Origin of the sequence: Nonomuraea sp. NPDC052634 (assembly GCF_040678535.1) — a bacterium.
Lineage (GTDB): Bacteria > Actinomycetota > Actinomycetes > Streptosporangiales > Streptosporangiaceae > Nonomuraea > Nonomuraea fastidiosa.
The window spans coordinates 418,867-473,573 of sequence record NZ_JBFATY010000002.1 but is presented as its reverse complement, the minus strand read 5'-3'; the positions used below and the strand labels follow the sequence as shown (position 1 = coordinate 473,573).

Sequence of the window (54,707 nt, the reverse complement as noted above, 5' to 3'; positions counted from 1 at the left end):
AGCACCAGGCGGTAGCCGTCGAGGCCGCGCCGCCAGGCCAGGCCGTACACGATGGCCGCGCCGATCAGGCCGCCGAGCAGGGCCAGCGCGGGGATGCCGAGGGTGGCGAGCAGGCCGCTGACGCCGCCGTACACGCTGCCGCTCGCCACCACGCCGGCCACGACCGTGACCGACGCGCCGGTGGTGACGCCGAGGATCTCGGGGCTGGCGAGCGGGTTGCGGGCGATGGACTGGATGATGGCGCCGGACAGCGCGAGCGCGGCGCCGACCAGGGCGCCGGTGAGCGCGCGCGGCAGGCGCAGCTCCATGATGACGAAGTGGGCGGGGCTGCCCGCGTCGAACGTGCCGGAGATCACCTCGGGCAGCGTCATCTCGATGTCGCCGATGCGCATGTTCAGCGCCATGAGCAGGGCGAGCAGCACGGCGCCCGTGACGGTGACGGCGACGCCGCGCATCCGCAGCCGCCAGGACAGGCCGCCGAGTCGCAGGGGGAGTGTGGTCATCACAGGCGTACGGGCTTTCTGCGGCGTACCAGGGCGACGAAGAAGGGCGCGCCGAGCAGCGCGAGCACCACGCCCACCTCCAGCTCGCCGGGCGGGGCGACGACCCGGCCGACCACGTCGGCGACCAGCAGCAGGGCCGCGCCGATGAGCCCCGAGTACGGCAGCAGCCAGCGGTGGTCGGTGCCGGACAGCGGCCTGGCCAGGTGGGGCACGATGAGGCCGACGAACGCGAGCGAGCCGCAGGCGGCCACGGCGGCGCCGGACAGCAGGGTGACGGCGGCGACGCCGATGGCGCGGGTCCTCGCGACGTTCTGGCCGAGGCTCCTCGCCACGTCCTCGCCGAGTGAGAGCGCGTTGAGCCCGGGGGCGTTGACCATCGCGAGCACCAGGCCGGCCGCGATGAACGGCAGCACCTGCCAGGCCACGTCGGCGCCCCTGGCGGCGATGGAGCCGGCCTGCCAGAAGCGGAAGACGTCCATCGCCTGCTCGTCGAGCAGCACGATGGCGGAGGTCAGCGCGTACAGCAGGGCGCTCACGGCGGTGCCCGCCAGGGCCAGCGTGACGGGGGTCGGGCCGCCCCTGCCGCCCACCATGCCGAGCGCGAAGACCGCGACGCTGGCCACGAGCGCGCCCGCCAGGCCGAACCAGATGTAGGCGAGCAGGCTGGACGTGCCGAGCAGGATGATCGACGACACCATGGCGAACGCGGCGCCCTGCGTGACGCCGAGCAGCCCGGGGTCGGCGAGCGGGTTGCGGGTGTGGCCCTGCATGAGGGCGCCCGCCACGCCGAGCGCGATGCCGGCCATGACGCCGAGCGCGGTCCTGGGCAGCCGCAGCGAGCGGATGACGATGTCGTTCTCGGTGCCGGTCGGCGCGTTGATCGCGTGCCAGGTGTCGGCGAGCGGCACCGACTTGGAGCCGATCGTGATGCTCAGCAGGACGCCGATCGCCACGGCGGCGAGCAGCACGCCCAGCACGCCGAGCCGGCGCCGCTGAATGCCGTGGAGGCGCGGGGCGACGGCGGAAACGCTCACCCGAGTCCTCCTGACGTTTGCCCGATCCCGCTGAAGTATGCCAGGTTAGGCAGGGCTAACCTAATTTAGGCTTACCTTACTTCGGGGAAAGGGATCTGATGAGACCGTTGCGCGTGCTGGTCGGCGCTGTCCTGCTGGCGGCACTGGCCGCCTGCGGCTCGGCGGAGGGCGCAGGCGCCGGATCGGCGCGGGACGCCTCGAAGAGCGCGGCGCCGTTCAGGACCGTGCGGCACGCGATGGGCGAGACGGTCATCCCCTCGCGGCCGAAGCGGGTGGTGGCGCTCGACCAGAGCTTCGTGGACGCGGTGCTGACGCTGGAGACGCCGGTCGTCGGCTACACCACGTACCGGTCGATCGAGACGAAGCTGCCCGGCTACCTCGGCCCGGTCGTCGAGCGGTACGGCCAGGAGGCCACGTCGGTCGGCACTCTGGAGCAGCCCAGCCTTGAGAAGATCATGGCGCTCAAGCCCGACCTGATCGTCTCGGCCAAGGTCCGGCACGAGGCCCTGTACGACCGCCTGTCCAAGATCGCTCCCACCGTGTTCAGCGAGACCACCGGGGCCATCTGGAAGGACAACCTCCGGCTCATGGGCCAGGCGCTGGGCAAGGAGGACCTCGCCGAGGCGCGGATCAAGGCGTACGAGGAGCGCGCCGCCGCCATCGGGCGGGAGATCAAGGAGAAGGAGGGCGAGCTGCCCACCATCTCGATCGTGCGCTTCGCCGGCGAGCCGACCACCCGCCTGTACGTCGAGAACTCCTACTCCGGCGTGGTGCTGAAGGACGTCGGCTTCCCGCGCCCCGAGGGCCAGCCCACCGCGCAGGACGCGATCGCGGTGAACGTGAGCCAGGAGCGCATCGCCGACCTGGACGCCGACCACATCTTCGTCGCCACCTATCCGGACCCGGCCTCCGACGGGCCGAAGCAGAAGTTCGTCGGCAACCCGCTGTGGGCCAAGCTCAAGGGGAAGAAGCACGAGGTCAGCGACCTGACGTGGATGACCGCGGTGGGCATCCAGGGGGCGCACGCGATGCTGGACGACGTGGCCGAGATCTTCGGCGTCGATCCGGCCAAGACGTCCTAGCCGCCGCTGACGAACCGGCCGCCGCCCTCATCGAGAAGGCCCGGCCGGTTCCGAGTGCCCTAGCTGTTCATGAACCTGCGCAGCTCCTCCAGGTGCGGCTCGATGTCGAGGCCGTTGGCCGCCAGCCACGCGGGGTTGCCGTACGTCCCCCTGTACCGGTCGCCGCTGTCGCAGATCAGCGTCACGATGCTGCCCCGCTCCCCGGCCGCGCGCATCTCCTCGATGAGCTGCACGCACGCCGCCATGTTGGTGCCGGTGGAGCCGCCGACGTCGAGCCCGGTCACCTCGCGGGTCCAGTGCATGGCGGCGATCGAGCGGGCGTCCGGCACGGCGATCATGCGGTCGATGACCGAGGGCAGGAACGAGGGCTCGACGCGCGGACGTCCGATGCCCTCGATGCGGGAGCCGGGGGCGGTGACCGTGAGGTCGCCGTCCACCCAGCTCGGATAGAAGGCCGAGCCCTCGGGGTCGACGACGGCGAGGCGGGTGTCGTGGCGGCGGTAGCGGATGTAGCGGCCGATGGTCGACGATGTGCCGCCGGTGCCCGCGCCTACCACGATCCAGGCGGGCTCGGGGTAGGGCTCCATGGACATCTGTGAATAGATCGATTCAGCGATGTTGTTGTTGCCGCGCCAGTCGGTGGCCCGCTCGGCGTAAGTGAACTGATCCATGAAGTGGCCGCCGGTCTCCGCGGCCAGACGGTGAGATTCGTCATAGATCGCACGCGGGTCGTCAACCAAATGACATTTTCCGCCGTAGAACTCTATGAGATGACACTTCTCCGGCGACGTGGAGGCGGGCATGACCGCGATGAAGGGAAGACCGAGCAACCGGGCGAAGTACGCCTCGCTGACGGCGGTGGATCCGCTCGACGCCTCCACGATCGTGGTGGTGGGGCCGATCCAGCCGTTGGCCAGGCCGTACAGGAATAGGGAGCGGGCCAGCCGGTGTTTCAAAGATCCGGTTGGATGCACCGATTCGTCTTTCAGATAAAGGTTTACGCCCCAGTGCGGGGGCAGCGGAAAGACGTGCAGGTGTGTGTCGCAACTACGGTTGGCGTCGGCCTCGACCTTGCGTATGGCCTCCGCCACCCAGCGGCGTGTCCCCGAGTCATGCCGGTCCACGAATCTCATGGCCATACGCTATCCCATGTGACTCTCGTCACTATTCCTATGATTTTGGGTGGGTAGTGTTATGATAATGAGACTTGTCCCGCCGTGGACGTGACGCACGCCGCGAGCAGATGGACGATGACCCCCTTCTGATCGAAGCGGAACCTCTCTAACGCCCCCCTTACCAAGGGCTTGCGAGGATGGAACCGCCGTCAGGCGGCTTGTGCCGAAACGGGGGATAGCGCAAGGGGGAATGAATTGATCACCATGACCGATGAGCAGCGCCAGGACTGGTTCGAGCGGGACGTCGTGCCCGTGACGTCGCAGCTGTTCGCCTCCGCCATGCGCCTGACCCGTAACACCGCTGACGCGGAGGATCTGGTGCAGGAGACGGTGGCGAAGGCGTACACGTCGTACCACCAGTTCCGCGAGGGCACCAACCTCAAGGCGTGGCTGCACCGGATCCTCACCAACAACTTCATCAACGACTACCGCAAGAAGCAGCGTTCGCCCAAGCTGTCCGCCGCCGAGGACATCGAGGACTGGCAGCTGCACGCCGCCGAGTCGCACAGCTCCACCGGCCTGCGCTCGGCCGAGACCGAGGCGCTCGACCGCCTGCCGGACAACGTCGTCATGAACGCACTGCGCTCCCTTCCCGAGGACTTCCGCGTGGCCGTCTACCTCGCCGACGTCGAGGGCTTCGCGTACAAGGAGATCGCCGAGCGCATGGGCACGCCCATCGGCACCGTCATGTCGCGGCTGCACCGCGGCCGCCGCCAGCTCCGGGCCATGCTGGAGGAGTACGCCCGCGAGGAGGGCGCCGTGCGCCTGCCCGCACAGCGGGCCGCCTGACTACCGCTCCACCCTCAGGTGGAGGCGGACCCGTAACACACCGTCCTCCGCGCGCAGGTCCACCAGATCGCACAGTTGTCTGCTGATCCAGAGCCCGTATCCCCGTGGGGATTCGGGCTCTGGTGGTATGTAGCCGGGTAACGGGTCGTCGAGCGCGCCTCCCGGGTCGGAGATCTCGCAGATCAGCTCGCCGTCCCTGATCCACATCGCGACCGTGCCGTGGCCCGCGCCGTGCTCGACGCTGTTGGCGGCGATCTCCGAGACGCTGATCACCAGCGACGTGACGAGGTCGTGGTCCATGCCCGCCGCCCTGGCGTAGTCGCCGACGGTCCGGCGCAGCCGCTTCAGCTCGCGGCCGGTGAAGCCGAACCTCTCGGCGTCGGGCGCGGGCGGGGGCAGGGGTGCGTGGTCGCCGTCGAGCACCAGGTCGTGCGGGGGGACGAAGCGGGTGCTCGTCACCTCGCCGTCGGCCCCGAGCAGGGCCGGGTGGATGACCGGCCCGTACGCCACCACGGGCTCGGGGGCCCGGCGCACGTCGTACGGGCACATCACGATCGCGGCGGCGCGGTGCAGCGCCGCGTTGATCACCGAGTCGCAGCGGATCAGCTCCCTGATGTCGCGCTCGCTCATGCCCGTCCAGGACGGCTCGGCGATCACCAGCGTGCTGCGGCCGCGGGTGTAGTCGTGGCAGGCGGCGAGCATCCGGTACGGATGCGCGTACCAGGCGGCGGGCGAGCGGCTGTCGATGCGGGCGGCGTCGGGCCCGAGCGCCGCGGCCAGCAGGCCGAGCTTGGCCGCGCCGGTGACGACCAGCACCTGCCTGCCTTCGTCCAGCGCGGAACGCACGCGCGGCACGGTGAGGGTCACGAAGGACTCCTCGGAGTCGTACGGCACCGCGACGTGCCTCAACGATCCGTCAACGGAACGTGCCCGGGCAGGGCGCACAGGCGGAACGTAGCAAGGCTAGGAGTGCTGTGCAACGGCTATGAGCGCCACCGCGGCCAGCGCGCACACCACGCCGGCGATCTGGACGGCCCGCAGACGCTCGCCGAGCACCCGGTTGGCGAGCACCAGCGTGCTGGCGGGATAGAGCGAGACGAGCACGGCGACCAGGCTGAGCAGGCCGTCACGCTGGGCGAGCAGGTAGAGCACGTTGGCCGTCATGTCGAGCACGCCCGCCGCCACGATGACGGGCAGCGACCCCGCGCCCGGCCGCAGACCGCGCCCGGTCAGCAGGGCCAGCAGGGCGACGACGGACACCGACGACAGCCGGGCGCCGACCAGCGGCCACAGCCCGGAGTCGTCGGGCGCCATGGACAGCAGGATGAAGAACCCGCCGAACCCGGCCCCCGCCGCCAGCGAGACCAGCACCGAGCGCGGCGTGACCTGCCCGCCGCCCTTGCCCTCCTGGCTGACCAGCAGCACCGCGCCGAGCGCCAGCGCCACGCCCACCAGCGCCTGCACGCCGGGACGGTCGCCGGTGGCCAGGCCGAACACCACCGGCAGCGCGGCCGAGGTGACCGCCGTGGTGGGGGCCACCACCGACATCACGCCCGTGGCCAGCGCCCGGTAGAACAGCACCAGCCCGGCCGCGCCCGCGAGCCCGGCGGCCAGGCCCCAGGAGAGCGCGAGGGTGCCGTACGCGCCGGGCAGCAGCGGCAGCAGCACGAGGATCAGCGCCAGGCCCGCCGTCTGCGAGAGCACGACGACGGAGAGCACCCGCGAGCGCCGGGTGGCCAGGCCGCCGAAGAAGTCGGCGGTGCCGTAAACGATGGCGCAGGCGGTCGCCAGGATGACCGTCACCAGGGGGAGTCCTTCCTCGGATCAATGTATTGCACTATTAGTGCAATGCACAGAGTACATCCTGCTGCACTACCCATTCACTACACTGCACTGCATGGAGGACCCCGAGCTCATCACCCAGGCCATCGCCAACAACGTGCGCGCCCAGCGCGCGCACCGCGGGCTCACCCTCGACGCGCTGGCCGCCAGGTCGGGCGTGAGCCGGGGCATGCTCGTCCAGGTCGAGCAGGGGCGCACCAACCCCAGCGTGTCCACGCTCACCCGGATCGCCTCCGCGCTCGGCGTCACCGTCGCCCGCCTGGTCGAGGTCGGCGACGTGCCCATGGTGCGGGTCGTGCAAAAGGACGACGTCGTCACCTTCGACCAGGGCGAGGGCCGGGCGCGGCTGCTGGTCGGCGCCGACATGCCGATGATCCTGGAGCTGTGGGACTGGCGGCTGAGCCCCGGGCAGCACCACGACGGCGACGCGCACCCGCCGGGCACCCGCGAGATGCTCACCGTGCTGGAGGGCGAGCTGACGCTGATCGTGGCGGGCAAGAGCCACGTGGTCGGCACCGACGCCGCCGTGCTCTTCACCGCCGACCGGCCGCACCGCTACGCCAACCAGGGCGACGCCGAGCTCAGGTTCATCATGGCCGTGGCCGAGCCGCGCACCGCCGGCGACACCTGAACGAGACGCCTGCGCCGGACGCGTGATCTATAAGCGCGAAACCCCTCCGCGTGACCCGGCGGAGTTTCATGATTACTCCATGGCTTGGACGGCTCATGCCCGTGGCTGGGTACACCCCTGGTGTGCGGCGACCGCGTCCCGCGGCCGGCGCGCTCGACGTCGGCAGGGGGTGACGTGTGAGTGAGGCCCGCGCGGCGACCGAGAAGCTCCAGGCGGAGCTTCACGGTCTGGGCGTCACCAGCGCTTACGAGATAGGCGACGGTGCGACCATCTCGGTGTGGATCGGGCTGGTCGTACGTTATAGAGATGGTTTTTACCGGTGGCAGGAAGGACCGGTGAAACGTCGGCATCTGGGTACGGATCCGCTTGGATGTGCCATGCGCGTGGCGCGCCGCTTCCAGGAATTGCAGGCCGATATCCCACTCTGGTGGGACGACCTGGCCAGGGAACTGCGGGGGGTGCCGGTCCAGGACTATCCATAGGCCCCCGCATGCGGCGTTTCGGGGGGAAGCATGCGCGTATGGGCCTTGCCGCTGGCCCTGCTCGCGCTGGCGAGCTGCGTCACTTACTCGGTGGCGCGGCGTCAGCACCAGCACGTGGACGTCACACCCATGAGGCTCGGCGCCTTCGACCCGGTGGCGCTGGCCAAGCGGCTGAGGTCGATGCAGGCGGGCTGGCCGCGCAGCAGGAACTTCGACTGCGCCAAGCTCAAGTGCGTGGCCCTGACCTTCGACGACGGACCGGGCGAGCACACCCCCCGGCTGCTCGACCTGCTGCGCGACCGCGACGTCAGGGCCACGTTCTTCGTCGTCGGGCAGATGGTGGCGGCCGACAAGGGCGGCAGGACCGTCCGCCGCATCGTCGACGAGGGCCACGAGATCGGCAACCACTCCTGGAGCCACCCGCCGCTCACCGCGCTGCCGCTGCACCGGATGAAGCAGGAGCTGCGGCACACTGAGGAGATCGTGCGGCGGCTCACCGGGGTGCGGATGCAGGTGATGCGGCCGCCGTACGGGGCGACCGACGCCAGGGTCGCCGCCGAGACCAGGCGCGAGGGCCTCGCCCAGATCCTGTGGAACCTCGACACCCTCGACTGGCGCGACCGCGTCACCGAGATCGTCGCCAAACGGGCGGGACACGCCAAGCCCGGCTCGATCGTGCTGATGCACGACATCCACCGCACCACCGTGGACGCCGTGCCCAAGGTGCTCGACACCCTCACCAAGCGGGGCTTCACGTTCGTCACGGTCTCGGAGCTGTACGGCAGGGCCCCGTCACCGGGGAAGATGTACACCGAGCGCTGAGCCGCCCCCGGCCCGTGGCAGGCTTGACGTCATGGGTTTCACCGGCTTCCCCGACGAGGCGTTCATCTTCTACGAGGGGCTGGAGGCGGACAACTCCAAGACGTACTTCGCCCGGCACAAAGACCTCTATGAGGAGGCCGTGCGGGCGCCCATGCAGGCGCTGGCCGACGAGCTGGAGCCGGAGTTCGGCGCGGTCCGGCTCTTCCGTCCCTACCGCGACGTGCGCTTCTCCAAGGACAAGTCGCCGTACAAGACGCATCAGGGGGCCTTCGCCGGCCTGATGCCCGGCATCGGCTACTACGTCGAGGTGAGCGCGGACGGGCTCTTCGTCGCGGGCGGCGTCTACAGCAGCGCCTCCGACCAGGTGGCCCGCTACCGCGCGGCGGTGGACGAGGACGTCTCGGGCAAGCCGCTCGCGGCGCTGGCCGAGCGCCTGGAGACCGCCGGTTATGAGCTGATGGGCGACCGGCTGAAGACCCGGCCCAGGGGCTTCGACGACGACCACCCGCGCATCGAGCTGCTGCGCCATCGGTCGCTGTATGCGGGCGTGCGCTGGGAGCCCGAGCCGTGGGTGCACACGGCCGAGGTGCGCGGGCGCGTCGAGCGCGCATGGCGCGCCTTCGGCCCGCTGGTGGAATGGCTGTGCACGCACGTGCGCGGCAGCGAGCTGCCCCGCCGCTGAGCCCGCTCAGCGGGGCGCGGTGACCGTGATCTGGTCGCCCTTCAGGATCCGGTCCACCGTCTGACCCGCGGCCGACGAGGCGGCGGTGGTGCCGGCGGCGAGCACCACGGCCAGCGCAGGGGCGGCCAGGCTGCGCACGCTGCGCAGCGTGCGCACCCGCGCCCACGGCTCGCCTGCCAGGTGCATGATGCGCCACTCCCAGAACAGCCCGAGGCCGACGCAGACCAGCAGCACCTGCCCCACCACGATCGCCACCACCTGCACCTTGTCGAAGGCCCCGATGTCGGGCTCGGCCAGCGTCGACAGGTAGCCGGACAGCTCGGTGAGCAGCGCGGCGGCGGCCAGGTGCAGCGCCTTGGTCATGGGCTGGGTGCCGCGTACGCGCGGGTAGAAGTAGCCGTACAGGAAGCCGAACGCGGGCAGCGTCAGCAGGTAGCGGGCGTCGAAGACGAAGCTGGTCAGGTCCGCGCCCTCCGGCCAGCCGTACACGATGGCGAAGGGCAGGCTGAGCAGCAGGCAGACGGTGAACGCCGGCACCGCGTTCTGCCAGGGCGTGCAGCCCGCCGAGGTGGCGAACGCGGTCTCCGGATGGCTGCCGTGCCGGTTCATCGCCCCTTCGAGCGCGTCGCGCTGCTGCTCGAACTCGGGGATCGACAGCTCGCCCGCGCCGATGCGGTTGCGTCCCGCCCGGTAGAGCTCCTGCTCGGCGACCAGCAGCAGCCGCCGGTGCAGCGCGGCCCTGACGAGCCTGCGGTGCTCGTGCTGGTCGGCGGGTTCGGGCACGGCCAGGCGCGGTCCGTTGAGCAGCCAGCGGGAGGTGCCCCAGGCCACCAGCGAGGTGATCGCCAGCAGCGGCAGCGGGACGTCGATGTCGGCCAGCGAGATGCTGCCTCCCGGCGTGATGTACAGCACCATCAGCACGGCGATCATGGTGGACTCGGCGACCGGGTCGTCCACGGCCGCCGGCCGCCCGCCGAGCCGCCACAGGCGCAGCACCAGCATGACGAAACCGAGCAGCAGCAGGCCGAGCACGCCGCGGACGAGCGGGGTGAGCGTGAGGCTGCCGATGGCGGGCTCCGGCTGCGAGACAGCGAGGCTCCACGACCCGGCGTCCAGCCACTCCGTCGGCCAGCCCTGCACGAGCAGGCCGATCAGCACGGCACCCACGACGACCTGGCGGCTCCACCGCTTGGTCGCCACGGCCATGGCCGCCACCGGGATCATCGCCCAGCCCAGCGCCAGCACCAGCCGGACGCTGTCAGGGGGATACACCCCGTTCAGCAGCGCGCGCAGCCACAGCGCCAGCGCCAGCAGCCCGATCGCGGCCTCGGCCGACAGCACCGCCAGCCGCACGATCACCGGCCGCACCCCGAGGTCCGCGCTGAACGCGACCGCCGCGCCCGCCGCCGCCAGCGCCGCCACCGCACCTCCCGCCAGCAGGTGCTGCCCGGAGAGCTGCCCGTGCAGCCACGACCAGCTCAGCATGCCGAGACCGAGCAGCACGCCCACGCCGGTGACCATGAACAGGTCGCGGGTGGTCCACGGCGGGTTCGCCGGGATCACCCGTCCGGCATGCCGCAGCGCGAGCAGGGGCACGGCGAGGAAGAGGATCACGTACGCGAGCGCCGACCAGTCCTCGTCGAACATCGGGATCAGCAGCGCCGGGGCGGCCACCGCCAGCCCTGCGCCGAGCTCCCTGTTGGGCAGCCGCGACCACCAGCCCTCGCCTAGCGAGCGCAGCAGCACGGCGGTCAGCGCGATCGCGGTCAGCACGCCGAGCGCGGTGGCCCACGAGAAGTCGTCGGCCTCGGCCACGTCGGCGAACCCATGCGACGAGGGCGCCAGCGTCATGCTCACCGGATAGGCCCCGACGGTGAACGCGAGCCGCTCCCGCCGCTCATGCTCAGGCGTGATGCCTTCGAGCCGCAGCACCGCCCATTCGCCGGGCAGCACCGCGATGGAGCGGCCGGTGACGATGAGCGGGACCGCGTTCGGCGCCTCGAAGTGCAGCTTCAGCAGCGCGTCCGTGCGGACTTGGCGCAGCAGCGTGACCGTGAACTCGGCGGTGGTGCGCCCGTCGGCCGTGGTGAGCCTCGGCGTCAGGCGGGTGGTGGGCGCGAGGCCGGCGCCGTCCACCTTGATCGCGCCGAACGCGGCGTCGGTGACCTGCTGCAGCGTGGCGGGGAAGCCGGCACCCTGGCGCAGCGCCTCGATGAGCGGGTCGTCGCGGACCATCGTGAGCCGGTGCACGACCGAAACCTTGATCTGCCGCTGCCGGGGGTCGATGCGGCCCTCGGGCACCTGCTCCAGGTCGCGCTCCGCCGCCCTGGCGATCGTGACCTCCGTCGCCGCCGTACGAGCCCAGCCCACCTCCGGGTCGGCGCGGGCGGCGGCGGCCACCCACGGGTTGGGCGCCGCGGTGTCCTCGGGCGGCGCGGGTCCCGCTACCGGTCTGGCTGCGACGGTGCACCAAACGATCGCCCCCAACGACACCAGAGCCAGCCCGAACGCGATTGCAGTCCGGAGCTTTCCCACAAAGGGATGATTCTCCGGCAAAGGCGTTTGTTCTATGTCATGGGGTCACGGTGTGATTACAGCTGCTCCCATGACAACGGCACTTGACGGCTTCTCGGGAAAAGCATGACGTCATCGCAGGTGGCAAGGGGTATCGCACTGACCGCCGCCACTTACTCGAGAGCCGCACTTTGCCCGCCTAAGTAGGACAAAACGCGGATTTTTCGTGAAGGCGCTTCGAGGGCGCTCGGCGCCGGCCTGAGGCGGCTCCGCCAGAAGCGCTCGGCGCGGACCTGAGGCGGCTCCGCCAAAAGCACTCGGGCACGGGTCCGCGCTGCGTCGGGAGGCGCTTGGAGCGGGCCCGCGTGGCTGCTTCGGAGCGCTCGCACGTTGCGCGGGCGTGGGGCCCGCGTGGCGGTGTCGGGAGTGCTCGGCGTGGCCCGCGCTGCGTCAGAAAGACGCGGCGCGGGCTCGCCTGGCCACTGGTTGCGTCAGGAGCGCTTGGCGCGGGCCGCGGCGCGGGCGCGCGTGGCGGCGTCGAGGATGACCTTGCGGATGCGCACGGCCTCGGGCGTGATCTCCACGCACTCGTCCTCGCGGATGAACTCCAGCGCCTGCTCCAGCGACATCACCCGCGGCGGGATCAGCTTCTCCGTCTCCTCGGCAGTGGAGGAGCGCATGTTGGTGAGCTTCTTCTCCTTGGTGATGTTCACGTCCATGTCGTCGGACCGGGAGTTCTCGCCGACGATCATGCCCTCGTAGACCTCGGTGCCGGGCGAGACGAACAGCGTGCCGCGCTCCTGGAGGTTGAGCATGGCGAACGCGGTGACCGGGCCGGACCTGTCGGCCACCAGCGAGCCGTTGTTGCGGGTGCGCAGCTCGCCGAACCACGGCTCGTACGAGTCGAACACGTGGTGCACCAGGCCCGTGCCCCGGGTCTCGGTGAGGAACTCCGTACGGAAGCCGATCAGGCCGCGCGCCGGCACCACGAACTCCATGCGGATCCAGCCGGTGCCGTGGTTGGTCATGTGCTCCATGCGGCCTTTGCGCACGGCCAGGAGCTGGGTGACCGCACCGAGGTACTCCTCGGGGCAGTCGACCGTCAGCCGCTCGACCGGCTCGTGCACCTTGCCGTCGATGACCTTGGTGACCACCTGCGGCTTGCCGACCGTCAGCTCGTAGCCCTCGCGGCGCATCTGCTCGACCAGGATGGCCAGCGCGAGCTCGCCGCGGCCCTGCACCTCCCAGGCGTCGGGCCTGTCGGTGGGCAGCACGCGCAGCGAGACGTTGCCGACCAGCTCCTTGTCAAGGCGGTCTTTCACCATGCGGGCGGTCACCTTCGAGCCCTTGACCTTGCCGACCAGGGGCGAGGTGTTGGTGCCGATGACCATCGAGATGGCGGGCTCATCGACCGTGATCAGCGGCAGCGGGCGCGGGTCGTCGGGGTCGGCCAGCGTCTCGCCGATCATGATCTCGGGGATGCCGGCGATCGCGATGATGTCGCCGGGCCCGGCCTCCTCGGCGGGCTTGCGCTCCAGCGCCTCCGTCATCAGCAGCTCGGTGATCTTCACCTTTTGGATCGAGCCGTCAGTGCGGCACCAGGCCACCTGCTGGCCCTTGCGCATGACGCCCTGGTGGATGCGGCACAGCGCGATACGGCCGAGGTAGGAGGACGCGTCGAGGTTGGTGACGTGAGCCTGCAGCGGCGCGTTGGGGTCGTAGGTGGGCGCCGGGATCGTCGACTTGATGATGTCGAACAGCGGCTCAAGGTCTTCCGAGTCGGGCATGCCGCCGTCGGCGGGACGCTGCAGCGAGGCCCGGCCGGCCTTGGCCGATGCGTAGACGATCGGAAAGTCGATCTGCTCGTCGGTGGCGTCGAGGTCCATGAACAGCTCGTAGACCTCGTCGACGACCTCTTTGATGCGGGCGTCGGGCCGGTCGACCTTGTTGATGCACAGGATGACCGGCATCTTCGCGGCCAGCGCCTTGCGCAGCACGAACCGCGTCTGCGGCAGAGGCCCCTCGGAGGCGTCGACCAGCAGCACCACACCGTCGACCATCGACAGCCCGCGTTCGACCTCGCCGCCGAAGTCGGCGTGGCCGGGGGTGTCGATGATGTTGATGGTCATGCCGCCGTGCTTGACCGCGGTGTTCTTCGCAAGAATGGTGATGCCCTTCTCGCGCTCCAGGTCGTTGGAGTCCATCACGCGGTCGTCGACGTCCTGGTTGGCGCGGAAGGCCCCGGACTGCCAGAGCATTGCGTCGACCAGGGTGGTCTTACCGTGGTCGACGTGCGCGATGATCGCGATGTTCCGCAGGTCGTCGCGGCTGTTCAAAGGCATGATGACGTCTCGCTCTGTGTCGTGGGGGCGGCCGCGCGAAGTCGCGACCTCCTAAGTCTAGTTGATCCCCTCCGCTGACCGGCGCGAGCCGCTGACGGCCTCCGATCCCCGCGACTACATAGCGGCCTGCACATTCCTGCGCATGGCAAGTGCGGCCCGGATCCCTAGATTGGCGGCATGACCTGGACAGAGCTGGTGATGGCGGCGGCACCGATGCAGGGCGATCAGCCGGCGGTGAGCGACGTCAGGACCGGCGAGGTGCTGTCCTACGCGGCCTTCGCCAGGCGGGTCACCAGAGCGGCGGCCGGTCTGCAGGCGCAGGGGCTGCGTTACGGCGAGCGGGTGCTCGTCGACGTCCCGCTCGGCGCGGCGCTGCCGGTGGCGGTGCACGCGGTGGCCTGGGCGGGCGGCGTCGCCGTGCTCGGCGGCCGCGGCGAGTCGCGCATTCTCATCACCTACGACCGCTACGACCCCACCGCGGTCAAGGCCGACCTGGTCTTCTCCTTCCGCCCCGTCGCGGGCGCCCGGCCGTTCGGCGACCTGGTGGGGCCGGCGGCCGTCGAGTTCGGCCCGCTGGCCGGGCCCGCGATCACGCTCGACGGCGTGCGGCTGCTCGACAACGCCGAGCTGGCCACCGACCTGCGCAGGCTCTCCACCCGTCTCGTCGTCGCCAAGGACGACGTGGTGATCAGCGCCGTGAGCGAGCCGTTCCGCGGCCTGCGCACGATCGACCTGGCGATGACGGCGGGGGCCCACGTCGTCGTCGCGCACGAGCCGAGCCTGGTCGGCTGCCGGGTGCTGGCCCAGGAGCGGCGGGCGACCGTGGTCGTGGCGCCGTACGACCTGGCGCGGCGGCTGCTCGGCGACCCCACCCTGCGCGTCGTGGACGAAAGGGCGGTCGTCAGCTCGCTCGGCCTGTAACAACGTGCGAGACTGTGCGAGAGTGTGATCCTTCGGCGACGCAGGGTGAGCACATGCCAGATTCCCCCCGGCACAACCTTCCGGTCGAGCCCAACCGGTTCATCGGCCGCGAACGCGATCTCGACGATCTGCGCGACCTGATCGGCGAGACCCGCGTGGTGACGCTGTGCGGGGTGGGCGGCATCGGCAAGACCCGGCTGGCCCTGCGGGTGGCGGCCGGGCTGGTGCCGTCGTTCCCCGGGGGCGTGTGGCTGGTCGAGCTGGCCAGGATCGGCCGCCCCGAGCTGGTCGACCACGAGATCGCCCAGGTGCTCGGCGTCAGCGAGGAGCCCGGCACCCCGCTGCTCGACACCGTCACGGCCCGGCTGCGCGGCCAGCGCTGCCTGCTGCTGCTCGACAACTGCGAGCACCTCATCGACAGGTCGGCCCACGTGGTGTCGGCGCTGGTGTCGGCATGCCCGTCGCTGCGCGTGCTCGCCACCAGCAGAGAGCCGCTGCGCATCGCCGGCGAGCTGGTCTGGCGGGTGCCGCCGCTCGACCTGCCCGACGACGCGTCCGCCGACGCCGAGTCCGTGCGGCTCTTCCTCGACCGCGCTGCCGCCGTCGGCACGAGGCTGGGCCCGGAGAGCCTGCCCGACGTGGTGCGCCTGTGCCGGGCGCTCGACGGGCTGCCGCTGGCGCTTGAGCTGGCCGCCGCGCGTACGAGCCTGCTCAGCCCCGGCCGCATCGCCGGGCGGCTCGACGACCGCTTCCTGCTGCTGACCACCGGCGGGCGCACGGCCCCCGCGCGGCAGCGCACGCTGCTCGCCGCCGTCGAGTGGAGCTACGACCTGCTCTCGCCCGGCGAGCAGGTGCTGCTGCGCCGGCTGTCGGTGTTCGCCGGCGACTTCGACCTCGAGCTCGCCGAACGGGTGTGCGCCGCCCCGCCCATCGCGGCGGGCGAGATCCTCGACCTGCTGGGCGGCCTGGTGGACAAGTCGCTGGTGCTCTGCGACGAGACGCGCGCCCGCTACTGGCTGCTGGAGACCATCAAGCGGTACGCGCTCGAACGCCTCGACCGGGCGGGCGAGCGTGGCGCGCTGCGCGAGCGGCACCTACGCGTGCTCTGCGACCTGCTCGGACACCACTTCGCGGTGGAGTTGACGGCGCCAAGAGAGCCGTGGGAGCGGCGGCTGGCGGCGGCGCGGGCGAGCCGTCGCCTGATGGACGACCAGCGCGCGGCGCTCGACTGGGCGGCCGAGTCCGGCAACGTCGCACTCGGGCTGCGGCTCTGCCGCACCAGCACCGGTCTGCTGCCGCTGGGCGGCAACGTCACGGAGATCGTCGGCTGGGTGGAGCGGCTGCTCGCGCTGGACACCGGCGACGTGCCGGCCGAGGAGATCGCACACTCCCTGGCGTACCTCGCGTACGGGCTGGAGGCGCGCGACGAGCTGAGCCGGTCGCTGGAGCTGGCCCGCCGCAGCCTGGCGGGCCTCGCGCCGGACGAGGTGTTCCCGCGCTGCGTCATGCACAGCCTCATCGTCGTCGTGCTGCTGCGCATGGGCCGGGCCGATGAGGCGCTGCACCACGCCGAGGAGGGCCTCGCGCTGGCCACCGCGTCCGGCGACACCTGGAACCAGGCGGCGGGCCTGGCCGGGCTGTCGGCGGTGGCGCTGACCAGGGGGCGGCTGCGCGAGGCGCAGCGGCTCGGCGAGGAGGCGCTGGCGCGGGCGCGTGAGCACGGCCACCGCTGGATCATGGCGAGGACCGCCGTGCAGCTCGGCTGCGTGGCCGAGGCCAGGGGCGATCTGGTGACCGCCAAGGAACAGTACGAGCAGGCCGTGCCCTGGCTGCGCGAGCTGGGCGGCGACCTCGAGCTGGCGCGCTGCCTGGCCAGGATCGGCCGGGTGGCGGCGCTGCTGCACGAGTTCGGCGTGGCCCGCGAGCGGCTGGCCGCCAGCCTCGACCTGAGCCGGGCCACGGGGCAGCGCCAGGGCGTGGCGCGCTGCCTGGTGGGGCTGTCGGTGCTGGCCGAGTGCGAGGGCGACATCGAAGGCGCGGTGCTCGCGGCAGCGGCGGCGGCGGCGCTGCGCGAGGCGATCGGCCAGCACTTCGCCACGCTCAGGATCGAAGAGCTGCTGGGCCGGGCCAGGACGAAGCTGGGCGAGGGCCGCACGGCCGCGTTGTGGTCGCGCGGCAGGACGATGAGCCCCGACGACGCGGCCCGCCACGTGCTCGACGGCGAACGGCCCGCGCCGCGCGCCCCGGCGGCGGCCGAGCCGGTCAGGCGCTCGCTGCTGACCGCACGCGAGCTAGAGATCGCCGGCCTGCTCACCCGCGGGCTGTCCAACCGGGCCATCGCCGAAGAGCTGGTCATCAGCCCGGCGACGGTGGCCCGCCACATCGCCAACATCATGGAGAAGCTGGGCTATACCTCGCGTGCGCAGATCGCGGTGTGGGCGGCCGAGCAGCCCCGGTCCGTCACGTAAGGGTGCCCGGTGGGCGAGCGCGCGCATCTGCATAGAGATCTGCATATTCCGCCCCATGTGTGCACAGGTCGCCCTCCTTACGGTGTTCCCCATGGATGAGCGCATCGTGATGGTGGACTCGGGCACCGGCCTGAAGCTCACCGAGGAGCAGCTGGACGAGCGGTCCGCGGTCGCGGCCATCCACTTGCGGCACGCGGGGGTGCGGCCGGGCGACACCGTGCTCATCTGCCTGCCCGTCGGGCCCGACCTGCTGGTGGCGACCGACGCGGTGATCGCCGCGGGCGGCGTCGTGTGGCCGCTGCCCGCCCATCTCGACGCGCCCGTGCTGCGCGACCGCATCCAGGAGAGCGGCGCCCGGGTGATGATCTCCAACGTGCGCGAGGCGCTGGACGCGGCCGAGGAGTCGCGGGTGCGGATCGTGCTCAGCATGGCCGACCTGAGCGGCGAGCCCGCCGCGCCCCGGCGCCCCTGAGCGGCGACCGCACCGCACCCCGGCACCCCTGAGCGGTGCCCCCAGTCGAGCCCCGGCGTCTCTGGGCGGTGCCCCGGCGCCCCCTGAGCGGCACGCGGCGGCAGGTGTGGGCGAGGACCCTGGGGGCGGCGACCTTAAGCTCGTGAGCATGCCGTTCGCGCCCAACTTCCCCGTCATGCTCAGAACCGAGGACGGCGTCCGCATCGACGCCGCGCACACCCCGCCCACCGGCCAGGGCGCGAGCACCGACGTGGGGATCGTCGTGGCGCACGGCTTCACCGGCTCGTGGCGGGAGCGCAGTGCGCGCCGCATCGTCCACGTGCTCAGCCGGTACGGCGGCGTGATGGCGTTCGACTTCCGCGGCCACGGACGCTCGGGCGGCGAGACCACGGTCGGCGACCTGGAGATCCTCGACGTGGAGGCCGCGGTCAGGCACGCCCGCGTGATCGGCTACCGGCGGATCGGCGTGGTGGGCTTCTCCATGGGCGCGGCGGTGGTCGTGCGCCATGCGGGGCTGCGCGGCGGCGTGGACGCGGTGGTGGCGGTGAGCGGCCCGGCCCGCTGGTACTACCGGGGCACCCGGCCGATGCGGCAGGTGCACTGGGCGATCGAGCGGCCGTTCGGCCGGTTGGCGGCGCGGGTGGCCAAGCGCACCAGGATCGCGCGCGGGCAGTGGGACCCGATCCCGATGCCGCCGCACGAGGCCGCCGGGCTCATCTCGCCGGCGCCGCTGCTGATCGTGCACGGCGACGCCGACGCGTTCTTCCCGCTGGAGCACGCCGAGCAGCTCTACGCGGGCGCCAAGGAGCCGAAGGAGCTGTGGGTGGAGCCCGGTTACGGGCACGCGGAGTCCGCGGCGACCCCCGAACTCATCCGCCGCATCGGCAAATGGCTGACAACCCGCCTTTCGGAGTAATACCCGTCATCCTGCGGCGTACGGATGGAAACCACCGGGAGAAAGTCTCCGAGGCAGCAAAGCGTCGTAGCGCCTGTCGTGGGACATACTGCTGTGGTCAGTCCGTAGCGGCCGCGTCACGCGCTGTCTCGCGCCGCCTGGACCTAGCGTCGCGGGGGCGCGCTAGGTCCGTACGGGCTGGAGGGAAGGGGGCCTTCGAGGGGGGTCTCGTGCAGGGAGGCCCCCTTCCGCTCGCCGGCTCAGCCGAGGCGGGCGATGGTCTTGTACTCCAGGTAGCCGCTCAGCCCTTCGGGGCCCAGCTCGCGGCCGATGCCGCTGGCCTTATAGCCGCCGAACGGGGCGTTGGGCTCCAGCATGAAGCAGTTCACCCCGTACGTCCCGGTGCGCACCTGGCGGGCGACCTCCATGCCGTGCTCGGGGTCGGCCGTCCAGACGGTGCCGGCCAGGCCGTACTCGCTGTCGTTGGCGATGCGTACGGCGTCGGCCTCGTCCTCGTACGGGATGACGGCGAGCACCGGCCCGAAGATCTCCTCCCTGGCGATGCGCATGTCGTTGGAGACGCCCGCGAAGACGGTGGGGGAGACGTACCAGCCCTTGTCGCGCGGCCGGTCCAGGCCGCCGACGACGACCTTGGCGCCCTCCTCCATGCCGATCCTGATGTAGCCCTCGACGCGTTCCTGCTGCCGCTTGGCGACGAGCGGGCCGATGCCGGTGGCGGGGTCGGCGGGGTCGCCGACGACCTGGGAGGAGACCATGCCGGCGACGGCGTCCACGACCTCGTCGTAGCGCCGCCGGGAGGCGAGGATGCGGGTCTGGGCCACGCACGCCTGCCCGTTGTTCATCAGCGAGGCCATCTGCAGGAAGCCCATGCCGGCCTGCAGGTCGGCGTCGTCGAGGATGATCGCGGCGGACTTGCCGCCGAGCTCCAGGCTGACCCGCTTGAGCTGCTCGCCGCAGATGGCGGCGATGCGCCGCCCGGCGGCGGTGGAGCCGGTGAAGGCGACCTTGTCCACGCCGGTGTGCGAGACCAGGTGCTCGCCGACTTCGCGGCCGGCCGCGACGACGTTGAGCACGCCGGCCGGTACGCCCGCCTCGGCCGCCCACTCGGCCAGCAGGTACGCGTCCAGCGGCGTCTCCGGCGCGGGCTTGAGCACGATCGTGCACCCGGCGAGCAGCGCGGGCGCGACCTTGGTCATGGTGACGAACTGCGGCACGTTCCACGGCACCACGGCCGCCACGACGCCGACGGGTTCCCTGCGCACGGTGAGCGGGCCGAACAGGCCGGGCCGCTGCTCCTCCTGCTCGAACGTCCTGCCCAGCTCGGCGTAGAAGCGCAGCATGGACAGCGGCTGCGGGGCCTGCGCCAGGTTGGAGAAGGTGATCGGCGAGCCCATCTCCTCGGTGATGAGCCGCGCCATCTCGCTCTGCCGCGCGTCGTAGATGTCGGCGAGCCTGCCGATCACCTCGGCCCGCTCGGCGAACGTCATGCGAGGCCAGGGCCCGTGGTCGAACGCCTCACGGGCGGCGGCGACGGCGCGGTCCATGTCCTGGGCGGTGCCGTCGGGCACGCGGCCGACGACCTCCTCGGTGTGGGGGGAGATGACGTCTATCGTCCCGGTGCCCGCCGGGGCCACCCATTCGCCCCCGATGAACAGCCTGTCGTGCTGGCGCATGACGTGGACCTCCTGCTTGACCGGATGCTTGCTTGCTGGGGAGTGCCTCAAGGCGACCGAACCATGTTCTGTCCATGCGTGCAAGAGGCGCATCGCACCTCCTGCGGGCGCGGCGCGCGGGCCGGCGGATGTCGCTCCCCGGCACGTCGAGCGCCATTTCGCGGTGGCGGATTCGACCGCCGTCTCGGGCTGCCGGCGGTCCCCGAAAGCGCTCGAATTTTTATGTCGCGCTTATGTCGGTCAAAAGCCCGAGAACCCCATCAAAGGTGCAGCAGTTACGTCGTTCGGATGACAGGAATCAAGATCATCTTCTATAGTTTCGGTCCGTCTACGAGGGGAGGGGACGGGTGTGAGAATCTGGCGGCTCGCCGTTCTCCTCACCGTGCTCGCCGGGCTGCTCGCACTCCCCGCCCCCACCCCGGCCGCAGCCGCTCCCTCCCCTGCTGAGCTGCGGAAACTCACCAAGCAGGCGGCCCAGCTCGAAAAGGACTACCGCGGCCAGATCCAGAGCCTGGAGGACATCAAGCTCCAGGTGAAGCGGGCGAACGCCACATCCGGTGCGCTGCAGGCCCAGCTCAAGGCCGCTCAGGAGGAGGTCAGGCGCATCGCGCAGACCTCCTACATGGTCGGGCCGCTCGAAGGCGTCCACCTCCTCACGCCCTCCGGCGACCCGTACCAGGTGCTCGGGCAGGCCGCGAACCTCGCGTACATGGCCAACGAGCGCGCCCAGCGCGTCGCGAGCATCAAAAGGCTCATCGCGAAATCGAACCAGGCCAAGATCAACGCGAATAAGAAGGTCGAGAACCTCCGCAAGGAGATCAAGCGGCTCCAGTCGCGGCGTTCCGAGGTTCAGAAACTGCTCGCCAAATACGGCTTCCAGCAGCCCGGCTCCTCCAGCGGCCTGACCCCGCGCATGGTCGCGGTCCGCGCCGAGATCATGGCGAACTTCCCCATGAAGTACGGCGTCGGCTGCCTGCGCCCCGGCGACCCCGGCGAGCACGGCAAGGGCCGTGCCTGCGACTTCATGATGTCCAGGGGCGGCACCATGGCCACCGGCGCCGACGAGGCGATCGGCGACGCGCTCGCCAACTGGCTGATCAAGAACGGCGCCCGCATCGGCGTCATGTACATCATCTGGAAACAGCGCTACTACGACATACGCTCAGGCGGCGGCTGGGATCCGATGTCCGACCGCGGCGGCGTGACGGCCAACCACTACGACCACGTCCACGTCTCGGTGTTCTGAGCGCTCTGGGCTCTCAGGAAGTCGCGGAACCAGTGGTAGGAGCGCTTCGGCGTGCGCCGCTGGGTGGCGAAGTCCACGTGGACGAGGCCGAAGCGCTGGTGGTAGCCCTCGGCCCACTCGAAGTTGTCCAGCAGCGACCAGACGAAGTAGCCCCGCACGTCCACGCCGTCGTCCATGGCGCGGCGCAGCGCCGCGATGTGCTCCTTGAGGAAGGCCACGCGGTCGGCGTCGTCGATCGTGCCGTCATCGCCGGGGACATCGGGCTGCGAGCAGCCGTTCTCGGTGATGAGGATCGGCGGGAGCGCGGCGCCGTAGCGCGAGCGCAGGCCGGTGAGCAGCTCGTGCAGGCCCTCGGGCACCACCGGCCAGCCGAAGGCCGTCGTGGGGTGGCCGGTGATGCCGGCGTCGGTGAACGGCAGGGCGTCGTCCGTCGGCGCGGCGATGCGGGTGGGGTTGTAGTAGTTGACGCCCAGGGCGTCGATGGGGGCCGAGATGGCCTCCAGGTCGCCGTCCCTGACGAAGCCGAGATCGGTGGTGTAGGCCGACAAGTCGGGATACGCGCCCGTCAGCACGGGATCGGTGAACAGGCGGTTGTGCAGGATGTCGTACGCCTCGGCGGCCCGCACGTCGGCCTCGTCGCCGGAGGCGGGCCGGACCGGGGTGTGGTTGTTGGTGAGCGCCACCTGGCGCGCCCCGGCCGCCCGCAGCGCCGCCACCGCGCGGCCGTGGGCCAGGAGCTGGTGGTGCGCGGCGGGCAGCGCGCCGGTCAGCAGCGCGTGGCCGGGGGCGTGCAGGCCCATCGCGTAGCCGTAGGCCATGTGCACGAACGGCTCGTTGAGCGTGATCCACAGCGGCACCCGGTCGGCCAGACGGCCCGCGACCACGGCGGCGTAGTCGGCGAACACCTCGGCGGTGTCGCGGTTCAGCCAGCCGCCCCTGTCCTCCAGCGCCTGCGGCAGGTCCCAGTGGAAGAGCGTCGGCACCGGCCGTACGCCCGCCGCGAGCAGCCCGTCCACCAGCCGGTCGTAGAAGCCGAGGCCGCGCTCGTTCACCCGGCCCGCACCCTGCGGCAGCACGCGCGGCCAGGCGATGGAGAAGCGGTAGGCGTTGACGCCGAGATCCGCCATGAGCGCGACGTCCTCGCGCCAGCGGTGGTAGTGGTCGCAGGCCACGTCGCCGGTGTGGCCGTCGCGGGTGCGGCCGGGCTCGTGGGAGAAGACGTCCCAGATGGAGGTGCCCCTGCCGTCCTCGCCGGTCGCGCCTTCGATCTGGTAGGCCGCCGTGGCCGTACCCCACAAGAACATGCCCGGCCCTCCAATGCTCCGCGAGTCCGGCTCATGTTAGCTGAGGGCGTGACTGGGCCTCACCGACATGCGTCAGGATGGGGACATGACCAGTACCTTGCGCCGCCGCCCCGCCCAGCGCCGGAGCGTCGAGCGGGTGGAGCGCATGCTCGACGAGTGTGCGCTGCTGCTCGACGAGGTCGGTTACGACGCGCTGACGACGAAGGAGGTCGCCCGCCGGGCCGAGGTGCCGATCGGCACCTTCTATCAGTTCTTCCACGACAAGCAGGGCCTGGTGCGTGCGCTGGCGCGGCGCAACCTGGAGGCGTTCCTGCAGCGCGTCGTCCAGCGCATCCAGCAGGCCCGCCCGGCTCACTGGGGCGAGCTGGTCGATGCGACCATCGACGAGTTCGTGGAGATGAAGCGCACCACGCCCGGCTTCGGGGTGGTCGACTTCGGCGAGGTGCTCGCCACCCCCGGCGGGCCCGCCGTCGGGGGCAGCAAGCGGGCGCTCGACGAGACCCAGGAGAACGGCGTCGTGGTGGCCGAGCGCATGCGCGCGCTGACGCTCCACCTCGTCGATGCCCCCGCGAGCCCCGAGCTCGACCGCGCCCTGCTCGTCGCCGTCGAGGCCAGCGACTCGGTGCTCAAGCTGGCCTTCAGAGCCGACCCGGCCGGCGATCCCGGCCTGATCGCCGAGTGCAAGAAACTCGTCCGCCGCTACCTCGCCGACCACCTCCCGCCGCTGCCCGAGCAGGGCTAGCAGGCCGCGTCGAGCCGGGCACGCCGGCCCGCGTCCAGCGTGAGCCGCGCCCCGCCGATGGCCTCATCGAGCTGCTCCATCGTGGAGACCCCGACGATGGGCACCACGCCGCCGCCGATCAGCCAGGCCAGCACCACCTGGTTGGGGGTGGCGCCCAGCTCGCCGGCCACCTCTCGCAGCGCCGCCAGCCGCCGCTCCGTGCCCGGGTGGTCGTAGATCTCCGGGATCTTCCGGTCCTGCCGCGTGTACGCACCGAACATCAGCGTGTTGTACGCCCACAGCGTGATCTCGGGCTCGGCGGCCAGGTAGTCGAAGGTGTCGTCGGTGGCCAGCGTGTGCCCGGTCTCGGCCGGCCTGGTGCCCGGTCGCGGCCGCAGGTAGGTGTGGCGGAGCTGGAGATGGGTGTAGCGGGCCCAGCCGTGCGCGGCCGAGACGTTCCGCGCCCGCTCCAGCCGCCATGCGGCCATGTTGCTCGCCCCGATCGAGCGGACCTTGCCGGCGCGTACGAGCTCGTCGAACGCCCCCAGCGTCTCCTCAAGAGGCGTGGAGCGGTCGTCGATGTGCGCCCAGTAGACGTCGATCCTGTCGGTGCCCAGCCGCTGCAGGCTGCCCTCCACGGCCTTGGCGATGACGCCCGCCGACAGGCCCTCGGCCGAGTCGAGCGTCCGGTCGCCGGGGACGGTCGGCCGCGCGCCCACCTTCGTGCTGATCACCATCTCGTCGCGGACGCCGCGCGCGGCCAGCCACGCGCCGATGGTCAGCTCGCTCTCGTCGCCCGTACGGCCCTCTACCCAGAACGGGTAGTTGTTGGCCGTGTCGAGCCTGGTGCCGCCGGCCTCGCGGAACCGGTCGAGGATGGCGAAGGTGTCCTCCTTGCTCACGGACGTACCGAAGTGGATCGTGCCCAATGCGATGTCGATGGCGTTCATGGCGACGACTGTGCAGGCTGGAGTGCACTCCACGTCAACAGCGTTCATTTCGGGTTGACCTGGAGTGCACTCCAGGTGCGATGCTGGGGCCCGTGAGCGTGTACACACCCGCGGAGGTCTCCGAGGAGACCGGTTTCAGCATCGACACCCTCCGTTACTACGAGAAGATCGGCCTGCTGGAGCGCGTCAACCGGAACGCGGCGGGCCAGCGCAGGTTCACGGAGCAGGACGTCGGCTGGCTCGGCATGCTGCGCTGCCTGCGCGACACCGGCATGCCCATCGCCACCATGCTGCGCTTCGCCGAGCTCGTACGCGCCGGCGACCACACCATCCCCGACCGCATCGAGCTGCTGGAAGAGCACGACCGCCAGGTGCAGGCCCAGATCGACAACCTCATCGAGCGGCAGCGCTACATCCACAACAAGATCTCCTACTACCGCAGCGTCCTCTAGCTCCCGCTTTGCGGCGCGGTTGGTACACCTCGAACCATGGCCGGTTCGAGGGCGAGGTGGATCAACGTACCCCTGGCCCGCGTGGCCAGGCTGTGCTCGGCGCTGCTGTTCGTGCTGCTCGCGCACATCACACTGATCCAGGCGTTCGGCGCGGGCGCGCTGAACGCCGACCTCAGGAACGAGCGCACGCTCATCGACCGGTACGCCCGCCCGCGCGGCGACATCCGCACCTACGACGGCACCGTCATCGCCACCAGCCGCCCCGCCGAGGGCCGCTACCGCTACCAGCGCGTCTATCCGCAGGGCGCCAGGTACGCGGCCGTCACCGGCCACGTGTCGCTGCGCCGGGCCACCGGCATCGAGCAGGCGCAGGAGCCCCTGCTGACCGGCGACGACCCCAAGGTCAAGGTGCGCTCGCTGGTCAGCGGCGGCAGCGGCGCGGGCGCGCAGGTACGGCTGACCATTAGAGACCGCGTGCAGCTCGCCGCCTACGACGGGCTCGCCGCCACCGGCCTGGCGGGCGCGGCGGTCGCCATCGACCCGGCGACCGGGGCGGTGCTGGCGCTGGTCACCGCCCCGACGTACGACCCCAACACGCTGGCCACGTTCGACCGGTTCAAGCTGGCCGCGACATCCAAGCGGCTGCGCGGGTCGCCCGACCGGCCGCTGCTCAACCGGGCGCTCAACCGGCTCTATCCGCCCGGGGCCACGTTCAAGCTGGTCACCGCGGCGGCGGCGCTTGCCTCGGGCGAGTACACGCCGACGGTCCTGCTGGACGCGCCCGCCCGGCTGCGGCTGCCCGGTTCGCCCGTGTACGTGCGCGACACCGGCTGCGGCGCCGAGCACCCCACGCTCCTGTACGCCTTCCAGGCCCCCTGCGACACGGCATTCGCCGGCATCGGGCTGCAGCTCGGGCAGGACCTGCTCAGGGACCAGGCGGAGGCGTTCGGGTTCAACGCCGGCGAACTGCGCATCCCGCTGGCCGCCAGCGGCAGCCGCTACCCGGTGTCCACCGACCGCTCGCAGACCGCGCTCGCGGCCATCGGGCAGCACGACAACCGGGCCACGCCGCTCATGGTGGCCATGCTGTCGGCGGCGGTGGCCAACGACGGGGTGCTGATGCGGCCGTACCTGGTGGAGGACGTCCGGCTCGCGGACGGGGCGGTGATCAGCAGGGCGGCGCCCGTGGCGTACCGGACGGTGATGCCGCCGATGCTGGCGCGGTACCTGGCGGCCATGATGGCGACCGCTCCGGGCGCCGGTGGTACCAGCAGGTCGATCGCGGGGGTGCGGGTGGCGATGAAGGCGGCCACCTCGCCGCCCGGCGTGCCGGGGGCGCAGGACGTCGCACTGGTCACGGCGTTCGCTCCGGCCGAGGCGCCGGAGGTGGCGGTGGGCGTGGTCCTCGAACGGCCGGGCGTGCGGGGCCGGGCGGTGACCGCGATCGCCCGCGCCATGATCCGGGCGGCGCTCAGCTAGCTCTCATCCGCCTGCTTCACCGCTGGATCGCTCGGAGGCGCGAAACGTGATCCGCTCGGATTCTCCACGCGTACACAGATCGCCGCATGGGTGATCGGCGGCAAGTGACGTCTCTACACATCCCGGCGGGTCCCCGCTTACATCGTCGAATGGCCATGTCAGCGCATGTGCGGCGGCATGTGCACGCCTACCGTTCTTCGTGTGATCGGCCACGCCGCCCGGCACTTGCGCCAGGCGAGCGCAGGCGCCGCGGCCGGTCGGTCGGAGACGTCACGCGTCCGTACGGAGGCCGGCCTTCTCGGAGGGGTGGGGGCCGGGTTCCCGGGGCTCGTGACAGCGGGCCCGAGTCGCGCAGGGCTCGGGCCCGCACACCCGGCCGAATGCACAACCGCCTACATAGATCGGTGGATGCCGGGCCGCCCTGCCGGCCGTACGTTGGCGGGCATGAGATCCACCGCCCCGGCCCCTGATCCGGCCACCGGCACCGTGATCCACGAAGTCTTCCACCGGGCCTACGAGCGCGGCGACCGTCCCGCCCTCGTCGATCTGCGCGGCGGCCACGTCTACGGCTACCGCCGCCTGGTGACCGAGGTGACCAGGGCGGCATCCGGCCTCGTCCGCAGAGGCGCAAGGCGCGACCAGGTGGTGGGCGTGCACGTATCGACGGCGGGGGCGCAGACGCTCGCGGTGCACACGGTGATGGCGGCGGGCGGGGTGGCGGCGCCGGTCGCGGCGGGGATGGGGGCATACGAGCTGGGTGCGTGGCTGCGCGAGTGCGACGCCCGCGCCCTGATCACCACGCCCGACCTGGCCGAGCCGGCGATCGCGGCGGCCGAGCAGTCGCGGGTGCGGCAGGTCTACTCGCTGGGCCGCGCGCTCGGCACGATCGACTTCCGCTGCCTGCTCTCGCTGGAGCCGGCCGCGCTGCCCGCGCTCGACGCGGCCCGCCAGCCCGCGCTGCTGCTGCCCGGCGGCCGCCGGCTGTCCCACGCCGAGCTGCTGGCCGAAATGGCGGAGCTCGACCTGCGGATCCGCCTGACCGAGTCCGACGTCGTGCTGACCACGTGGCCGCCCGACGGCGGCTGCGACCTGCTCGTCCTGGTGGCGCTCGGGGTGTCGAAGGGGGCGCTGGTCATCGCGGCGGGCGGCGGCGATCTCGCGGGCACCCGCCACGACTTCGGCGTGACCGTCGTGGCGGGCCCCGACGGCAAGCTGGAACGTCTCGCCTGACAAGCGCAGTCAACATGCCGAGGCGCGCCGGTCGGCGCGGGGCACCGGCGTGCGTGCGGCGTCTCGGCTGGTGGCGAGCCCGGCGCGGTGGGGCGTATCGCTTCACAGCTCGAGTATGCGGAGCTGTTACCGCCCATCCCTTGACGGGGCGCGGCCGGAAGTGGGTTGATAGCCACACGTTGACAACGTTGTCAAGAAGCAAACCTTCGGGGGATCGAAGGGATGGTGTGGGGATGCGACGGTGGTTAGCGGCCGTATCGATCACGATGGTCAGCGTGCTGGGTCTGACTGCCTGCGGAGGCGACGGCGGCGGACAGGCATCGCAATCACCCGCGGCGGACAGCGGCGGGAAGCAGCAGGTTGAGGTCTTCTCCTGGTGGACGGGACCGGGTGAGGCCGACGGCCTGCAGGCGATGAAGAAGATCTTCGAGGAGAAGAACCCGGACTACTCCTTCTTCGACGCCGCGGTGGCGGGCGGCTCCGGTGACAAGGCCAAGGCGCTGCTGCAGTCGAAGCTCCAGGCGAACACCCCGCCCGACACGTTCCAGGGCCACGCGGGCGCCGAGCTGCAGGGCTACATCAAGGCGGGCAACCTGGAGGACCTGACCCCGCTCTACGACGAGCTGAAGCTGAAGGACGTCTTCCCCGAGCAGCTCATCGAGCAGATCAGCGTCGACGGCAAGATCTACTCCGTGCCGGTGAACATCCACCGCTCCAACGTCCTGTGGTACAACCCGGGCGTGCTCAAGGAGGCCGGGGTCTCGGGTGCGCCCAAGACGATCGAGGAGTTCATCGCGGCGCTGGAGAAGGTCAAGGGCACCGGCAAGATCCCGCTGTCCATCGGCTCCGAGTGGACGGTCACCCACCTGCTGGAGAGCGTGCTGCTCGGCACGCTGGGCGCCGACAACTACAACGCGCTGTTCAAGCCGGGCGCCGACTGGAACAGCGCGCAGGTGACGACCGCCCTGGAGAACTTCGCCAAGATCATGGAGTACGCGGGCGACCCGCAGGACGACTGGCAGCCGGCGGCCAAGCAGGTGGCCGACGGCGAAGCGGCGTTCAACATCATGGGCGACTGGGCGTACGGCTACTTCCACAACCCGCCGGAGGGCGGCCTCGGCAAGACGTCGAAGACGGACTTCGACTGGGCGCCGTCGCCCGGCACCGAGGGCACCTACCTGTGGCTGTCCGACAGCTTCACGCTGCCCAAGGGCGCGAAGAACCGCGACGGGGCGCTTGCCTGGCTGAAGGTGGCCGCCAGCAAGGAGGGCCAGGACGCCTTCAACCCGAAGAAGGGCTCCATCCCCGCCCGTAAGGACGCCGACCAGTCGCTCTACACCGACTACCTGGCGGACGCGCTGAAGGACTGGCAGAGCAACAAGCTCGCCGGCTCCATCCAGCACGGTGTGGCGGTGAACCAGCCCTGGCTGGCCGCGATCAACGAGGCGGTCGGCCTGTTCATCGGCACCAAGGACGTCAAGGCGCTGCAGCAGGCCCTGGCCGACGCGGCCGCGGCCAACGCGCAGTGACGCTCCTGGTGCATCGCTCGACAACAGCCGCTCGATAAACGGCACAGGCGCGGCGGGCCCGGCTTGCGGGCCCGCCGCCCCCGTGGGAGGTCATGCTTGTGAGGCGGGCACGCTCGTGGCTGCCCGGGCTGCTCCTCGTGACACCGTCGATCATCCTGATCGCTGTCTTCGTGTACGGCATGCTGGGCTGGAACTTCCGCCTGGCGATGACCGACCAGCACGACGAGGTGTCCGAGGGCGAGTTCGTGGGGCTGCAGAACTTCGTGGACATCTGGGACCAGTCCCGGTGGCACCTGTCCGTGAACCACGCGATCATGTTCACGGTCGTCTTCGTGCTGGGAGCGCTGCTGCTCGGGTGGCTCCTGGCGTTCCTGATGGAGAAGGGGATCAGGGGCGAGGGCACGTTCCGCGCGATCTACCTGTTCCCGATGGCCATCTCGTTCGTCGCGACCGGCATCGTGTGGCGGTGGCTGATGAACTCCGGCACGGGGGAGCGGGCGGTCGGTCTGAACCGGCTGTTCGACTGGCTGGGGCTGCCGCAGTGGCAGTGGTTCCGTGACCCCGACTGGGGGATGGCCGCGATGGCACTGCCAGCGATATGGCAGATGTCCGGATATGTCATGGCACTTTTCCTGGCGGGGTTCCGCGGCGTCCCCGAGGAGCTGCGCGAGGCCGCCCGGGTGGACGGCTGCAACGAGTGGGGCGTCTACCGGCACGTGGTGCTGCCCATGCTCCGGCCGGTCACGCTGTCGGCGCTGATCATCCTCGGCCACATCTCGCTCAAGGTCTTCGACCTGATCGTCGCGGTGTCCGGCAAGCAGATCATCACCGACGTGCCCGCGGTCTTCATGTGGGTGGCGGTGTTCGACTCGCACGACCCGGCCAAGGGCGCCACGATCGCGTCCTACATCGTGCTCAGCGTGGCGATCTTCGTGATCCCGTACCTGATCTGGTCGGTGCGTAAGGAGAGGCAGGAGAGGCGGTCATGACGGCGGTGGCCGGGCGCAGGGCGGCGGGCTTTCAGTACGTGCGGCTCGCCGTGCTCATCCTGTTCGTCCTGATCTTCCTCATCCCGATCTACGTGCTGCTGGTCACCAGCTTCAAGCCGCTCACCGAGGCCGACCCGGGGCAGGCGTGGAACCTGCCCCAGACGTGGACGACCGAGGCATGGAGGGTGGCCTGGGAGAAGCTCGCGCCGGGCCTGTGGAACAGCGTGCTGCTCGCGGTGCCGGGCTCGCTGCTGTCGTGCGCGCTCGGCTCCATGAACGGCTACGTGCTGTCCAAGTGGCGCTTCCCCGGGGCCGACGTGCTGTTCACGCTCTTTCTGTTCGGGATGTTCATCCCGTACCAGGGCGTGATGATCCCGCTCGTGCAGCTCCTCGTCGGGCTGAACGACCTCACCGGGCTGGACGGCGTCTTCTACGGCGGCATCCCCGGCCTGGTGCTCGCGCACGTCGTGTACGGCATCCCGATCTGCACGCTGATCTTCCGCAACTACTATGTGACGATCCCCGACGAGCTGATCGAGGCGTCGCGGGTGGACGGGGCGGGCATGCTCCGCGCGTACTGGTCGGTCGTCCTGCCGGTGTCGGGGCCGGCCATCGCCGTGGTGATCATCTGGCAGTTCACCTCGATGTGGAACGACTTCCTGTTCGCGGTGTTCCTCACCGGGCCGACGAGCTGGCCCACGACCGTGATGCTGAACAACATCGCGGGTGCGCAGGCCACCCCGTACAGCCAGCAGATGGCCGCCGCCATCCTGGCGTCGATCCCGACGATGCTGATCTACGTGCTGCTCGGCCGGTTCTTCATGCGCGGGCTCATGGCGGGCGCGCTCAAGGGCTGACACGGGCCGGCCCGGGCCGGATCCGGGTGACTCAGGTCGGCCCGGCTCAGCCCGGGGCGGCTCGGGTCAGCTCGGGTCAGCTCGGGTTGGCGAGGTGGGCGATGGGCTCGCCGCGTACGTAGCGGGCCACGTCGGCGGCCACGATCGCCGCCGCCTTCTTCGCCGTCTCCTTGCTGGCCCCGGCCAGGTGCGGGGTCATCACCAGGTTCGGCGTCGTGAGCAGGCGCGACCCCGGCGGGATCGGCTCGTCGGGGAAGACGTCGCACGCGGCGCCGAACAGGTGGCCGGACTCGAGCGCGTCGCACAGCGCGTCGTAGTCGAGCAGCGCGCCCCGCGCGCAGTTGACCAGCACCGAGCCCTTCGGCATGGCGGCGATCTCGGCCGCGCCGATCATCCCGGCGGTCTCGGGGGTGGCGCGGGCGTGCAGGGAGACGAACAGCGAGCGTTCCAGCAGCTCGCGCAGGCCGACGTTGCCGGGCGCGGCCACGTACGGGTCGTGCACCAGCACGTTCGCGCCGAACCCTTCGAGCATGCGGGCCACCCGGCTGCCGATCGCGCCGTAGCCGATCAGGCCGACCGTGTTGCCGTCGAGCTCGGGCCCGACCTGGTCGTAGGAGTAGTAGTCGCTGCGCCACGCGCCGCCCTTCAGCTCCGTGTGGGTCTGCGGGATGCGGCGGGTGGCGGCGAGCAGCATCGCCAGGGTGTGCTCGGCGGTGGCCACCGCGTTGCGGCCGGGTGCGAACGTCACCTTCACCCCGGCCTCGGTGGCCGCCTTGAGGTTGGCGTTCACCGGACCGCCCCGGCTCACGCAGAACAGCCGCAGGCCGGGCGAGGCGTCCAGCACGCGCTTGGTGAGCGGCGCCATCTGGGTGACGCACACCTCGACGCCGCGCAGCGCCTCGATCAGCTCGTCCTCCACGTCGGACGCCTCGTCCACCTCGCCCACCGGGCCGAACGGCACGACCGGCCAGGGCAGCGTCAGCTCGCGGACGTCCAGCTCACCGGGCACGGCGCTCTTCAGCGCGTCGATGAGCAGGTCGTTCCTGACGAAATGGTCGCCTGCGGCGAGGACTTTGAGTGTCAACGAACGGCTCCAATCGGGGAGTTGTACTGCAGCAGCGCCACCCGTCCCGTGCCGGCCTCGTCCAGGCGCAGCTCGGTCAGGGCGCAGTTGTCCAGCCGGGGGAACAGCCGGCGGTACTCGCCGAGCGGCAGCCCGAGCAGCCGGCACAGGGAGAGCCTGATGGCGGTGGTGTGCGCGACGACCAGCACGCGGCCGCCCGCGTGGGCGGCGGCGATGTCGCCGAGCGCGGCGACGAACCGCTCGGCGGCGGCGTACGGGTCCTCGCCGCCCGGCAGCGGATGCGCGGCGGGGTCGGCCTCGAACGCGGCCCTGGCCTCGGGGAAGCGGGCCTTCATCTCGGCCGACGTGAGGCCCTCGCCCTGGCCGAAGTCCAGCTCGCGCAGCCGGGCGTCGGTGCGCACGGAGAGCCCGGCCCTGGCCGCGGCGGTCTCTGCGGTGATCACCGCCCGGCTCAGCGTGGACGCCCACACGGCCGCGAGCCCCGCTCCCGCCGCCCAGGAGGCCAGCTCGGCGGCCTGCTCGTGGCCGCGCGGCGTCAGCTCGATGTCGCTGATCCCGGCGTAGCGGTTCTCGGCGTGCCAGACGGTCTCGCCGTGGCGGACGAGCACGAGGTCGGTCATCGGGCGGTCCTCTCGCGGGCGTGTGCGGCGGCCCGGCCGTCGAGCCAGCCGCGTTCTTCCAGCTCGGCCACGAACCGCAGGTACGGCTCGCGCACGCCGGTGTCCACGGGCTCGACGACGGCGCTGGTCCTGATCATCGCGTCGGGGTCGCCGCCGGCCAGGACGGCCATGCCCAGCGCGGGCTCGGCGTTCTCACGCAGCGTCACCGGGCGTTCGAGCACGTCGGCGCGGAGCCGCGTCCAGTACGCGCTCCTGGTGGCCCCGCCGGTGAGGATGATCTCGCCGTCCACGGGCGCGCCGAGCAGGTCGAGATAGTCGAAGCAGAGCCGTTCGACGAAGGCCGCGCCGAGCAGGATGGCGGCGTAGCGCTCCACGTCGTCGGCCGGCTCGCCGAGCGTGAAGCCCTCGGCGCCGGGCGCGGCGAACGGGAACCGCTCGCCCCGCGAGACCAGCGGGTACGTGACGGCGGGCGGCAGGCGGCGGCCGTAGCGCTCGGCGGCCTGCCGGCTGAGCGCGTCGAGGTCGGCGCCGGGCAGGTCGCGGGAGAGCACGCCCGCGCCCGTGCTGGACGCGCCGCCGGGCAGCCAGGAGCCGTCGGGGGCGCGGTGGGAGTAGACCACGCCGAGCGGGTCGTGGATCAGCTCCTTGGTGACGCCCTTGAGCACCAGCGTCGTGCCGAGCACCGAGTTCCAGCTTCCCGGACGCCGGGCGCCCGCGCCGAGCTGGGCGGCGCAGCCGTCGGTGGTGCCGGCGATCACCGGGGTGCCCTCGGGCAGGCCGGTCTCCTCGGCCGCCGCCGCGCACACCGTGCCGAGGCGGGCGCCTGGGCGTACGACGCGGGGCAGCGTGCCCTCGGGCACCCCCAGCGCGTCGAACACCTCCTCCGGCCAGCGCTCCTCGATCAGGTCCACGCCGGTCTTGAGCGCGTTGCTCAGGTCGGTGGCCACGTCGTGCCCCACCAGGCGGCGGTTGACGAAGTCGCTCTGGTGCGCGGCGCGGGCTCCTCGCGGGGCGTCCCGCAGCAGCCACAGCAGCTTCGGCAGCGCCCAGTTGGGCTGCATGCGGCGGTAGCCGAGGCGCTCCCACACCGCCGCGCCCGCCTCGTTGGCGCGGGTGGCGTCGGCGCGGCGGTCGTCGTACATGAGGGCGGGCGTCAGCGCCCGGCCGCCCGCGTCGGTGAGCAGGATCGTGCCCGAGGTGGCGTCCACGGCCACGCCCTCGACCCGCTCACCGCCGGGCACGCCGCGCAGCGCCTCGCGGGTGGCTGTGGCCAGCTCCCGCCACCACTGCTCGGGGTCCTGCTCGTGCCGGGGGCCGTCGCGGTGGCTGGTCAGCGGGCGGCTGCCGGTGCCCAGCACCCGTCCGTCCGCGGCCACGGCGAGCGCGCGTACGCTCTGCGTCCCGAGGTCGATGCCCACCCACACGCTCATGAACGGCTCCTCAGCTCGGCGAGCAGCGGCCAGGTGCCGGCGGCGCCGCCGCGCAGGGTCAGAAAGTCAGCGAAGAGGTCGTCGTAGAAGGCCCGGCGGGCGGGGTCGGGCTCGACGGGCTCGCGCAGCCGTACGTGCCGGGCCGCCGCCTCGGCGACGGACGGCGCCGCGCCGGTGGCGGCCAGCCCCACCAGGGCCGCGCCCCGCGCGCCCACCTCGCTGTCGGCGGAGCGGTGCACGGGCAGCCCGGTGACGTCGGCGATGAGCCGCAGCCAGACCGCGCTGTTGGCGCCGCCGCCGCACACCCGCAGCTCGGTCGGGGCCGCTCCGGTCGCCTCCAGGCAGTCGCGGATCACCATCGTCAGCCCTTCGAGCACGGCTCTGGCGACGTGCTCGTGGCCGTGCTCGAACGACATGCCGTGCAGCGACCCCCTGGCCTGCGGGTCGGAGAACGGCGCGCGCTCACCGGCCGGCGACAGGTACGGCAGGAACGCGAGCCCCCGGGCGCCCGGTTCGCTGGTCGCGGCCAGCTCGCCCAGCTCGGCGGGGGCCGACAGCCCCAGCAGGCGGCACGTCCACTGCACGACCTCGGTGCCGGCGAAGGTGGGGAAGGCCCGCAGGTAGCCGCCGGGCAGCGCGATGGTGATGCCGGTCGGCGGGCCGTCGAGGTCGGGGGATGCGGCGATGACCTCGGTGCACAGCGTGGTGCCGAGGATGCCGCACGCCTGTCCCGGGCTGACCGCGCCGGAGCCCAGCGCGGTGGCGGCGATGTCGTACGGGGCCATCACCACCGGCGTTCCCGCCGCAAGGCCCAGCGTCTCGGCGGCCCGCGCGGTGAGCCCGGCGACCGGGCACGGCCGGATCGGCGGCAGCAGCCGCTCGGCCCACTCCAGGCCGAACAGGGCGAGCAGTTCGGGGGAGTACGCCCGCTCGGTCAGGTCCATGAACGGCGCCGAGGCGTCGGACTCGTCGGCCGCGATCTCCCCGGTCATCCGGGAGTAGATCCAGCCGCCGCAGGTGAGCATGGCGCTGGACCGGTCGAGCCGGTCGGGGTCGTGGGCGCGCAGCCAGGTGAGGATGGCGTGCGGCAGCCCGGACGCGGCCGAGGAGCCGTTGCGCCGGAACGCCGTCTCGGCCAGTCCGTCGCGCGTCCACGCGGCGACGATGGCGGCGGCCCTGGCGTCGTTCCACAGGATGGCCGGGCCGGTGGGCTCGCCGGCCGCGTCCACCAGCCAGCAGCCGTCGCCCTGGGCGGTGACCGCCACCAGCTCGGCGCCGCCGGTCCTGGCCGCGACCTCGCGCACGGTCTCGGCCACCGCGTCCCACACGGCGTGCATGTCCTGCTCGGTGTGGCCGGGTGCGGGCCTGGTGACGACGGTCTCGCGCCGGGCGACGGCCGTCTCCAGGCCGGACTCGTCGTAGCCGACGGCCTTGATGACGGTGGTGCCGGCGTCCACGCAGATGATCGCCATCATGCCCTTCCATGTGAGGTCCTGGACCGGCGCGAGATCGAGTCGACGATCTCAAGACAGGGGCTGCCCGCGCACGGGCGGACACCCCTGGGTGTCCATCACGGTAGCGCGCAGTCAGAAACTTTGTCCAGCACAGATGTTCAGCGCTGGCGGTGTGAGGATCAGAGCGGTGTGAGGATCAGAGCTGGTGAGCCGCCGCCACCAGGCCCTCGGCCGTGGGCGTGTCCGTGACGAGCTGGTTGAAGTAGCCGCCCCGCGCGCCGGCCACGATCGAGAGCACCTTCTCGGCGCCCACCGCGACCGCGATCGAGCACGGGATGCGCCGCAACTGCTCCTGCTTGGCGGCGACCAGCCGCTCGCCGCCCGGGTACGTCACCGGCTCGCCGTCGCGGTCGTAGATCCGCATGCACACGTCGCCCACCGCCTGGCGCAGGCTCTCGGCGTCGCGCGGCATGAGCGAGGGCACCGTCTGCCGCATCAGCGGCGGGGAACCGACGCCCACCAGCGCGCACTTGGCCCGCTCCCACAGGTCCATCACCCGGCGCACCGACGGCTCGTGCTGCAGCGAGTAGAACAGCTCGGGTCCGGGCAGCGCCGGCGCATAGAGGTAGGCGGGCACGCCGCCGACGCGTTCTGCCAGGATGCGGGTGGTCTCGTTGGTCTGGAACCAGGGCTGCGGCTCCTCCTGGCCGCCCACCGCCGGGGCGATGGTGACGCCGGGGTAGCGGCCGAGGTCCTCGCGGGCGCACTCGTAGACCGTGGTGCCGGAGGAGACCAGCACGACGTCGCCCGACTCCAGCCCGGCCCCGGCCAGCGCGCGGGCCACGCCGGGGGCCAGCCAGGGGCCGAGCGCCGGGCCGCTGACCTTCGGCACCAGGTGGACGCGGTCGAGGCCGAGCAGCTCGGCCACCTCGGCGGCCAGCGGGCCGTCGCCGAGCGAGGCCGGGCGGTGCACCCTGATCTCGACGATGCCCTGCCTGCGCGCCTCGGTGAGCAGCCGGCTCACGGTGGCCCTGCTGACGCCGAGCCGCTTGGCGATGTCGCCCTGGGTGGCGTCCTCCAGGTAATACTGCTGGGCCGCGGTGTACATCAGCTCCTGGGGAAACCTGGCCTGCGCCTCGGGTGCGACGTCGGCGGCATTCATGCGCGCGCTCCTGAATGGACTGTGAACAGATTTTCAGAACTGATGCGCAACCCACTATAGCCACGTGCCCTTCGCACGTGCCGGAGGAAAGGTCAGCCCCCGATCAGGGCGTCGCCGAGCGGGGTGCGCGCGTACACGACGCTGCGGCCGGTGCGGGTGCCGGCGATCAGGCCCGCGCCGCGCAGCGCCGCCACGTGCTCGCCGGCCGTGCCCACGCTCTGCCCGAGCAGCGCGGCGAGCTGCGTGGTCGTCGCCGGCTCCGCCAGCTCGGCGAGGATGCGGGCCCGGCTGCGGCCGATCAGCGCCGCCAGCCTCGCGGGTGCGGGCCGCGCCTGCCCGTACGCGGCGATGCCCCTGGCCGGGTAGACCAGCGCGTACGGCCAATCCTCCTCCAGGTACGCGCCCACGCTGTCCATGAACGCCGACGGCAGGAACAGCAGCCCCCTGCCGCCCAGCCGCCGCTCCTGCCCGTGCATGCTGCGCAGCTTCACCTCGATCCGCCCGCCGCGCCAGCGCACCTGCGGGCTCAGGTCGTCGAGCGCCGCCTGCCAGCCGTACGCCGCCAGCCGCCCCGCCCGGTAGGCCACGTCCCGCTGCAGCACCGCGCGCAGCCGCGGCCAGTCGTGGACCAGGATCTCCGTCCACAGCGCCTCGTACGCCCGCGCGACCAGCGTCACCACGTCGGGGCCCAGCAGCAGCTCCCGCACCCAGCCCGGCACCGGGGGCCGCTCGGCCAGCACCTGCTCGATCTCCGCGTGCGCCCGTGACACCGGCGTGGCCCGCACGGCGGCGATCTCCGCCTCGAACGGCACGTCCACGGCCGTCGGCGGCGGCGCGACGAAGTCGACGTTCGAGCCCGGGTTGCCGGTGATCGCCATGGCGGCCCGCAGCGCCGGCAGCTCTTCCTCAAGCCGCCGGTACGTCTCGCGCCACCGCGCCGCCCACGGCTCGTGCGCGCCCGCCCGGTAGCGGCCCGCCAGCACCCATTGGGCGTGCATGGTCTCGATCAGCGGCGAGATGGCGAACCTGCTGGCCATCACGTCCTGCGGCACCACCTCGATCGTCACCACCTTTCGGTTATATCCGAAAAAGTCGCCCCACCTCCGGGGCGGGCCCGAGCATCGGGAACCGTGAAAAGCGCGACGTTCGGCGAGGTCTTCGCCGTCAAGGAGTTCCGCGTCCTGTTCGGCAGCTTCGCCCTGATGATCGGCGGCGATGTGATCAGGATGCTGGCGCTGTCCGTGCTCGTCTACGCGCGGACCGGCTCCGCAGGGCTGTCGGCGGCGGCGTACATGGCCGGGTGGCTGCCGTACATCGCAGGCGGGCTGCTTCTGATCTCGCTGGCCGACCGGCTGCCGCCGCGGGCGCTGATGATCGCGGGGGAGCTGGTCAGGGCCGTCACCTGCCTGCTGCTCGCCTACGCCGGGCTGCCGGTGTGGGCGATGCTGGCGCTGGTGCTGGCCACGGGGCTGTTCTCGCCCGTCTTCTTCGCGGCGCGGGCGGCGATGCTGCCCGAGGTGCTGCCCGGCGACGCGTTCGTGCTCGGGCGCTCGCTGCTCAACATGGCGTCGGCGAGCGCACAGGTCGCCGGGCTGGCGGCGGGCGGAGCGGTCCTCGCCGTCGTCGGTCCCTCAGGGGCGCTCGCGATCACCGCCGTGCTGTCGGCGGTGGCGGCCGTGGTGCTGCGGCTCGGGCTGCCGTACACCGCGGCGCGGGGGAACGGCGGGCCCGGCGCGATACGCCAGACGCTGCGGGTCAACCGGCGGCTCATCGCCGACGGGCGCGTACGCGGGCTGCTGCTCGCCATGTGGCTGCCATGCGTGTGCCTGGCGGGGGCCGAGGCCATGGTGGTGCCGTACCTCGGCGGGCAGGGGCAGGCCGGGATGGTGCTCGCGGCGGCGGCCGTCGGCATGGCGGCGGGGGAGTTCGCCGTGGGGCGCTTCGCGGCGCCCGCGCTGCGCGAGCGGTTGTCGTTCCCGCTGGCGCTGCTGCTCGGCGTGCCGTGGACGGCCTTCGCGCTCGGGCCCGGCATCGGGTGGGCGGCGGTGCTCGCGGCGCTCGGCGCCGCGGGGCTGTCGTACCAGCTCGGGCTGCAGCGGCGGTTCGTGGACGCGGTGCCCGAGGAGGTGCGCGGGCAGGCGTTCGGGCTGCAGTCGGCCGGGCTGATGACGGGGCAGGCGGCCGGCGCGGCGCTGATCGGCGCGCTCGGCGAGGTGATCGCGCCGGGGTACGCCATGGCCGCGTCCGGGCTGGCCGGGGTGGTGGTCGCGGTGGCGCTGGCGGGCGTGCTGCGCTCACCGGCCGTCCGCGTCCCCGCCTGAGCCCGCGGTCCCCGCCCGCACACGCGTCCTTGTGTGAACGCGCCCGGTCCGTCGCGTCGGGGGACGCGCGTCGGGAGCCGGCCAGGGGCGGCTCGCCCTCAGAAGCCGGTCGGGGGCAGCTCGCCCGAGCCGCGCACGATGAGGCGTACCGGCAGCTCCACGTGCTCCGAACGGCCGGTGTCGCCGCCCAGGCGGCGGAAGAGCAGCTCGGCCGAGACCCGCCCCATCCACGCCGGATCCTGCGCCACCACCGTCACCCCCGGGTCGAGCAGGTCGGCCAGCTCGAAGTCGTCGAACCCGACCAGCGCGATCCGCCGCCTCTCCAGCGCCCGCAGCGTCGTCACGGTGTAGCGGCCGTTGCCGGTGAACAGCGCCGTCGGCGGGTCGTCGAGGGCGAGCATCCGCTCCAGGTCCGTACGGATCGCCTCCAGCGACGGCGGCCGCATGGCCACCAGCCGCTCGTCGTACAGGCCGCCCAGCTCGTCCCGGTAGCCGCGCCGCCGCTCGGCTGCGGTGAAGATGGCCGGGTCGTCGCCGAGGAAGGCGATCCTGCGGTGCCCGTGCGCCATCAGATGGCGTACCGCCAGCCGCGCACCGCCCGCGTTGTCGGCCAGCACGGTGTCCACGTCGAGCCCCGCGCCCGGCGGCCGGTCGGCGAAGACCACCGGCGTCCCCGCCTCCAGCTCGGGCCGCAGATAGGTGTGGTCGTCACCGGCCGGCACCACGATCAGCCCGTCCACGCGCCGCGCGCAGAACGTCTCGACCAGCTCCCGCTCCCTGCCGGGCTCCTCGCCGGACGAGCCGCTCAGCAGCAGGCAGCCGTGCTCGATCACGACGTCCTCGACCGCCCGGCTCAGCCCCGAGTAGAACGGGTCGGCCACGTCCTCGATGACCAGCCCGATCGTGGCGGTCCTGCCTCTGCGCAGCACGCGCGCGCTCTCGTTGCGGCTGTAGCCGAGCCGCTCGATGGCCGCGCGCACGCGCTCGGCGGTGGCCGGGTGGACGCCGGGCTCGCCGTTCACGACGCGCGAGACGGTCTTGAGCGCGACGCCGGCCGCCGAGGCGACGTCCTTCATCGTCGGTCTCACGCCTGGATCATTTCCTACTCGGGAGGGGCGGACAACGTTGTCAAGCGGTTGTGCCAGAGTGGTCGTCTATGTCGTTGAGATCCGCCGTGCTCGTGGCCGGGTTCGCCCTGGCCGCGCTCAACCTCCGCCCGGCCATCGCGGGCGTCTCCCCGCTGCTCGACGAGATCATGGGCGACGTGGGCCTGAGCCCCGCGGGCGGCGGCGCGATCACCACCGTCATGGTCGTCTGCCTGGGCGTGTTCGGGCCGGTCACGCCGCTGCTCGCGCGCCGCATCGGGCTCGACCGCACGCTGCTCGCCGGCCTGCTCGTCATCGCCGCGGGCGTCGCCGTACGCGGGCTCGACGGCGCGCCGCTGCTCTACATCGGCTCCGCCCTGGCCGCCACCGCCATCGCGGTCATGAACGTCTCCATGCCCGGCGTCGTCAAGCAGCACTTCCCCACCCGCGTCAACCTCATGACCGGCGTCTACGTCTCGGCCGTGGTCGCCGGTGCCGCGCTCGCCTCCGCGCTGGTGGTCCCCGTCGAGCACGCCACCGGCGCCGGCTGGCGCGGCGTCACGGCGCTGCTCGCCGTGCCCGCGCTGCTCGCGGCACTGCTCTGGCTGCCGCAGGCGTTGCGCGGCAGGCCGCAGGTGGGCTCCGACGGCCCGCGCCCGTTCGGCGCCGTGCTGCGCAGCCGCGTCACCTGGTACGTCACCGCGCTGATGGGGCTGCAATCGCTCACCTTCTACGTCATGCTGGCCTGGCTCCCCACCATCTTCCTGGAAGCGGGGCTGCCCGCCGACCAGGCCGGCTACCTGCTCAGCCTGACCAACGCGGTGCAGGTCGGCACCTCGCTCGCGGTGCCCGTGCTGGCCGGGCGGCGCGCCTCGCAGGTGCCGTACGTGGTGGGCGCGTGCGTGCTGACCGTGCTCGGCTACCTCGGCATGCTGCTCGCCCCCACGACGCTGCCGTGGGTGTGGATGATCGTGCTGGGCATCGGCCAGGGCGCCTCGTTCGCGCTGGCGCTGCTGATCATCGCGCTGCGTCCCGCCGACCCTGCGGCCGTGACCGCGCTGTCCGCGGTCGCCCAGTCCGTCGGCTACGTCGTCGCGGCGCTCGGCCCGATGCTGTTCGGCTACCTCAGGGAGATCTCCGGCGGCTGGACGGTGCCGCTTTCGGCCGGACTCGGCGTACTGGTGGTGCAGCTCGTGGCCGGATGGCTGGCCGGTCGCCCTGCTACGTTGGAGGGAGCCCGACGATGATCGAAGGGGAGTCCCGCGTGCTGACCGACACGCTCCGGCGGCTGGCGGACGAGCGCGGCGGGGTGCTCGGAGTGGTGCCCGGCCTCGTCATCGACCCTGACGGCTCCTGGACCCCGGTCACCGAGCTGGTGCGGGAGCCGTACACGCTGCTGACCGAGCTGGTGGACGAGACGGCCGCGCGCTGGAACGCCCCGAGGCACGTCGGCGCGGCGCTGTTCTGGAAGACCTACGGCTATTGGCACGCGCTGCCGCTGGCGCTCGGGTGGGCGCTCGGCGGGCGGGTGCCGATCATGCCGTTCGACGCCACGTACTTCCAGGTCTCGCCCGCCGGGGTGACGCTGGCCGCCTCCCGCGTGCGCTGGGACACCGGCGTCGGCGCCATCCGCGAAGCGCTGGAGGAGTCGCAGCGCCCGCTGGTCGAGGCGATCAACGCGCTGACCAAGGTGGGCGAGCGCACGCTGTGGGGCTCCACGGCGGAGGCGTTCGCCCACCCGCTGACCACGATCGTGCCCGGCGACTACATGGAGCTGCTGCGCTTGATCGGGCCGCCGCTCGACGGGCTGATCGAGCCCGCCGGCGACGGCTACTTCCGCAGGACCTGCTGCCTGTGGATCACCCTGCCGGACGTGGAGCCCTGCGGAAGCTGCTGCGTGCTCAGGCCCGCCGCGCGGGCGCGTGCGGCCTCAGGCGACTGACCCGACCGGCTGCGCCTCGGGCACGGCCTCCTGCCCGGTGATCGGCTCCGGGACCGGCTCGTCGATGGGACGCAGCTCGTCGGCGTAGCTCACCGAGACGCGGCGCATGACGCCCGTGCCGTCGATGGAGTACTGGCCGAGCCGCCACAGCGGCGGCGAGTACGCGTGGATGGACACGCTCTGGTCCACTGCGCCCGTCAGCCGGTGGATGTGGTCGGGACCGAACGAGAACGACTGACCCTCCGTCACCACCGTCTCCAGGTGCTCGCCGCCGATGCGCGGGTTGCACTCGCGCAGCGCGCCCTGCACCACGCGCACCGCCCCCGAGGAGATGTCGTGGTCGTGCCAGCCCGTGTCGTCCTCCGGACGCCAGCACAGCAGCCAGACGTCCACGTACGCGTCGCGGTAGAGGGAGGCGTAGTGCCGCCCGCCCTCGGCGGGGAAGTCCACCTGGTCGCGCCACTCCTCCGGATGGGCGGCCAGCTCGTCCACCAGGTCGCGCAGCTCGCGCCGGTCGAGAGTGCGCTCGGGGAGCCTGGAGCAGGTGCCCCCGTCCTGGATCTGGTCAGTGCTCACGTACGAGTCTCCTTTCTGTTCAGCAGACGACGGGGGTTGACCACCCGGATGGCGTGGCCTGCGGCCGCGCCGAGCCCGGGATCGGGTGCGGTGGCGTAGGGGGCGTCGGATCCGTTGACCACGACGTCGATGCCGAGCTCGCGGACGATCGCGTCGATCGCGCGCGGGCCGTAGGAGGAGGTCTCCACGAAGAAGTCGCGGTCCACCAGGCCGCGCCCGCCGCCGCCCCTGGTGATGAGGCGTTCGGAGTGCAGCGGCGCGAGGCCGGCGAGCAGCGCGAAGCAGACCCGCAGCCGGGGATGCCTGGGCCGGACGACGGCGTGGAAGTAGTGCCATGCCTGGTGCATCTGCTGGACGTACGGCACCAGCGCGGGCCACCAGGGCGGCGTGCCCGGGGTCAGCGCGGCCGGCCCCGGATGCACGAACAGCGGCAGGTTCCTGCCGGTCAGGACTTCGAGGATCCGGTCGTCGGGGACGGCCGTGGCGGGGATCTGCAGGCCCGCGAAGCCGCGGTCGAGATCCTTGGCCAGGCGCTCGGGGTCGATGTCGCTGTGGCAGGTGGCCGCCCACGCGCCGTACGGCTCGCCCAGCGCGAGCGCGCCGTCGTGGTAGGCGTCGATCAGCGGCCAGGCGTCCTCGGGCGGCAGGAACTCGATGCCGAGCGGGCTCGACAGCGACACCAGCGCGAGCTCCAGGCCGGTCGTGTCGCGCCCTTCGTGATCGGCGGGGTTCACCTCGTACGGCGGCTCGCCGTCGAGGATCAGCGTCCAGCCGTCGAGGTACGGCGGGCGGGTTCTGGTGCGCAGCGCATCGACGAATCCGGGCGTCCACAAGTGCTGGTGCACGTCGATCGTCATGCCGTCACTCCCTCCTTCCCCGCCATTTCCTACTCACAATACATGTAAACCGGTCTGCCTGCGCAAGGGTCAGAGTGAACCGTTTCAGTGATACGGTTCAGTGAAACGCTTCACGAAGGTCATGTCAACGGGCGTTTCTTACGTAAAAGCGACAAGCTCTCACGGGAAAGCGGCTCTCGCCGGTCCCACGCAATAGGCTGGCTGAATGCCTCGGAAGAGAGCCACGATCCGTGAGGTGGCGCGGGCCACGGGCCTGTCGCCGGCGGCCGTCTCCTACGCACTGCGCGGCCTTCAGGTGTCGGAGGAGACCATGGAGCGGGTCCGCGCCGCCGCCGCCGAGCTCGGCTACGAGGCCGACCCCATCGCCAGGGCACTCGCCAGCGGCCGCACCGGCATGATCGGCCTGCTGTGCGGCTCGCTCGAAGACCTGTGGCAGCAGTCGCTCGCCGTCGGCATCAGCAGGGGCCTGCGGGAGAAGGACCGCTACGCCCTCATCCTCGACGCGGTCGGCGACCCGGCCCGCGAGCGCGCCCTGGCCCAGCAGCTCCGCGACCAGCGCGTCGACGGCATGATCGTGCAGCCCATCGATCCCGCCGCCGCGTTCTGGCCCGAGCTGTGCGAGTCGGTGCCGGTGGTCGCGATCGGCGACTCCATCACCGGTACGGCCGGTGAGGTCGTCTTCGACAACCGGCGCGGCGTCACGCTCGCCCTGGAGCACCTCCACGCGCTCGGCCACCGCCGCATCGCCGTGCTCACGCCCACCCGGCCGAGCACCCCCGACCGGCCCGCCGACGTCCACGTCTCGGCCGAGGCCGAGCGCCTGCGGCTCGACATCGAGCTGACCACCGCGCCCCACGACCTGGCCGGCGCCACCGCGACCGCCCTGCGGGTGCTGTCGGGCGAGCAGCCGAGCGCGGTGTTCTGCTTCAGCGACTCGATCGCGTACGGCGTCTACGCGGCGGCGGCCGAGCTGGGCCTGTCGATCCCCGGCGACGTGTCCGTCATGGGCTACGACGACCATCCGATGTCGGGGCTGCTCAGCCCGGGGCTCACCACGGTCGACTGGGACATCGACGGCATCGTCAGGGCCGCCGTGCGGCTCATCGCGGCGGCGGCGGACGGCGGGGCGCGCAGGCGGCGGGTCGTGCAGAAGCCGACGCTGCGCGAACGCGGCTCGGTGGCCCGCCGCTCCGGGGCCTGACGGAGCTACGCGCGGGGCGGTCATGTCGCCGGGGCGGCCCGGCGCGGCTTGGCGGGGTTCGCGCGGTGGTCAGCCCGGCGTGGTTGCGGTGGGGCTGGTGCGGTGGTCAGGCTGGCGTGGTTGCGGTGGGGCTGGTGCGGGGTGGTCGCCGGGAGCGGCTTCAGTTCGGGAGGGCGCGGGTGAGGGCCTGGCGCGACTCCTCAAGGTCGGCCGTGAGCGGGCGGTCGGGCGCGGGGGCGTCGAGCGCGCGGGCCGCCGCCGTACGCTCGCAGGCCAGCACGATCTCCAGCGGCTCCAGGCAGCGCAGCGTGTGGCGGGCCGCCTGGGTGGCGAAGCCGGCGTGGTCCTCCGCGCCCCGCGAGACCACCGCCGTGCCCGTGGTCACCGGCGCGGCGAGGTGGCGCAGCTCGGCGACCGCGTCCTGGGCGACGTATTCCAGGATCAGCATGCCGGACGCGCCGGGACGGTCGGCGAGGAAGGGCAGGCGGCCGGTGTAGGCCGGGTCCATGAGCGTGGCCAGGCGGGCGGCGCTGAGCTGCGCGGTCTGCACGAGCGCGGGCCGCAGCGCGTCCAGCGCCAGCGCCACGGGCGCCGAGTGGAAGTTGCCGTTGTGCCAGGCCAGGTCTTCGGCGAAGAGCGGGTTCTCGGCCGAGGCGTTGAGGTCGGTCTCGATCGCGGTGACCGCGCGGTCGAGCGCGTCCACGGCCGCGCCGTGCACCTGGGCGAAGGCGCGGAAGCCGTACGGGTCCTGAACGCGGGTGCTGGGCTCGTGCGCCACCAGGCCGCGCAGCGCCGCCGCCACCGCCGCCTGGCCGGGGTGCGGGCGCGCCTCGTGCACGACGGCGGCCAGCGGCTCGGCGGAGGCGTCCACGGCGGCGAACGACATGGCGGCCACCTCGATCGCGGCCTCCATGAGCCGGCGCAGCCGGTGCACCGCGATGGCGGCGTCGGCCAGCGTGGCCGCGCCCGAACTGATGAACGGCAGCGCGTCGCTGGAGGCGAGCGGGAAGCGCGGCTCGGGCGCCGCCACTCCTGGCTCGCGGTTCCAGGGCAGCTCGCCGAGCAGGCAGAGCGCCGTCGTGGACAGCGCGGTCAGATCGCCGGTGCCGATCGCCCCGTACGTGCGCAGCGGCGGCGTGAAACCGTGGTTGATCGCGTACGCGAGCGCCTCGCACACGCCCGGCTCGATGCCCGAGCCGCCCGCGAGGAGCTGGTTGAGCCGGACCACGAGCATCGCCCTGGCCCTGGCGGGTTCGACGGGCGGGCCCGCACCGCACGCGTGGCTGCGCAGCAGGTCGAGGCCGCCGCCCTCCAGGAGCACGTCCCGGTTCGCGCCGACTCCCGTGCTCCTGCCGTACACCGGGCGGCCGGTCAGCTCCTGGGCGGTGGCCCACGCGGCCCGGGCCCGATCGAGGGAGGCGATCGAGACCCGGGCCCCTTCACAGGCGGCCTCGTGCACTCGCGCGCACGTCAGGCCGGAACCGTCGAGCTCCATGGATGGTGCGTGTCTAGTCGCCGTCGGGGACGAACGCGCTGAGCAGCCAGCTCACCACGCTGATGATGATCGCGCCCCAGAAGGCGGCCGGGTAGAAGTTGTCCACATGGAAGGGGATGCCGAGCTCGCCCGCTATCCAACTCGTCAGCAGCAGCATCGCCGCGTTGATGACGAGCAGGAACAGGCCCAGCGTGAGCACGATGATGGCGCAGCCGAGCGCTTTCACGATCGGCTTGACGATGGCGTTGACGACACCGAAGATCAACGCCACGAGCACCAGGACACCCCAGTACTTGGCCGAGTTCGCGGGGGCGTCGACCTCAATGCCGTCGAGCAACTGGATGGCCACCCACAGCGCGACTGCCGCTGCGAGCGTTCTGATGATGAATCTCACGCTGGTTGATCCTCCCACTTGAGCTCAGTGGTCGATAGGGGCGCCGTCAGAACGATGCCCGCCGATCACTCTGCGTAGTCTCCGGTTATCGACGGACATCGGGGGGAAGAGGCGTGCAGGGGAGGAACCGACATGGACGCGAACGGGCTCGAGTCGTTGCCGGCCGCCGAGTTGCACGACCGGGCGGTGCGCTACGCCGTACGCCACGGGGACCTGGGGTTCCTATGGGAGTTGCTGAAAGTGATCCCGGCGGCCGAGGCCGCCAGCGGTCACCACGATGAGAGCGCCAACGACCTCAGCAGGGTCTCGGCGCTGCTGAGCGACGCTCTCGTGGCGGGCGAGGGCAAGCTGGGCGAGGCGCTGCGCCCGATCTATCTCGACTACCTGCGTAAACATCCGGATGCCTGAGCGCCGGGGGCGCGCACGGGTCTCCCGTGCGCGCGCCCGGTCAGAGTCGTGAGCGGAGCGTGACGTGCGGTCCGCGTCACGCGGTGCGGACCGGAGGGGGTGAGGCGCGGCTCGGTCAGCCGGCCAGGCGGGCGCGCCGGTCGTTGTAGGTCGCGAAGCCTGGCGTGGTCAGCTCCTGCCCGTCGTGCAGCACGATCAGCGTCTCGTAGCAGCCCTTCGCGGCCAGCTCGTTCGCGAAGCGGCGGGCCTGGATGGGGCCCATGGCGTACATGGCCGTCGCGTACGCGTCGGCGAGCCCCAGGTCGGGGCCGATGACGGTGACCGAGCCCAGCGTGTCGCGGACCTCGCCGGTGTGCGGGTCGAGCACGCGGGACCCGCCGGAGGTGGCGATGCCGAGGTCGTGTGCGAGCACGGTGCGGCGGATCTTCCCGGTACGCGGGTCGCGCACGGGCACCCGCCAGCGCCTGCCGGGGGCGTGGGAGCCGCGCACGCGTACGTCGTTTCCCGCCGTGATGCGGTGGTCGCCCGCGCCCGCCTGGAGCAGCGCGCGGGACAGTCGCTCCAGTGCCCAGCCCTTGACGTAGCCGGAGGGGTCGGTCACGCCCTTGATGCGGGCGTCGAACCAGCCGCCGGTGGACTCGCTCAGCTCGTCGCAGCGGTGCAGCACCTCGATCAGCTCGGGGATCTGCTTGAGGGTCAGGCCGCGGTTGAGCCGGCTGATCTGGCTGTCCTCCTTGGCCGGGCTGAAGGTGTCCTCGGCCCAGCGCAGCCAGGCGAAGGCGTCGTCCATCAGCGGGGTCAGCTCGCGCGCCGGAAGCGGGGTGCGGATCTCGATGGTGACCGGCCGGCCCATGAAGGTCTCGGTGCGGCTGCTGCCCGGGAAGGACGCCGCCGTGGCCGGTGTCAGGGGAGCCGTGGCGGGCTCGGCGATATGAGAGGTCATCGCGGACTCGGCGATGGAAGTCGTCACGGACTGGAAACGATCAGAAGTCGTCATCTTGCCTCCTTGTCCGCCGTCCACGCTGTCAGATCGCTCGTATGGTAAGCCTAAACCTTGAGGTCAGAACTGAAATGGATCTGTGACCTCGGCACGGCCAGGCGCGACAGCGCCCCACCTACATAACGCTGAAAGCGGCGCGGACCTGCCACCACCACCTCGCGCTCGGCGATGTCGGGAATCTCACGTCCGAGCCCGGACGCGCTCACCCGCTCCTTGGCGCGCGGATCGTGCTCGGCGCCCTCCACGAGGATGACGCGGTAGCGGGCCTGCAGCTCGCGCAGCTCGTCGGTGACCCGCTCGGTGCGGTAGACGGCGACGGTGCCCGGCTCGTCCGCCAGCCGCTCGTGCAGCGTCCTGGGGTCGAGCCCGGTCGCGATCAGCAGAGACGGTCTGGAGGTCCGGGGCGCGCGGTGGCTCAGTACGGCCATCACGGCCGCGGCCGCGTACAGCAGGAGCGAGCACACCCGGCCGAAGCCACTGACGGCGGTCGTCCCGCCGAACTCGTGCGCCACCAGCAGCGCTCCGGTGAGATAGCCGCCTAGCCGCAGGCGCTGCCTGGCCTCCTCGGTGCGGAGATACGCGGCGGCCTTGACGGTGACGAAGCCGAGGGCGACGAGCAGCGCCGCCGCGGCGTAGGCGGAAGGAGTCCACGGAGCGCCGAAACCCGGCTGGATCGCCCCCAACTCGGCGATCGCGACGCCGCTCCAGAAGAGGATCGGCCCCTGTTGAGGATTCGCCTCGCTAGCCATACCTCAACCTTGCGGACCGAACATGAAAGCCGTCTGAGTAGGGTCTAGAAACATGGCTAACGTGCGTGTGGAGCGGACTGAAGACGGCGGATTCCGGGCGACGAACGCCCGCGGCGCCGAGGTTGCGATCGGCGGCGGCGATCAGGAGGGGGTGTTCACCCCGGTCGAGCTGCTGCTGGCGGCGGTCGGCGGGTGCAACATCGTCACCGTCGAGCCGCTCACCGCCAAGCGGGGTCACCGGCTGGTGCGCCTGGCGATGACCGTCGAGTCGGAGAAGATCGAGCCCAACAAGCTGGGGACGGTCACGGTGACGTACGACGTCGAGCTGCCGTCGGAGGAGGCCGGCGAGGTGTTCGAGGCGGTCGCCCACCGGGTGCACGAGAAGTACTGCACGGTGAGCCGGTCGTTGCAGGACGGCACTGAAGTCCGGTTGGAGCTTCCGTAGTTGGGATTAAACAGATATTCGACCCCGTTATGACGCGACCGTTGCATTCGTCTCGGTAGCGTAGTAGCAGGTCAGGAGCACTGGCGACTGACCGCGAGGACCTTCACCGATGCGGACGCGGAGGGGGACCGCGGGCCGCAAAGTGCGGGACCGCCGGCGTTTTTGGGGGAAGACGCCGGCCTGGACCGCCGCCGATCGGGCCGGGCAGATTTGGGGGAACTGCCCGGCCCGATCCATGCGTACGCGACCCCCGGCCGGATCCAGGCGTAATCCCTCGGCCGACTCGGGACCCCTCGGCCCGAATTCGGGACCCTCGGCTTGATTCGGGACCCATTCCTGATTCGGGACCCCTCGGCTCGATTTGGGGCCCTCGGCCCGGCCCGGGACCCTCGGCCCGACTCGGGCGTAATCCCGGTCCGATCCCTGCGTTACGCCGGCCTGATCCGTGCGTATCCTCCGGTGAGTGAAGAAAGTTCTCATCGACTGCGATCCGGGGATAGACGACGCACTCGCCCTGGCGCTGGCCGCCGGCTCGTCGGACGAGATCGACCTCGTGGGCATCACCACCGTCGGCGGCAACGTGGACCTGGAATTCACCACCGCCAACGCGCTGGCGCTGCGCGAGTTCCTGCGGATGGGCGACGTGCCGGTCACCCCGGGCAGCGCGGGCGCGCTGCTGCGCCGCACGGTCCGGGCCGCCGACGTGCACGGGCCCACCGGGCTCGGGGACGTCGTCCTGCCCGCCCCCACGCGGGGACCCTCCGAGGGGCACGCGGTCGACTTCATCGTGGAGACGCTGCGGGCCGCGCCCGGCGAGATCACGCTGGTCGCGGTGGGGCCGCTGACGAACATCGCGCTCGCCGTACGCCGTGAGCCGCGCATCGTCGAATGGGCCCGCGACTTCGTCATCATGGGCGGCTCCTTCACGCGCGGCAACCACAACCCGGCCGCCGAGTTCAACATGCTGGCCGACCCCGAGGCCGCCGCGATCGCCTTCGAGGCCGGGTGGACGGTCAAGATGCTGGGTCTCGACGTGACGCTGACCGCCGCCGTGACCTCGCCGGTGCTGGAGCGCATGCGGCCGCTCGGGCGGTTGTCGGAGCTGCTGGTGCCGGCCGCGCAGTACTACGGGATGGTGACGGCCGAGGGCGGGCCCGCGATCCACGACGCATGCGCGGTCGCGTACGTGCTGCGGCCGTCGCTGTTCACCTGCGTGCCCGCCGTGGTGAACGTGGAGACCGCCGGGCAGTACACCAGGGGCATGACCGTGACGGACTTCCGCGTCGAAGGCCGCCAGGCCAACGCCCTCGTCGCGACGTCCATGGATGTGCCGGCGTTCTGGGACCTGGTGCTGGGGGCGTACGAGAAGCTGGCGGCCCGCCTGGCGTGATCGTGTCGTCAGGGACCGGATGAGCACGGATGTGCCTGGGCGGCGCGGGCACTGTCCGAGGGCTGATAGAGTTAACCCCGTTGCGCCGCTAGCTCAGTTGGTCAGAGCAGCTGACTCTTAATCAGCGGGTCCGGGGTTCGAGTCCCTGGCGGCGCACCACAGCAAAACCCCAGCTCGGGATGACCGGGCTGGGGTTTCTTGCGTCTGCGGCGCTTTCACCCCAGGCGGTGGGGCGTCTTCGCCCCAGGCGGTGGGGCGTCTTTGCCCCGGGCGGTGGGCGTCGCCGTCTTCGCGTGGGAGGCGGGCAAGACCGGCACGAGGTGCCGTGGACGCGCGGCCTACGTGATCGCAGCCGGCCTCGTCCTCATCGGCTCCCTACGTCCAGCAGACGAAGACTGCACTCCTGAGAAGGCGGTGAAGGGGTGGACGGCGTCGCGAAGGCGTAGGCACGGCAGGAGCTTGCCGCGTCGCCTCGGGATGGCGTCGTCACGGTGGGCGCTCCACGGCGGGAACGGCTGTGGCGGGCCGCGCATTCGGCGGGACGGCGGGCGCCGCGTTCAGGTGCCCGCCGTGGGGTCGCCAGGACGGCCGGTCAGGCGGGGCGTTCGTCGACGCCGACCGCGCCCACGCCGGTGGTGAGGATGCCGCCGCAGTAGCCCTGCGACTCGCCGGAGCCGCCGGGCTCGAGGCGGACCCACTCGCCGACCACGTCAGGGGCCATGCCGCAGACCACCACGGCGCGGAAGATCCACGCGCGGCCCGTGCGGTTGGTGCAAGACGCGATGCCGAGGTCGCGGTCGATCGCGTGGACGAACGTGTGGCAGTCGAGGTGGGTGGCGGCCGCCGCCGGCGACGCGGTGAGCCCCATCGTCAGCAGCGCGAACGCGCCGGCGGCCGCGGCCATCCGGATGGTCATGGACATTGCCCCTCCTGGACGAACGATCGAACATCACTTTGCGTGGTCGATCGTAAGCGAAGGGTGATGGCGTTGCCTAGCGGTAGTAGCCCTCGACGGGAACCCGGGCCTCGTCGTACAGGGCCGGGCCGGTGCTGGGCGGGTCGGTGAAGGCGCTGCCGGGCGGCTTGAGCCCGTCGAGCTGCTCGCCGGACAGCGCGTACACGACCCGGCCGAGCCCCGAGCGGGCGATGGCCCCTGCGCACATGCCGCACGGCTGGCAGCTGGTGAACATGGTGGTGGCCGCCGCCGTGTCCGGGTCGAGCTCGCGGGCCGCCCAGCGGGCCAGCTTCAGCTCGGGGTGCGCGGTGATGTCGCGGTCGGTGAGCGTGCTGTTGCGCTCTTCGGCCAGGATCGTGCCGTCGGGGCCGGCGAGCAGCGAGCCGAACGGCGGGTTGCCGCCCGCCCGCGCCTCGGCGGCCAGCTCGATCGCGCGGCGCAGCAGCCGCTCCTCGTCAGGTGTCACGGTCACCGGCTCCTCCTCGTCGTCGGGGTCTCCGCAGCCTCTCACAGGGGACGCGGCACTCCGCCACCCAATAAAGGGCATCCCCGGTCATTGCGGGCGCGTCGCCACTCGATAAAGGTGCGTCAGGAAGGGCGCGGCGGCCCGTCACGTCTCCTGGAGGCGGCGGATCATGGCCTGCTTGGCCGCGGCGAACTCCTCATCCGTCAGCACCCCCGACTGGTGCAGCCGGCCCAGCTCGGCCAGGCGGCGCAGCACCGCGTCGTGCACGTCGTCGGCGGGCGGCGCGGGCAGCGGCTGGGGCGGCTCGGGCACATCGCGCGGCAGGCGCGCGAGCACGGCCGCGGCCACCAGGGCGGTGGTGCCGCCGTAGCGCTGCACGCCCCACGAGACGCAGCGCGGGTCCTTGTCCGGTGCCAGGCCGGGCCCGCCGCCCTTGAGGCGGAAGCGCAGGCTGCCGTAGCCCATGCCGGACTGCGGCTTCCACTCCACGCTCGCCACGTCGGTCAGCGGGAACTCCTGCGGGCCCAGCTTCTCCTTGTCGCTGCTGGCCCAGCCGGTCCACTCCAGGCGGATGCGCTCGCCGTCGAAGGAGACCGTGCCGTCGCCGGCGGTGGCGGTGATGGGCACGTCGGGGACGCGGACGAGGTAGTGCTCGCAGGGGCCGCTGGGCGTCTGGAAGACCCGCAGGGTGTCGCGCACCTCGTCGGCGAAGTATTCGGCCGCGCCCGTGCGGCCTTTGGGCACGGCCAGCCGGTACGGGTCGGCGGGCGGCGTCAGCGCCCCCGCGACCACGTCGTAGAGCGCGTCGGCGCCCTTGCGCAGCCTTAATCTCAGGTGGCCGCCCTTGCGCCCGGGCTCGAACGACACCCCCGCGATGGCCTCGAGCGGAACGTCGATGTCGCCGAGAGCTCTGCGCAGCTCATCGATGCCTTTATCGCTCCCGGGGACGATACGCAGCGTTTCCCCATCAAACGTCCACGACCCGTCGGGCACCGCGATCTCGGCCATATTCTCAGCCTAGGACACGCGCGCGGCACGATCACAGACGAAGGAGCGCGATGGAGATCTTCACGAGCTGGCCGTCCTGGGCGCACGCGGAGGGCCCGCTGGCCGCGGCGCTCCCCGCGCCCACCGTGGACGCCCTGCGTGACGCGGTCGCCTTCGCCCGGCGCAGGCACGGCGTGCAGCAGCGGCCGACGGGGCGGCCGTACCTGGAGCATCTTCTCGAGGCGCTGGAGGTGGCGGTGCGCGGCGCCGGGCTGAGCGACAGGGACGTGCTGGTCTCGATCGTGCTGCACGACGTCCTGGAGGACACGCCCTGCACCGAGGCGGAGGTCGCGCGCCGGTTCGGGCCCGAGGTGGGCGCGCTGGTGCGGTGGGTGACCAGGCCGCCGGGCGGTGCGAAGGCCGACCACCTGGCCTCGCTGGTGAAGGCGCTGCCCAAGGCGGTGCTGGTGAAGCTGGCCGACCGGGTGAGCAACGTACAGGAGCTGCAGCGCATGCCGTGGCGGTTTCAGCGGCGCTACTACCTGGAGACGGTCGCGTACATCATGCCGCTGGCCGGGGCCCATCCGTGGTTCGCGACGTGGTTCGCCGAGTGGCGTGGACACTGGCGGCGCGTCGAACGCTGGCCGGCCTGACGACCCCAGCGGATGCGATGAGCGGGCCCCTCGCAGGAGGCCCGCCCCGCGTGCGCGTCACGCCTCGGCGTGCACCGCCCGCTCGTTCGGGACGCAGTGGGTCATCTTCAGGTTCTCGACGTCGCGCGGCCCGTTCCTGCCCAGCTTGGCCAGCCGGTCGCGGTCCTCGTCGGTGAGGTCCTGGCTCTGCAGCGGCTCCAGGTGCGAGACGTCGTCGGGTGTGATGCCGAGGCCCTCGCCCACGCGCAGGCCGAGGTCGTCCTCGGCGAGCAGGAAGTGCCAGACCATGCGCTCCTGGATGGGCCGGTCGCACTGCTGGAGGTTGGTGACGAGGTTGCCGACGAGGTCGTCGCGCTCCCACTCCTCCATCAGCAGGTACCGCTGGCCTGCCTGCTTGTAGTCGTTGGTACGCGGGATGCGCTTGCGGGTGAGCCGGCCGGAGACGACCGGGCCGACCTCGTCGGGGTGCGGATAGTGCGCCTCGCGCAGCCCGCCGCGCAGCGACGGCTCGTAGTTGATGTGCGGGTCCTCGCCGCCGGTGTCGACGAAGTACGTCATCTGGCCGTCGCGCTGGTTGGTCCTGCATTCGGCCTTGGTCTGGTTGACCGGGAGCTGCAGATAGTTGGGCCCGACGCGGTAGCGCTGGGTGTCGCTGTAGGAGAACGTGCGGCCGATGAGCATCTTGTCGTCGGAGAAGTCGAGCCCGTCGACCAGCACGCCGGTGCCGAACGCGGCCTGCTCGTTCTCGGCGAACTGGTTCTGCACGTTGCGGTCGAGCACCATGCGGCCGACCGGCAGCGCGGGGAACTCGTTCTCCGGCCAGACCTTGGTGTCGTCGAGCGGGTCGAAGTCCAGCTCGGGATGCTCGTCGTCGGTCATGATCTGCACGCGCAGCTCCCACTCGGGAAAGTCGCCGCGCTCGATGGCG

General features: G+C 71.8%; 53 protein-coding genes and 1 tRNA gene (2 of these 54 only partly in view). 27 read left to right on the top strand and 27 right to left on the bottom strand.

Annotated features, from left to right (window positions below; all coding sequences use genetic code 11):
• Positions 1 to 503 carry the 5' end (the start) of an iron chelate uptake ABC transporter family permease subunit gene (locus tag AB0K67_RS14810; protein ID WP_364058851.1) on the bottom strand. The gene continues 541 nt to the left of window position 1, outside the view, so the window shows 503 of its 1,044 coding nt (coding positions 1–503); it begins with the start codon at positions 501 to 503; the stop codon falls past the left edge of the window.
• Positions 503 to 1,537, bottom strand: a complete 1,035-nt coding sequence (locus AB0K67_RS14805) for an iron ABC transporter permease (protein ID WP_364058848.1) — start codon at positions 1,535 to 1,537, stop codon at positions 503 to 505. Before AB0K67_RS14805 ends, AB0K67_RS14810 begins: the two co-directional genes overlap by 1 nt.
• A 98-nt stretch (positions 1,538 to 1,635) precedes the next feature.
• Here AB0K67_RS14805 and AB0K67_RS14800 point away from each other — a divergent pair, with 98 nt between their 5' ends.
• Positions 1,636 to 2,619: an iron-siderophore ABC transporter substrate-binding protein gene (locus AB0K67_RS14800; RefSeq protein WP_364058845.1), complete on the top strand. Its 984-nt coding sequence runs from the start codon at positions 1,636 to 1,638 to the stop codon at positions 2,617 to 2,619.
• 59 nt (positions 2,620 to 2,678) lie between these two features.
• Here AB0K67_RS14800 and AB0K67_RS14795 read toward each other — a convergent pair whose 3' ends face one another.
• A complete protein-coding gene (locus AB0K67_RS14795) occupies positions 2,679 to 3,752 on the bottom strand; it encodes a PLP-dependent cysteine synthase family protein (RefSeq protein WP_364058842.1) in 1,074 nt (357 codons plus the stop codon).
• Positions 3,753 to 3,998: 246 nt separating this feature from the next.
• On the opposite strand from AB0K67_RS14795, the gene AB0K67_RS14790 reads away from it, so the two are divergent.
• Positions 3,999 to 4,583, top strand: a complete 585-nt coding sequence (locus AB0K67_RS14790; RefSeq protein ID WP_364058839.1) for a sigma-70 family RNA polymerase sigma factor — start codon at positions 3,999 to 4,001, stop codon at positions 4,581 to 4,583.
• On the opposite strand, the gene AB0K67_RS14785 is transcribed toward AB0K67_RS14790, so the two are convergent.
• Together AB0K67_RS14785 and AB0K67_RS14780 are read right to left on the bottom strand one after the other, a co-directional pair.
• Entirely contained in the window at positions 4,584 to 5,492 is a 909-nt protein-coding gene (locus tag AB0K67_RS14785; RefSeq protein WP_364058836.1) for an anti-sigma factor RsbA family regulatory protein, read from the bottom strand.
• 54 nt (positions 5,493 to 5,546) lie between these two features.
• Positions 5,547 to 6,386, bottom strand: a complete 840-nt coding sequence (locus AB0K67_RS14780; RefSeq protein WP_364058833.1) for a DMT family transporter — start codon at positions 6,384 to 6,386, stop codon at positions 5,547 to 5,549.
• A gap of 94 nt (positions 6,387 to 6,480) precedes the next feature.
• On the opposite strand from AB0K67_RS14780, the gene AB0K67_RS14775 reads away from it, so the two are divergent.
• The 4 genes from AB0K67_RS14775 (at position 6,481) to AB0K67_RS14760 (ending at position 9,042) form a co-directional block, all read left to right on the top strand.
• Positions 6,481 to 7,056: an XRE family transcriptional regulator gene (locus tag AB0K67_RS14775; protein ID WP_364058830.1), complete on the top strand. Its 576-nt coding sequence runs from the start codon at positions 6,481 to 6,483 to the stop codon at positions 7,054 to 7,056.
• A gap of 176 nt (positions 7,057 to 7,232) precedes the next feature.
• Entirely contained in the window at positions 7,233 to 7,538 is a 306-nt protein-coding gene (locus AB0K67_RS14770; protein ID WP_364058827.1) for a hypothetical protein, read from the top strand.
• A gap of 30 nt (positions 7,539 to 7,568) precedes the next feature.
• A complete protein-coding gene (locus AB0K67_RS14765; RefSeq protein WP_364058824.1) occupies positions 7,569 to 8,360 on the top strand; it encodes a polysaccharide deacetylase family protein in 792 nt (263 codons plus the stop codon).
• Positions 8,361 to 8,391: 31 nt separating this feature from the next.
• A complete protein-coding gene (locus AB0K67_RS14760) occupies positions 8,392 to 9,042 on the top strand; it encodes a DUF2461 domain-containing protein (RefSeq protein WP_364058821.1) in 651 nt (216 codons plus the stop codon).
• Positions 9,043 to 9,048: 6 nt separating this feature from the next.
• Here the strand turns inward: AB0K67_RS14760 and AB0K67_RS14755 are convergent, their stop codons facing one another.
• Both AB0K67_RS14755 and typA read right to left on the bottom strand, forming a co-directional pair.
• A complete protein-coding gene (locus AB0K67_RS14755; protein ID WP_364058818.1) occupies positions 9,049 to 11,577 on the bottom strand; it encodes a hypothetical protein in 2,529 nt (842 codons plus the stop codon).
• 470 nt (positions 11,578 to 12,047) lie between these two features.
• The gene (gene typA / locus AB0K67_RS14750) at positions 12,048 to 13,898 is read right to left on the bottom strand and encodes a translational GTPase TypA (protein WP_364058815.1); all 1,851 of its coding nucleotides are present in this window, start codon (positions 13,896 to 13,898) and stop codon (positions 12,048 to 12,050) included.
• Between the two features lie 177 nt (positions 13,899 to 14,075).
• On the opposite strand from typA, the gene AB0K67_RS14745 reads away from it, so the two are divergent.
• The 4 genes from AB0K67_RS14745 to AB0K67_RS14730 all read left to right on the top strand — a co-directional run bounded on the left by AB0K67_RS14745 (position 14,076) and on the right by AB0K67_RS14730 (position 18,675).
• Positions 14,076 to 14,819, top strand: a complete 744-nt coding sequence (locus tag AB0K67_RS14745) for an AMP-binding protein (protein WP_364058812.1) — start codon at positions 14,076 to 14,078, stop codon at positions 14,817 to 14,819.
• A 53-nt stretch (positions 14,820 to 14,872) separates the two neighbouring features.
• Positions 14,873 to 17,287, top strand: a complete 2,415-nt coding sequence (locus AB0K67_RS14740; RefSeq protein ID WP_364058809.1) for a LuxR C-terminal-related transcriptional regulator — start codon at positions 14,873 to 14,875, stop codon at positions 17,285 to 17,287.
• A 91-nt stretch (positions 17,288 to 17,378) separates the two neighbouring features.
• Positions 17,379 to 17,759: an AMP-binding protein gene (locus AB0K67_RS14735; protein WP_364058806.1), complete on the top strand. Its 381-nt coding sequence runs from the start codon at positions 17,379 to 17,381 to the stop codon at positions 17,757 to 17,759.
• A 148-nt stretch (positions 17,760 to 17,907) separates the two neighbouring features.
• Positions 17,908 to 18,675: an alpha/beta fold hydrolase gene (locus AB0K67_RS14730; protein WP_364058803.1), complete on the top strand. Its 768-nt coding sequence runs from the start codon at positions 17,908 to 17,910 to the stop codon at positions 18,673 to 18,675.
• A gap of 239 nt (positions 18,676 to 18,914) precedes the next feature.
• On the opposite strand, the gene AB0K67_RS14725 is transcribed toward AB0K67_RS14730, so the two are convergent.
• A complete protein-coding gene (locus AB0K67_RS14725) occupies positions 18,915 to 20,348 on the bottom strand; it encodes an aldehyde dehydrogenase (protein ID WP_364058800.1) in 1,434 nt (477 codons plus the stop codon).
• Positions 20,349 to 20,697: 349 nt separating this feature from the next.
• Here AB0K67_RS14725 and AB0K67_RS14720 point away from each other — a divergent pair, with 349 nt between their 5' ends.
• Complete coding sequence (locus tag AB0K67_RS14720; protein WP_364058797.1) at positions 20,698 to 21,594, top strand: hypothetical protein; 897 nt, start codon at positions 20,698 to 20,700, stop codon at positions 21,592 to 21,594.
• Here the strand turns inward: AB0K67_RS14720 and AB0K67_RS14715 are convergent.
• Complete coding sequence (locus tag AB0K67_RS14715; RefSeq protein WP_364058794.1) at positions 21,564 to 22,898, bottom strand: GH1 family beta-glucosidase; 1,335 nt, start codon at positions 22,896 to 22,898, stop codon at positions 21,564 to 21,566. The two genes, AB0K67_RS14720 and AB0K67_RS14715, sit on opposite strands and share 31 nt — an antisense overlap.
• A gap of 85 nt (positions 22,899 to 22,983) precedes the next feature.
• Between AB0K67_RS14715 and AB0K67_RS14710 the strand changes: the two genes are divergently transcribed.
• Positions 22,984 to 23,640, top strand: coding sequence for a TetR/AcrR family transcriptional regulator (locus AB0K67_RS14710; RefSeq protein WP_364058791.1), 657 nt, complete (start codon positions 22,984 to 22,986; stop codon positions 23,638 to 23,640).
• Here AB0K67_RS14710 and AB0K67_RS14705 read toward each other — a convergent pair.
• Positions 23,637 to 24,569 carry an aldo/keto reductase gene (locus tag AB0K67_RS14705; RefSeq protein ID WP_364058788.1) on the bottom strand — a complete coding sequence of 311 codons (933 nt, stop codon included), beginning with the start codon at positions 24,567 to 24,569 and terminating at the stop codon, positions 23,637 to 23,639. The genes AB0K67_RS14710 and AB0K67_RS14705 overlap by 4 nt on opposite strands.
• Positions 24,570 to 24,661: 92 nt before the next feature.
• Here AB0K67_RS14705 and AB0K67_RS14700 point away from each other — a divergent pair, with 92 nt between their 5' ends.
• From AB0K67_RS14700 to AB0K67_RS14675, 6 genes are all read left to right on the top strand, one after another.
• On the top strand, positions 24,662 to 25,021 hold the full coding sequence (locus AB0K67_RS14700) for a MerR family transcriptional regulator (protein WP_364058785.1): 360 nt from the start codon (positions 24,662 to 24,664) through the stop codon (positions 25,019 to 25,021).
• 36 nt (positions 25,022 to 25,057) lie between these two features.
• A complete protein-coding gene (locus AB0K67_RS14695; RefSeq protein ID WP_364058782.1) occupies positions 25,058 to 26,500 on the top strand; it encodes a penicillin-binding transpeptidase domain-containing protein in 1,443 nt (480 codons plus the stop codon).
• Between the two features lie 444 nt (positions 26,501 to 26,944).
• Entirely contained in the window at positions 26,945 to 27,730 is a 786-nt protein-coding gene (locus AB0K67_RS14690; RefSeq protein ID WP_364058779.1) for an AMP-binding protein, read from the top strand.
• Between the two features lie 266 nt (positions 27,731 to 27,996).
• A complete protein-coding gene (locus AB0K67_RS14685; protein ID WP_364059567.1) occupies positions 27,997 to 29,259 on the top strand; it encodes an ABC transporter substrate-binding protein in 1,263 nt (420 codons plus the stop codon).
• Between the two features lie 98 nt (positions 29,260 to 29,357).
• On the top strand, positions 29,358 to 30,248 hold the full coding sequence (locus tag AB0K67_RS14680; RefSeq protein ID WP_364058776.1) for a sugar ABC transporter permease: 891 nt from the start codon (positions 29,358 to 29,360) through the stop codon (positions 30,246 to 30,248).
• Positions 30,245 to 31,105, top strand: coding sequence for a carbohydrate ABC transporter permease (locus tag AB0K67_RS14675; RefSeq protein WP_364058773.1), 861 nt, complete (start codon positions 30,245 to 30,247; stop codon positions 31,103 to 31,105). Before AB0K67_RS14680 ends, AB0K67_RS14675 begins: the two co-directional genes overlap by 4 nt.
• 76 nt (positions 31,106 to 31,181) lie before the next feature.
• Here AB0K67_RS14675 and AB0K67_RS14670 read toward each other — a convergent pair whose 3' ends face one another.
• The 6 genes from AB0K67_RS14670 to AB0K67_RS14645 form a co-directional block, all read right to left on the bottom strand.
• The gene (locus tag AB0K67_RS14670) at positions 31,182 to 32,189 is read right to left on the bottom strand and encodes a 2-hydroxyacid dehydrogenase (RefSeq protein ID WP_364058770.1); all 1,008 of its coding nucleotides are present in this window, start codon (positions 32,187 to 32,189) and stop codon (positions 31,182 to 31,184) included.
• The gene (locus tag AB0K67_RS14665; protein WP_364058767.1) at positions 32,186 to 32,809 is read right to left on the bottom strand and encodes a histidine phosphatase family protein; all 624 of its coding nucleotides are present in this window, start codon (positions 32,807 to 32,809) and stop codon (positions 32,186 to 32,188) included. Before AB0K67_RS14665 ends, AB0K67_RS14670 begins: the two co-directional genes overlap by 4 nt.
• Positions 32,806 to 34,239 (bottom strand): FGGY family carbohydrate kinase, encoded by a 1,434-nt coding sequence (locus AB0K67_RS14660; RefSeq protein WP_364058764.1) that lies wholly within the window; start codon positions 34,237 to 34,239, stop codon positions 32,806 to 32,808. The genes AB0K67_RS14665 and AB0K67_RS14660 overlap by 4 nt, the downstream gene beginning before the upstream one ends.
• Entirely contained in the window at positions 34,236 to 35,714 is a 1,479-nt protein-coding gene (locus tag AB0K67_RS14655; RefSeq protein ID WP_364058761.1) for an FGGY-family carbohydrate kinase, read from the bottom strand. Before AB0K67_RS14655 ends, AB0K67_RS14660 begins: the two co-directional genes overlap by 4 nt.
• A 175-nt stretch (positions 35,715 to 35,889) precedes the next feature.
• The gene (locus AB0K67_RS14650) at positions 35,890 to 36,855 is read right to left on the bottom strand and encodes a sugar-binding domain-containing protein (protein WP_364058758.1); all 966 of its coding nucleotides are present in this window, start codon (positions 36,853 to 36,855) and stop codon (positions 35,890 to 35,892) included.
• 92 nt (positions 36,856 to 36,947) lie between these two features.
• Positions 36,948 to 37,925: a DUF5937 family protein gene (locus AB0K67_RS14645; protein WP_364058755.1), complete on the bottom strand. Its 978-nt coding sequence runs from the start codon at positions 37,923 to 37,925 to the stop codon at positions 36,948 to 36,950.
• Between the two features lie 60 nt (positions 37,926 to 37,985).
• Between AB0K67_RS14645 and AB0K67_RS14640 the strand changes: the two genes are divergently transcribed.
• Positions 37,986 to 39,176, top strand: coding sequence for an MFS transporter (locus AB0K67_RS14640; RefSeq protein ID WP_364058752.1), 1,191 nt, complete (start codon positions 37,986 to 37,988; stop codon positions 39,174 to 39,176).
• A gap of 98 nt (positions 39,177 to 39,274) precedes the next feature.
• On the opposite strand, the gene AB0K67_RS14635 is transcribed toward AB0K67_RS14640, so the two are convergent.
• Entirely contained in the window at positions 39,275 to 40,252 is a 978-nt protein-coding gene (locus AB0K67_RS14635; RefSeq protein WP_364059564.1) for a LacI family DNA-binding transcriptional regulator, read from the bottom strand.
• Positions 40,253 to 40,332: 80 nt separating this feature from the next.
• Between AB0K67_RS14635 and AB0K67_RS14630 the strand changes: the two genes are divergently transcribed.
• Entirely contained in the window at positions 40,333 to 41,508 is a 1,176-nt protein-coding gene (locus AB0K67_RS14630; protein ID WP_364058749.1) for an MFS transporter, read from the top strand.
• Positions 41,505 to 42,203, top strand: a complete 699-nt coding sequence (locus AB0K67_RS14625) for a (2Fe-2S)-binding protein (protein ID WP_364058746.1) — start codon at positions 41,505 to 41,507, stop codon at positions 42,201 to 42,203. Before AB0K67_RS14630 ends, AB0K67_RS14625 begins: the two co-directional genes overlap by 4 nt.
• Here the strand turns inward: AB0K67_RS14625 and AB0K67_RS14620 are convergent.
• Positions 42,192 to 42,779, bottom strand: a complete 588-nt coding sequence (locus AB0K67_RS14620) for a cysteine dioxygenase family protein (RefSeq protein WP_364058743.1) — start codon at positions 42,777 to 42,779, stop codon at positions 42,192 to 42,194. The genes AB0K67_RS14625 and AB0K67_RS14620 overlap by 12 nt on opposite strands.
• Positions 42,776 to 43,636, bottom strand: a complete 861-nt coding sequence (locus tag AB0K67_RS14615) for an amidohydrolase (RefSeq protein WP_364058740.1) — start codon at positions 43,634 to 43,636, stop codon at positions 42,776 to 42,778. The genes AB0K67_RS14620 and AB0K67_RS14615 overlap by 4 nt, the downstream gene beginning before the upstream one ends.
• A gap of 205 nt (positions 43,637 to 43,841) precedes the next feature.
• Between AB0K67_RS14615 and AB0K67_RS14610 the strand changes: the two genes are divergently transcribed.
• Positions 43,842 to 44,837: a LacI family DNA-binding transcriptional regulator gene (locus tag AB0K67_RS14610; protein ID WP_364058737.1), complete on the top strand. Its 996-nt coding sequence runs from the start codon at positions 43,842 to 43,844 to the stop codon at positions 44,835 to 44,837.
• Between the two features lie 160 nt (positions 44,838 to 44,997).
• Here AB0K67_RS14610 and AB0K67_RS14605 read toward each other — a convergent pair whose 3' ends face one another.
• Both AB0K67_RS14605 and AB0K67_RS14600 read right to left on the bottom strand, forming a co-directional pair.
• The gene (locus AB0K67_RS14605; RefSeq protein ID WP_364058734.1) at positions 44,998 to 46,332 is read right to left on the bottom strand and encodes an aromatic amino acid ammonia-lyase; all 1,335 of its coding nucleotides are present in this window, start codon (positions 46,330 to 46,332) and stop codon (positions 44,998 to 45,000) included.
• A 13-nt stretch (positions 46,333 to 46,345) separates the two neighbouring features.
• On the bottom strand, positions 46,346 to 46,726 hold the full coding sequence (locus AB0K67_RS14600) for a phage holin family protein (protein ID WP_364058731.1): 381 nt from the start codon (positions 46,724 to 46,726) through the stop codon (positions 46,346 to 46,348).
• A gap of 132 nt (positions 46,727 to 46,858) precedes the next feature.
• Between AB0K67_RS14600 and AB0K67_RS14595 the strand changes: the two genes are divergently transcribed.
• A complete protein-coding gene (locus AB0K67_RS14595) occupies positions 46,859 to 47,134 on the top strand; it encodes a hypothetical protein (protein WP_364058728.1) in 276 nt (91 codons plus the stop codon).
• Between the two features lie 115 nt (positions 47,135 to 47,249).
• Here the strand turns inward: AB0K67_RS14595 and AB0K67_RS14590 are convergent, their stop codons facing one another.
• Positions 47,250 to 48,131, bottom strand: coding sequence for an FAD:protein FMN transferase (locus tag AB0K67_RS14590; protein WP_364058725.1), 882 nt, complete (start codon positions 48,129 to 48,131; stop codon positions 47,250 to 47,252).
• Between the two features lie 50 nt (positions 48,132 to 48,181).
• A complete protein-coding gene (locus AB0K67_RS14585) occupies positions 48,182 to 48,883 on the bottom strand; it encodes a hypothetical protein (RefSeq protein ID WP_364058722.1) in 702 nt (233 codons plus the stop codon).
• 52 nt (positions 48,884 to 48,935) lie between these two features.
• Here AB0K67_RS14585 and AB0K67_RS14580 point away from each other — a divergent pair, with 52 nt between their 5' ends.
• From AB0K67_RS14580 to AB0K67_RS14570, 3 genes are all read left to right on the top strand, one after another.
• A complete protein-coding gene (locus AB0K67_RS14580) occupies positions 48,936 to 49,328 on the top strand; it encodes an OsmC family protein (RefSeq protein WP_364058719.1) in 393 nt (130 codons plus the stop codon).
• Between the two features lie 463 nt (positions 49,329 to 49,791).
• Positions 49,792 to 50,718 carry a nucleoside hydrolase gene (locus tag AB0K67_RS14575; protein ID WP_364058716.1) on the top strand — a complete coding sequence of 309 codons (927 nt, stop codon included), beginning with the start codon at positions 49,792 to 49,794 and terminating at the stop codon, positions 50,716 to 50,718.
• Positions 50,719 to 50,800: 82 nt separating this feature from the next.
• A tRNA-Lys gene (locus AB0K67_RS14570) sits at positions 50,801 to 50,877 on the top strand.
• 433 nt (positions 50,878 to 51,310) lie between these two features.
• Here the strand turns inward: AB0K67_RS14570 and AB0K67_RS14565 are convergent.
• The 3 genes from AB0K67_RS14565 to AB0K67_RS14555 all read right to left on the bottom strand — a co-directional run bounded on the left by AB0K67_RS14565 (position 51,311) and on the right by AB0K67_RS14555 (position 53,147).
• On the bottom strand, positions 51,311 to 51,640 hold the full coding sequence (locus AB0K67_RS14565; protein WP_364058714.1) for a hypothetical protein: 330 nt from the start codon (positions 51,638 to 51,640) through the stop codon (positions 51,311 to 51,313).
• A gap of 70 nt (positions 51,641 to 51,710) precedes the next feature.
• Positions 51,711 to 52,145, bottom strand: coding sequence for a nucleoside deaminase (locus AB0K67_RS14560; RefSeq protein ID WP_364058711.1), 435 nt, complete (start codon positions 52,143 to 52,145; stop codon positions 51,711 to 51,713).
• 138 nt (positions 52,146 to 52,283) lie between these two features.
• Complete coding sequence (locus tag AB0K67_RS14555) at positions 52,284 to 53,147, bottom strand: DUF4429 domain-containing protein (protein WP_364058708.1); 864 nt, start codon at positions 53,145 to 53,147, stop codon at positions 52,284 to 52,286.
• Between the two features lie 50 nt (positions 53,148 to 53,197).
• On the opposite strand from AB0K67_RS14555, the gene AB0K67_RS14550 reads away from it, so the two are divergent.
• Positions 53,198 to 53,779, top strand: coding sequence for an HD domain-containing protein (locus AB0K67_RS14550; RefSeq protein ID WP_364058705.1), 582 nt, complete (start codon positions 53,198 to 53,200; stop codon positions 53,777 to 53,779).
• A 57-nt stretch (positions 53,780 to 53,836) separates the two neighbouring features.
• On the opposite strand, the gene AB0K67_RS14545 is transcribed toward AB0K67_RS14550, so the two are convergent.
• Positions 53,837 to 54,707, bottom strand: partial view of a catalase gene (locus tag AB0K67_RS14545; protein WP_364058701.1) — the 3' portion only. 788 nt of this gene lie beyond the right edge of the window; only the last 871 of its 1,659 coding nucleotides appear in the window; its start codon lies off the right edge, out of view; the stop codon is at positions 53,837 to 53,839.

Excerpts from the sequence above, each read along its gene's own strand:
- AB0K67_RS14800 (WP_364058845.1), top strand. The coding sequence starts at position 1,636 with ATGAGACCGTTGCGCGTGCTGGTCGGCGCTGTCCTGCTGGCGGCACTG.
- AB0K67_RS14795 (WP_364058842.1), bottom strand. The coding sequence starts at position 3,752 with ATGAGATTCGTGGACCGGCATGACTCGGGGACACGCCGCTGGGTGGCG.
- AB0K67_RS14790 (WP_364058839.1), top strand. The coding sequence starts at position 3,999 with ATGACCGATGAGCAGCGCCAGGACTGGTTCGAGCGGGACGTCGTGCCC.
- AB0K67_RS14775 (WP_364058830.1), top strand. The coding sequence starts at position 6,481 with ATGGAGGACCCCGAGCTCATCACCCAGGCCATCGCCAACAACGTGCGC.
- AB0K67_RS14765 (WP_364058824.1), top strand. The coding sequence starts at position 7,569 with ATGCGCGTATGGGCCTTGCCGCTGGCCCTGCTCGCGCTGGCGAGCTGC.
- AB0K67_RS14760 (WP_364058821.1), top strand. The coding sequence starts at position 8,392 with ATGGGTTTCACCGGCTTCCCCGACGAGGCGTTCATCTTCTACGAGGGG.
- typA (WP_364058815.1), bottom strand. The coding sequence starts at position 13,898 with ATGCCTTTGAACAGCCGCGACGACCTGCGGAACATCGCGATCATCGCG.
- AB0K67_RS14745 (WP_364058812.1), top strand. The coding sequence starts at position 14,076 with ATGACCTGGACAGAGCTGGTGATGGCGGCGGCACCGATGCAGGGCGAT.
- AB0K67_RS14740 (WP_364058809.1), top strand. The coding sequence starts at position 14,873 with ATGCCAGATTCCCCCCGGCACAACCTTCCGGTCGAGCCCAACCGGTTC.
- AB0K67_RS14735 (WP_364058806.1), top strand. The coding sequence starts at position 17,379 with ATGGATGAGCGCATCGTGATGGTGGACTCGGGCACCGGCCTGAAGCTC.
- AB0K67_RS14730 (WP_364058803.1), top strand. The coding sequence starts at position 17,908 with ATGCCGTTCGCGCCCAACTTCCCCGTCATGCTCAGAACCGAGGACGGC.
- AB0K67_RS14725 (WP_364058800.1), bottom strand. The coding sequence starts at position 20,348 with ATGCGCCAGCACGACAGGCTGTTCATCGGGGGCGAATGGGTGGCCCCG.
- AB0K67_RS14715 (WP_364058794.1), bottom strand. The coding sequence starts at position 22,898 with ATGTTCTTGTGGGGTACGGCCACGGCGGCCTACCAGATCGAAGGCGCG.
- AB0K67_RS14710 (WP_364058791.1), top strand. The coding sequence starts at position 22,984 with ATGACCAGTACCTTGCGCCGCCGCCCCGCCCAGCGCCGGAGCGTCGAG.
- AB0K67_RS14705 (WP_364058788.1), bottom strand. The coding sequence starts at position 24,569 with ATGAACGCCATCGACATCGCATTGGGCACGATCCACTTCGGTACGTCC.
- AB0K67_RS14695 (WP_364058782.1), top strand. The coding sequence starts at position 25,058 with ATGGCCGGTTCGAGGGCGAGGTGGATCAACGTACCCCTGGCCCGCGTG.
- AB0K67_RS14690 (WP_364058779.1), top strand. The coding sequence starts at position 26,945 with ATGAGATCCACCGCCCCGGCCCCTGATCCGGCCACCGGCACCGTGATC.
- AB0K67_RS14685 (WP_364059567.1), top strand. The coding sequence starts at position 27,997 with ATGGTCAGCGTGCTGGGTCTGACTGCCTGCGGAGGCGACGGCGGCGGA.
- AB0K67_RS14675 (WP_364058773.1), top strand. The coding sequence starts at position 30,245 with ATGACGGCGGTGGCCGGGCGCAGGGCGGCGGGCTTTCAGTACGTGCGG.
- AB0K67_RS14665 (WP_364058767.1), bottom strand. The coding sequence starts at position 32,809 with ATGACCGACCTCGTGCTCGTCCGCCACGGCGAGACCGTCTGGCACGCC.
- AB0K67_RS14660 (WP_364058764.1), bottom strand. The coding sequence starts at position 34,239 with ATGAGCGTGTGGGTGGGCATCGACCTCGGGACGCAGAGCGTACGCGCG.
- AB0K67_RS14655 (WP_364058761.1), bottom strand. The coding sequence starts at position 35,714 with ATGATGGCGATCATCTGCGTGGACGCCGGCACCACCGTCATCAAGGCC.
- AB0K67_RS14650 (WP_364058758.1), bottom strand. The coding sequence starts at position 36,855 with ATGAATGCCGCCGACGTCGCACCCGAGGCGCAGGCCAGGTTTCCCCAG.
- AB0K67_RS14635 (WP_364059564.1), bottom strand. The coding sequence starts at position 40,252 with ATGAAGGACGTCGCCTCGGCGGCCGGCGTCGCGCTCAAGACCGTCTCG.
- AB0K67_RS14630 (WP_364058749.1), top strand. The coding sequence starts at position 40,333 with ATGTCGTTGAGATCCGCCGTGCTCGTGGCCGGGTTCGCCCTGGCCGCG.
- AB0K67_RS14625 (WP_364058746.1), top strand. The coding sequence starts at position 41,505 with ATGATCGAAGGGGAGTCCCGCGTGCTGACCGACACGCTCCGGCGGCTG.
- AB0K67_RS14615 (WP_364058740.1), bottom strand. The coding sequence starts at position 43,636 with ATGACGATCGACGTGCACCAGCACTTGTGGACGCCCGGATTCGTCGAT.
- AB0K67_RS14610 (WP_364058737.1), top strand. The coding sequence starts at position 43,842 with ATGCCTCGGAAGAGAGCCACGATCCGTGAGGTGGCGCGGGCCACGGGC.
- AB0K67_RS14605 (WP_364058734.1), bottom strand. The coding sequence starts at position 46,332 with ATGGAGCTCGACGGTTCCGGCCTGACGTGCGCGCGAGTGCACGAGGCC.
- AB0K67_RS14595 (WP_364058728.1), top strand. The coding sequence starts at position 46,859 with ATGGACGCGAACGGGCTCGAGTCGTTGCCGGCCGCCGAGTTGCACGAC.
- AB0K67_RS14590 (WP_364058725.1), bottom strand. The coding sequence starts at position 48,131 with ATGACGACTTCTGATCGTTTCCAGTCCGTGACGACTTCCATCGCCGAG.
- AB0K67_RS14585 (WP_364058722.1), bottom strand. The coding sequence starts at position 48,883 with ATGGCTAGCGAGGCGAATCCTCAACAGGGGCCGATCCTCTTCTGGAGC.
- AB0K67_RS14580 (WP_364058719.1), top strand. The coding sequence starts at position 48,936 with ATGGCTAACGTGCGTGTGGAGCGGACTGAAGACGGCGGATTCCGGGCG.
- AB0K67_RS14565 (WP_364058714.1), bottom strand. The coding sequence starts at position 51,640 with ATGTCCATGACCATCCGGATGGCCGCGGCCGCCGGCGCGTTCGCGCTG.
- AB0K67_RS14555 (WP_364058708.1), bottom strand. The coding sequence starts at position 53,147 with ATGGCCGAGATCGCGGTGCCCGACGGGTCGTGGACGTTTGATGGGGAA.
- AB0K67_RS14550 (WP_364058705.1), top strand. The coding sequence starts at position 53,198 with ATGGAGATCTTCACGAGCTGGCCGTCCTGGGCGCACGCGGAGGGCCCG.